At 64.7% G+C, this 57,671-nt stretch carries 53 protein-coding genes (2 of these 53 only partly in view); 23 read left to right on the plus strand and 30 right to left on the minus strand.

All coding sequences use genetic code 11. The features are described from left to right. Both J6525_RS22590 and J6525_RS22595 read left to right on the plus strand, forming a co-directional pair. On the plus strand, positions 1–929 hold the 3' portion of the coding sequence (locus J6525_RS22590) for an aminotransferase-like domain-containing protein (protein ID WP_225646342.1). It extends 409 nt beyond the left edge of the window; the window shows 929 of its 1,338 coding nt (coding positions 410–1,338); its start codon lies off the left edge, out of view; the stop codon is at positions 927–929. A 107-nt stretch (positions 930–1,036) separates the two neighbouring features. Then, on the plus strand, positions 1,037–2,335 hold the full coding sequence (locus J6525_RS22595) for a serine hydrolase domain-containing protein (protein WP_249796137.1): 1,299 nt from the start codon (positions 1,037–1,039) through the stop codon (positions 2,333–2,335). A gap of 109 nt (positions 2,336–2,444) precedes the next feature. Here the strand turns inward: J6525_RS22595 and J6525_RS22600 are convergent, their stop codons facing one another. After that, positions 2,445–2,648: a hypothetical protein gene (locus J6525_RS22600; protein ID WP_225646344.1), complete on the minus strand. Its 204-nt coding sequence runs from the start codon at positions 2,646–2,648 to the stop codon at positions 2,445–2,447. 178 nt (positions 2,649–2,826) lie between these two features. On the opposite strand from J6525_RS22600, the gene J6525_RS22605 reads away from it, so the two are divergent. Then, positions 2,827–3,822, plus strand: coding sequence for an NHL repeat-containing protein (locus J6525_RS22605; RefSeq protein ID WP_225646345.1), 996 nt, complete (start codon positions 2,827–2,829; stop codon positions 3,820–3,822). A gap of 524 nt (positions 3,823–4,346) precedes the next feature. On the opposite strand, the gene J6525_RS22610 is transcribed toward J6525_RS22605, so the two are convergent. Next, the gene (locus J6525_RS22610; protein WP_225646346.1) at positions 4,347–5,579 is read right to left on the minus strand and encodes a rhodanese-like domain-containing protein; all 1,233 of its coding nucleotides are present in this window, start codon (positions 5,577–5,579) and stop codon (positions 4,347–4,349) included. A gap of 247 nt (positions 5,580–5,826) precedes the next feature. On the opposite strand from J6525_RS22610, the gene glgC reads away from it, so the two are divergent. Together glgC and glgA are read left to right on the plus strand one after the other, a co-directional pair. Then, the gene (glgC, locus tag J6525_RS22615; protein ID WP_092083855.1) at positions 5,827–7,089 is read left to right on the plus strand and encodes a glucose-1-phosphate adenylyltransferase; all 1,263 of its coding nucleotides are present in this window, start codon (positions 5,827–5,829) and stop codon (positions 7,087–7,089) included. Next, the gene (gene glgA, locus J6525_RS22620) at positions 7,086–8,540 is read left to right on the plus strand and encodes a glycogen synthase GlgA (RefSeq protein WP_225646347.1); all 1,455 of its coding nucleotides are present in this window, start codon (positions 7,086–7,088) and stop codon (positions 8,538–8,540) included. The genes glgC and glgA overlap by 4 nt, the downstream gene beginning before the upstream one ends. 10 nt (positions 8,541–8,550) lie before the next feature. On the opposite strand, the gene J6525_RS22625 is transcribed toward glgA, so the two are convergent. From J6525_RS22625 to J6525_RS22640, 4 genes are all read right to left on the minus strand, one after another. Continuing rightward, positions 8,551–8,865: a hypothetical protein gene (locus J6525_RS22625; protein WP_057018843.1), complete on the minus strand. Its 315-nt coding sequence runs from the start codon at positions 8,863–8,865 to the stop codon at positions 8,551–8,553. A 131-nt stretch (positions 8,866–8,996) separates the two neighbouring features. Continuing rightward, positions 8,997–10,127, minus strand: coding sequence for a serine hydrolase (locus tag J6525_RS22630; protein WP_225646348.1), 1,131 nt, complete (start codon positions 10,125–10,127; stop codon positions 8,997–8,999). Between the two features lie 524 nt (positions 10,128–10,651). Further along, positions 10,652–11,140 (minus strand): DUF417 family protein, encoded by a 489-nt coding sequence (locus J6525_RS22635; RefSeq protein ID WP_225646349.1) that lies wholly within the window; start codon positions 11,138–11,140, stop codon positions 10,652–10,654. A 196-nt stretch (positions 11,141–11,336) separates the two neighbouring features. Beyond that, on the minus strand, positions 11,337–11,972 hold the full coding sequence (locus J6525_RS22640) for a TetR/AcrR family transcriptional regulator (RefSeq protein WP_225646350.1): 636 nt from the start codon (positions 11,970–11,972) through the stop codon (positions 11,337–11,339). Between the two features lie 249 nt (positions 11,973–12,221). On the opposite strand from J6525_RS22640, the gene J6525_RS22645 reads away from it, so the two are divergent. The 8 genes from J6525_RS22645 to J6525_RS22680 are packed head-to-tail and all read left to right on the plus strand — an operon-like array spanning position 12,222 to position 20,981. After that, entirely contained in the window at positions 12,222–13,532 is a 1,311-nt protein-coding gene (locus tag J6525_RS22645) for a phytoene desaturase family protein (protein WP_225646351.1), read from the plus strand. A gap of 5 nt (positions 13,533–13,537) precedes the next feature. Next, complete coding sequence (locus tag J6525_RS22650) at positions 13,538–14,392, plus strand: ABC transporter ATP-binding protein (RefSeq protein WP_225646352.1); 855 nt, start codon at positions 13,538–13,540, stop codon at positions 14,390–14,392. Next, positions 14,389–15,183, plus strand: a complete 795-nt coding sequence (locus J6525_RS22655) for an ABC transporter ATP-binding protein (protein WP_225646353.1) — start codon at positions 14,389–14,391, stop codon at positions 15,181–15,183. The genes J6525_RS22650 and J6525_RS22655 overlap by 4 nt, the downstream gene beginning before the upstream one ends. Beyond that, the gene (locus J6525_RS22660; protein WP_225646354.1) at positions 15,183–17,117 is read left to right on the plus strand and encodes an AMP-dependent synthetase/ligase; all 1,935 of its coding nucleotides are present in this window, start codon (positions 15,183–15,185) and stop codon (positions 17,115–17,117) included. The genes J6525_RS22655 and J6525_RS22660 overlap by 1 nt, the downstream gene beginning before the upstream one ends. Continuing rightward, entirely contained in the window at positions 17,118–17,990 is an 873-nt protein-coding gene (locus tag J6525_RS22665) for a branched-chain amino acid ABC transporter permease (RefSeq protein ID WP_092083733.1), read from the plus strand. Then, the gene (locus tag J6525_RS22670) at positions 17,990–19,036 is read left to right on the plus strand and encodes a branched-chain amino acid ABC transporter permease (protein ID WP_225646355.1); all 1,047 of its coding nucleotides are present in this window, start codon (positions 17,990–17,992) and stop codon (positions 19,034–19,036) included. Before J6525_RS22665 ends, J6525_RS22670 begins: the two co-directional genes overlap by 1 nt. Positions 19,037–19,069: 33 nt before the next feature. After that, positions 19,070–20,230 carry an ABC transporter substrate-binding protein gene (locus tag J6525_RS22675; protein ID WP_225646356.1) on the plus strand — a complete coding sequence of 387 codons (1,161 nt, stop codon included), beginning with the start codon at positions 19,070–19,072 and terminating at the stop codon, positions 20,228–20,230. A gap of 4 nt (positions 20,231–20,234) precedes the next feature. Further along, positions 20,235–20,981 carry an NAD(P)H-dependent oxidoreductase gene (locus tag J6525_RS22680; protein ID WP_225646357.1) on the plus strand — a complete coding sequence of 249 codons (747 nt, stop codon included), beginning with the start codon at positions 20,235–20,237 and terminating at the stop codon, positions 20,979–20,981. 184 nt (positions 20,982–21,165) lie between these two features. On the opposite strand, the gene J6525_RS22685 is transcribed toward J6525_RS22680, so the two are convergent. The 9 genes from J6525_RS22685 to J6525_RS22725 all read right to left on the minus strand — a co-directional run bounded on the left by J6525_RS22685 (position 21,166) and on the right by J6525_RS22725 (position 29,927). Next, positions 21,166–22,359: an acyl-CoA dehydrogenase family protein gene (locus tag J6525_RS22685; protein WP_225646358.1), complete on the minus strand. Its 1,194-nt coding sequence runs from the start codon at positions 22,357–22,359 to the stop codon at positions 21,166–21,168. Beyond that, a complete protein-coding gene (locus J6525_RS22690; RefSeq protein WP_225646359.1) occupies positions 22,356–23,291 on the minus strand; it encodes an alpha/beta hydrolase in 936 nt (311 codons plus the stop codon). The genes J6525_RS22685 and J6525_RS22690 overlap by 4 nt, the downstream gene beginning before the upstream one ends. Position 23,292: 1 nt before the next feature. Further along, entirely contained in the window at positions 23,293–24,042 is a 750-nt protein-coding gene (locus J6525_RS22695; protein ID WP_225646360.1) for an SDR family NAD(P)-dependent oxidoreductase, read from the minus strand. Between the two features lies 1 nt (position 24,043). Next, on the minus strand, positions 24,044–24,838 hold the full coding sequence (locus tag J6525_RS22700) for an enoyl-CoA hydratase/isomerase family protein (RefSeq protein ID WP_225646361.1): 795 nt from the start codon (positions 24,836–24,838) through the stop codon (positions 24,044–24,046). Positions 24,839–24,851: 13 nt separating this feature from the next. Next, positions 24,852–25,349: an aromatic-ring-hydroxylating dioxygenase subunit beta gene (locus J6525_RS22705; protein WP_157340290.1), complete on the minus strand. Its 498-nt coding sequence runs from the start codon at positions 25,347–25,349 to the stop codon at positions 24,852–24,854. Further along, positions 25,349–26,608, minus strand: a complete 1,260-nt coding sequence (locus J6525_RS22710) for an aromatic ring-hydroxylating oxygenase subunit alpha (RefSeq protein WP_225646362.1) — start codon at positions 26,606–26,608, stop codon at positions 25,349–25,351. Before J6525_RS22710 ends, J6525_RS22705 begins: the two co-directional genes overlap by 1 nt. Positions 26,609–26,794: 186 nt before the next feature. After that, entirely contained in the window at positions 26,795–27,304 is a 510-nt protein-coding gene (locus J6525_RS22715; RefSeq protein ID WP_225646363.1) for a hypothetical protein, read from the minus strand. Then, positions 27,301–28,404 (minus strand): phosphotransferase family protein, encoded by a 1,104-nt coding sequence (locus tag J6525_RS22720; protein ID WP_225646364.1) that lies wholly within the window; start codon positions 28,402–28,404, stop codon positions 27,301–27,303. The genes J6525_RS22715 and J6525_RS22720 overlap by 4 nt, the downstream gene beginning before the upstream one ends. After that, positions 28,374–29,927, minus strand: coding sequence for an acyl-CoA synthetase (locus tag J6525_RS22725; RefSeq protein WP_092083771.1), 1,554 nt, complete (start codon positions 29,925–29,927; stop codon positions 28,374–28,376). The genes J6525_RS22720 and J6525_RS22725 overlap by 31 nt, the downstream gene beginning before the upstream one ends. A 203-nt stretch (positions 29,928–30,130) precedes the next feature. Here J6525_RS22725 and J6525_RS22730 point away from each other — a divergent pair, with 203 nt between their 5' ends. From J6525_RS22730 to J6525_RS22755, 6 genes are all read left to right on the plus strand, one after another. Continuing rightward, positions 30,131–31,354, plus strand: coding sequence for an ABC transporter substrate-binding protein (locus J6525_RS22730; protein WP_092083773.1), 1,224 nt, complete (start codon positions 30,131–30,133; stop codon positions 31,352–31,354). A 50-nt stretch (positions 31,355–31,404) separates the two neighbouring features. Next, entirely contained in the window at positions 31,405–32,520 is a 1,116-nt protein-coding gene (locus J6525_RS22735) for an Rv3169 family protein (protein ID WP_225646365.1), read from the plus strand. Between the two features lie 4 nt (positions 32,521–32,524). After that, a complete protein-coding gene (locus J6525_RS22740; protein WP_176936952.1) occupies positions 32,525–33,451 on the plus strand; it encodes an acyl-CoA thioesterase in 927 nt (308 codons plus the stop codon). A 208-nt stretch (positions 33,452–33,659) separates the two neighbouring features. Next, a complete protein-coding gene (locus J6525_RS22745) occupies positions 33,660–33,893 on the plus strand; it encodes a hypothetical protein (protein ID WP_159109512.1) in 234 nt (77 codons plus the stop codon). Positions 33,894–34,173: 280 nt separating this feature from the next. Continuing rightward, positions 34,174–36,507: a TonB-dependent siderophore receptor gene (locus J6525_RS22750; RefSeq protein WP_225646391.1), complete on the plus strand. Its 2,334-nt coding sequence runs from the start codon at positions 34,174–34,176 to the stop codon at positions 36,505–36,507. Then, positions 36,507–37,721 (plus strand): PepSY-associated TM helix domain-containing protein, encoded by a 1,215-nt coding sequence (locus J6525_RS22755; RefSeq protein ID WP_225646366.1) that lies wholly within the window; start codon positions 36,507–36,509, stop codon positions 37,719–37,721. Before J6525_RS22750 ends, J6525_RS22755 begins: the two co-directional genes overlap by 1 nt. Before the next feature lie 10 nt (positions 37,722–37,731). Here the strand turns inward: J6525_RS22755 and J6525_RS22760 are convergent, their stop codons facing one another. Further along, positions 37,732–38,271: a DUF4269 domain-containing protein gene (locus J6525_RS22760; protein WP_225646367.1), complete on the minus strand. Its 540-nt coding sequence runs from the start codon at positions 38,269–38,271 to the stop codon at positions 37,732–37,734. A 221-nt stretch (positions 38,272–38,492) separates the two neighbouring features. Beyond that, the gene (locus tag J6525_RS22765; RefSeq protein ID WP_225646368.1) at positions 38,493–40,130 is read right to left on the minus strand and encodes an isocitrate lyase; all 1,638 of its coding nucleotides are present in this window, start codon (positions 40,128–40,130) and stop codon (positions 38,493–38,495) included. A 145-nt stretch (positions 40,131–40,275) separates the two neighbouring features. On the opposite strand from J6525_RS22765, the gene J6525_RS22770 reads away from it, so the two are divergent. After that, positions 40,276–41,709, plus strand: a complete 1,434-nt coding sequence (locus J6525_RS22770) for a helix-turn-helix domain-containing protein (RefSeq protein ID WP_057018868.1) — start codon at positions 40,276–40,278, stop codon at positions 41,707–41,709. A 9-nt stretch (positions 41,710–41,718) separates the two neighbouring features. On the opposite strand, the gene serA is transcribed toward J6525_RS22770, so the two are convergent. The 3 genes from serA to J6525_RS22785 form a co-directional block, all read right to left on the minus strand. Further along, positions 41,719–42,972 carry a phosphoglycerate dehydrogenase gene (gene serA / locus J6525_RS22775; RefSeq protein ID WP_225646392.1) on the minus strand — a complete coding sequence of 418 codons (1,254 nt, stop codon included), beginning with the start codon at positions 42,970–42,972 and terminating at the stop codon, positions 41,719–41,721. 347 nt (positions 42,973–43,319) lie between these two features. After that, the gene (locus J6525_RS22780; RefSeq protein WP_249796149.1) at positions 43,320–43,496 is read right to left on the minus strand and encodes a BA14K family protein; all 177 of its coding nucleotides are present in this window, start codon (positions 43,494–43,496) and stop codon (positions 43,320–43,322) included. Positions 43,497–43,843: 347 nt separating this feature from the next. Then, on the minus strand, positions 43,844–44,140 hold the full coding sequence (locus tag J6525_RS22785; RefSeq protein WP_225646369.1) for a hypothetical protein: 297 nt from the start codon (positions 44,138–44,140) through the stop codon (positions 43,844–43,846). A gap of 157 nt (positions 44,141–44,297) precedes the next feature. Between J6525_RS22785 and J6525_RS46990 the strand changes: the two genes are divergently transcribed. Continuing rightward, complete coding sequence (locus J6525_RS46990) at positions 44,298–44,420, plus strand: hypothetical protein (RefSeq protein WP_283848637.1); 123 nt, start codon at positions 44,298–44,300, stop codon at positions 44,418–44,420. Between the two features lie 209 nt (positions 44,421–44,629). Continuing rightward, a complete protein-coding gene (locus tag J6525_RS22790) occupies positions 44,630–45,676 on the plus strand; it encodes a helix-turn-helix transcriptional regulator (RefSeq protein WP_225646370.1) in 1,047 nt (348 codons plus the stop codon). 31 nt (positions 45,677–45,707) lie between these two features. On the opposite strand, the gene J6525_RS22795 is transcribed toward J6525_RS22790, so the two are convergent. From J6525_RS22795 to deoC, 8 genes are all read right to left on the minus strand, one after another. Then, on the minus strand, positions 45,708–46,799 hold the full coding sequence (locus J6525_RS22795; protein ID WP_225646371.1) for an ABC transporter ATP-binding protein: 1,092 nt from the start codon (positions 46,797–46,799) through the stop codon (positions 45,708–45,710). A gap of 83 nt (positions 46,800–46,882) precedes the next feature. Beyond that, positions 46,883–48,322, minus strand: coding sequence for an extracellular solute-binding protein (locus J6525_RS22800; RefSeq protein WP_312009820.1), 1,440 nt, complete (start codon positions 48,320–48,322; stop codon positions 46,883–46,885). Positions 48,323–48,371: 49 nt separating this feature from the next. Next, positions 48,372–49,409 (minus strand): carbohydrate ABC transporter permease, encoded by a 1,038-nt coding sequence (locus tag J6525_RS22805; RefSeq protein WP_225646373.1) that lies wholly within the window; start codon positions 49,407–49,409, stop codon positions 48,372–48,374. Beyond that, positions 49,406–50,281, minus strand: coding sequence for a carbohydrate ABC transporter permease (locus J6525_RS22810; protein WP_038387425.1), 876 nt, complete (start codon positions 50,279–50,281; stop codon positions 49,406–49,408). The genes J6525_RS22805 and J6525_RS22810 overlap by 4 nt, the downstream gene beginning before the upstream one ends. A gap of 7 nt (positions 50,282–50,288) precedes the next feature. After that, a complete protein-coding gene (locus J6525_RS22815) occupies positions 50,289–51,212 on the minus strand; it encodes a ribokinase (RefSeq protein ID WP_092083802.1) in 924 nt (307 codons plus the stop codon). Between the two features lie 4 nt (positions 51,213–51,216). Beyond that, positions 51,217–51,672 carry an RbsD/FucU family protein gene (locus tag J6525_RS22820; RefSeq protein ID WP_092083804.1) on the minus strand — a complete coding sequence of 152 codons (456 nt, stop codon included), beginning with the start codon at positions 51,670–51,672 and terminating at the stop codon, positions 51,217–51,219. A gap of 80 nt (positions 51,673–51,752) precedes the next feature. Further along, a complete protein-coding gene (locus tag J6525_RS22825; protein WP_225646374.1) occupies positions 51,753–54,140 on the minus strand; it encodes an aldehyde dehydrogenase family protein in 2,388 nt (795 codons plus the stop codon). A gap of 10 nt (positions 54,141–54,150) precedes the next feature. Beyond that, positions 54,151–55,173 (minus strand): deoxyribose-phosphate aldolase, encoded by a 1,023-nt coding sequence (deoC, locus tag J6525_RS22830; RefSeq protein ID WP_376708545.1) that lies wholly within the window; start codon positions 55,171–55,173, stop codon positions 54,151–54,153. Positions 55,174–55,452: 279 nt separating this feature from the next. Between deoC and J6525_RS22835 the strand changes: the two genes are divergently transcribed. Continuing rightward, positions 55,453–56,208 carry a DeoR/GlpR family DNA-binding transcription regulator gene (locus J6525_RS22835; RefSeq protein WP_225646375.1) on the plus strand — a complete coding sequence of 252 codons (756 nt, stop codon included), beginning with the start codon at positions 55,453–55,455 and terminating at the stop codon, positions 56,206–56,208. Between the two features lie 80 nt (positions 56,209–56,288). Here the strand turns inward: J6525_RS22835 and J6525_RS22840 are convergent, their stop codons facing one another. Next, positions 56,289–57,440 (minus strand): substrate-binding domain-containing protein, encoded by a 1,152-nt coding sequence (locus J6525_RS22840; protein WP_092083816.1) that lies wholly within the window; start codon positions 57,438–57,440, stop codon positions 56,289–56,291. Positions 57,441–57,542: 102 nt separating this feature from the next. Next, positions 57,543–57,671, minus strand: the 3' portion of a protein-coding gene (locus J6525_RS22845) for an ABC transporter permease (protein ID WP_225646376.1). It continues 864 nt past the right edge of the window; only the last 129 of its 993 coding nucleotides appear in the window; its start codon lies beyond the right edge, outside the window — the gene reads right to left on this strand; it ends in the stop codon at positions 57,543–57,545.

Below are 57,671 nucleotides of genomic sequence, written 5' to 3' on the forward strand. Positions count from 1 at the left end.
CGCCGCGGGTGCCGCAGGCGGCGGCCGACCGCATCGTGATCTATCCGGGTTCGCAGGCGATCATCTTCAACGCGCTGCTGGCGCTGACATCGCCGGGCGATGTCGTGGTGACGGAGGCGCTGACCTTTCCCGGCATCAAGGCCGCGGCAGCGCGGCTTGATGTCCGCCTGGTCGGGGTTGCGATGGACGCCGAGGGCGCGCGGCCCGAGGCGCTCGACGAAGCCTGCCGCAAGCACAAGCCGAAGGCGGTCTATCTGGTGCCGACGCAGCAAAACCCGACCACGGCGACGATGAGCGCGATCAGACGCAAGGCGGTCGCCGATGTCATCAGCAAGCGCGGCTGCGTCCTGATCGAAGACGACGTCTACGGGCCGCTCGAACCGCAGATGGCGCCGATCGCAACCCTGATTCCGGAGCGCACCTACTACGCCGCGAGCATCGCAAAGTGCATCGCGCCCGCCCTGCGCGTCGCCTATCTCCTGGCGCCCGATGCCGCCGCCGAGCAGCGCATGCGCGCCGGCATGCAGGCCACCATGCAGATGCCGCCATCGCTGATGGTCGCGCTGGTTACGCAATGGCTGCGCTCCGGCGTCGCCGCCGACATCATCCGCGCCATCCGCAACGAGGCGGCGGCGCGCCAGCAGCTTGCGACCCGCTTCCTCAAAGGCGTCAGCTATGCGGCGCGGCCGGCGAGCCATCATCTCTGGATGCCGCTGCCGAAGCATTTCGACGGCACCGACCTGTTGTCGCATCTGATGCGCAACGGCCTCGCCGTGGTCGGCGAAGACGCCTTTGCGGCGGGCGAAGCCGCGCCGCGTGGCCTGCGCGTGTCGCTGGGTGCGGCGCGCAACCGCGCCGAACTGAGCCAGGCGCTGCAGGTGCTGTCGAATGCGGTGCGCACGCCCGTCGGCGCTACCCAAATCGTATAATTCCGGCGATCGCCGGGAATAAACTCGCTCCAAAATGATTATGGTGCGCGGGAGCGCGCGCCGCTAAAACTCTGCGCTCAGGGCATCAGGCAGGGGCAGGCTTTTCAATGTCGTGCGGGTATGATCGGGCAGTCCACCGTGCTGTGCTGTCGCTTCGCGGAGCAGTGACCGCGATCGGTTGTCTTGCAGTTGTCATATCAGGCGCGGCGCGCGCCTCCGATGCCCCTGCCCCGGTGCCGGAAAAACTCGAACGCATCACCGCATTCTTTGACAACGAGGTTGCGACAGGAAAAATTCCGGGCGCAGTCATCCTGATCCAGCAGCACGGCAAGCCGGTCTATCTGAAGACCTTCGGCTATCGCGACGTAACGACCAAGTCGCCGATGCGGCCGGACACGATGTTCGCGCTGCATTCGATGACCAAGCCGATCACCAACACCGCCGCGATGATGCTGGTCGACGAGGGCAAGCTGTCGCCGCAGGACCCGCTGTCGAAATACATTCCGGCCTTCGCCGACGTGAAGGTCGCCATCGAACCGGACGGTGGAAACGATCCGGCCAAGGTTGAGCTGGTGCCGCCGATCCGGCCGGTGACCATCGAAGATATCATGCGGCACACCTCGGGCATCACCTACGAATATATCGGCGCCGACTGGATCCAGAAGATCTACCGTGCCGGACACCTGTTCGACGGCAAGTTCGACAACGAGGAATTCGTGGCGCGGCTGGCCAAGCTGCCGCTGTCGCGACAGCCCGGCACGCTGTGGCGCTACGGTCATTCCACCGACGTGCTCGGCCGGGTGATCGAGATCGTCTCGGGCAAGACGCTCTATCAGTTCGAGAAGGAGCGCCTGTTCGATTCCCTGGGGATGAAGGACACCTCATACGTGCTCGATGCCGAGACCGAACGGACGCGGCTGGCGGAGCCGCTGCCCTCGGACACCATCCTGATCGAGGGCGAGAACGACCGGCGCGCGCATCCGGAGTGGGAATCCGGCGGCGGCGGCCTGGTGTCGACCATCCTCGATTATGCGCGCTTCGCGCAGATGCTGCTCAACGGCGGCGAGCTGGACGGCAAGCGCTATCTCAGCCCCGCAGCCTTCAAGACCATGACGACGGACCATATCGGGCCGGGCTCCGGCGTCGGCCGCGACTATTGGTACTTCCCCGGCGACGGCTTCGGCTATGGCTACGGCATCGCCGTGCGCACCGATCCCGGCATCGCCAAGCCGCCGCCGCCCGGCTCGATCGGCGAATTGAAATGGGACAGCGGCAGCGGAACCTATTTCGGCGTCGATCCCAAGCTCGACATGATCTACATCATGCTCGAGCAGACCCAGAACGAGCGCCAGCGCATTACGCCCGCGTTCCGCAAGCTGGTCTACGACGCGTTCAGCCCGGATTGAGCTCCCACCGTCATTGCGAGCGCAGCGAAGCAATCCATCTCTCCGCATGGGGATAGATGGATTGCTTCGTCGCTTGCGCTCCTCGCAATGACGCGGAAACCTTCCCGCCTTACGACTTCCGCCGAACCGGTTCCTGCCTGCGCCGTGCTGCGGCCGCGATCAGGCTCGCGGTGCATTCGTCGCAGACGAACGCACACTCATCCGTAAACAGGCCGATCCGTGCATCGAGGCCGATCGCATCATCGTCGACGATCCCCTCGATAATGCCACCGCAACACACGCATTGGTTGTACGACGCCAATTCCCGTTCCATGACGCGCTCTCCAGCGGACGCTGCTTCCCTCACGCTATATACTATCGTATATACCGCAACGACAAGGCAGGCGGGTGAACAATCCGGTCGGGAACCCTGCAGACAACAACCATCGACCGGAGACGATCGCCAAGAAAATCCTGCCTGGTCCAACCAGGTTCATCGAGGAAACGCGATCATGATAAAAAACAATGGCGCCGCGGGACGTCCGCGCGCAACGGGAGAACTGCTCAAGATCCGCCGCGCATCGCTAGCGGCCATCATCCTTGCGCTCGGTGCGGCCGGCGCAGTGCGCGCCGAAACAGCTGCGGTCGGCGTTCCCGACAAGAGTTTTCCGGAGAGCGTGACCTCGACCTCCGACGGGACGCTCTACGTCGGCAGCTTCAACCATGGCGGCGTGACGAAGATCTCGGGCGGCAAGGCCGAGCAGCTGGTCAAGCCGGGCGCCGCCGACAGCCGCTCGACGCTGGGCGTGCTCGCCGACGAGAAGAGCGGCACGCTCTATGTCTGCTCCAACGACATCAGCGCGATGGGCGTGGCGGGGCCGAGCGACACCAAGGGCGCCTGGCTGAAAACCTTCGATCTCAAGAGCGGCGCGCCGAAGGGCAGCTTTGCCTTGAGCGATCCGAAATCGTTCTGCAACGACATCGTGGTCGGTGCCGACGGCACCGCCTATGTGAGCGATTCCTTTGCGCCGTTCGTCTACAGCCTGAAGGCGGGCGGCACGGCGCTGGCGACGTTCGCGACCGATCCGCAGCTCGCGCCCGCCAAGGACGGCGTCGGGCTCGACGGCATCGCGATCGGCGCCGACGGCAATCTTTACGTCACCACCTTCATTCCGGCAAAACTGTTCAAGATCGAGATGAAGGACGGCAAGGCCGGCGCGGTGACCGAGCTGAAGCCGTCGCGGCCGCTCGACCACGCCGACGCGCTGCGGGCGCATGGCGGCGGCTTCCTGCTGATCGAGGGCAACGGCAAGCTCGACAAGGTCACGGTGAAGGGCAGCGAGGCGACCATCGACACCATCAAGGATGGCCTCGCCGAGCCGGTCTCGGTGACGCAGGTCGGCGATGTCGGCTGGGTCGCCGAGGGCAAGCTGTCCTACGTGATCGGCGACAACAAGGGCAAGGAGCCCGGTCCGTTCAAGCTGATGCCGGTGGCGTTGCCGAAATAGCGGCGGGCTGGGTTACGCTTCGCAGCAAACTCGGTGCATCTCCCCGGCTTGCGGGGTCGAGACGAGCGAAGCTCGCTGTTAGGTCGGGTCGCATCGACAGATGCGATCCGACTCCTCACGGCGTTCGTGCTTAAAGGCCGCGCCGTACTGGATGCCTGTGCGGGGCATGGCACCGGAGAAATGAGAGCCCGCGGCTCCTCCAACACGTCGTCCCTGCCTAGTGCGCAATTGCGCACGGGAGCAGGGACCCATACTCCGCGGCGGACCTTGTTGAAGGAATTCGTCGTTCCAGCATCGCCCAGCAATTGGCATTTGTGGTTATGGGTCCCTGCTTCGCAGGGACGACCATGCCGGCACGATTTCTGAATAATGGAAAAGTACCACTGATTTGCCCGACGAGTCAAGTTGCCGTGTCCGCCGGCAGCCACCGGCTCCTTTGCATGGGGTTGTTTTCGATATTTTGGCAGTGCCCCTGCGACTCGGCACCGACCGATGCGGTCGCACCGCCGTCACCACGTCATCCGCTAGATCACATAGAACCCGTGCGTGCCGTCGCGGCGCAGCTGCTCGACGAGGCCGTACTCCCAATCGAGATAGGCCTGCATCGCCTTTTCCGCGACGCCGGTGCCTTCATAGGGTCGCCGGTAGCGGTGCGCGGGATCGGGCCGGGGCACGATGCGCGGTGGTCCGACTTCGAGCCGGCCGTCATAGCCGCCCCCGAGCACATAGACCTCCCAGCCCATCTGCGCGAGCCAGGACGCCGTCATGTCGGCGCGGATGTTCTTGTCGTCGCTCAGCACGATGCGCGCGCCGCGCACGGGAGCGGCCATGTCGATTTCCTGCACCAGCTGACCGCCGGCATAGTGGCGGAAGCCGGCAAGGTGACCGGCCGTGTATTCCTCGGCATCGCGCACATCGAAGCGATACAGCGTACGGTGTGCGTCCTCGTCCAGCGCAGCGAGTTCATCGATCCCGATGTGACGGACGCCGGCGCGATAGGCGACGTCGCGCGCATTGTCGCCTGCGCCCTCGAACGGACCGATGCCGCCGCGCTTGCCGGCGCCGTGCTCGAGATCGTGCTTCGCCAGCGTCCAGCCGATCGTGCCGTTGCGCAGCGCCCGCACCTTGTTGGGCAGTCCGGCATTGATCAGCGACTGCGTGCCGATGATCGAGCGGGTGCGGCCGGCGCAGTTGACGATGATGGTGGTGTCGGGATCCGGCGCCGCGCCGCCGGCGCACAGCACCAGCTCGGCGCCGGGCACGCTGATCGAGCCCGGGATGTTCATGGTGGCATATTCGTCGAAGCGGCGGACATCGAGGATCGCGATGTTGGCCTTGTCCGAGATCAGCGCGGCGACCTCGTCGGCACTCAGCGACGGCGTGTGCCTGCGCGACTCGACCAGCTCGCCGAACGCCTTGGCGTAGGAATTGACGTCCTCGAACACCTCGTAACCGGCCGCCTTCCAGCCCTGCAAGCCACCGGCGAGCGCGGCCACATTGCCATGGCCCAGCGCCATCAACTGCTCCGCGGCGGCAGCGACCAGCCCCTCGCCATTGTCATAAAGGACGATCGGCACGTCCTTGCGCGGCAATCGCAGCTCGGCTTCCAGCGCGATCCGGCCGGCCGCCATGTTGGCGGCAAACAGCGGATGGCCGGTGGCGAATTCCGCCTCATGCCTGACGTCGAGCAGCGCGATCTCCCGGCGCAGCAGCAGCGTTGCGCGGATGTCCTGGGGCGTGACGGAAGCAAGTGTCATGGAATGCTGGCCTGACAGAAGAAAACGGCAGGCTTGCTCTAGGCCGAAATCACGTCTCGTCAATAGCTTTAACCGGCCCGCAACCCCGATCTTCACGAGCGGGGGTCCGGGGAACGAAAGCCCGCCATCCCGCTTTGCTCAACCGGGATGCACTTGCTACGTTCCCAATCGGCCCCGTTGGCGCCCGATCAGGCCTTCCGGACAAGAGAAGGTAGCGGGGCCAGCCTGAAGTTCTGGGAGGATGACCATGAGATCCGTCGGAAATGAACCCTTGTCGCGTCACGCCCTCGCCTTCGTGCTGGCCGGCGGACGCGGCAGCAGACTTCAGGAGCTCACCGACAAACGCGCCAAGCCCGCGGTCTATTTCGGCGGCAAGTCGCGCATCATCGATTTCGCGCTATCCAATGCGGTGAATTCAGGCATCCGCCGCATCGCGGTGGCGACCCAGTACAAGGCGCACAGCCTGATCCGACATCTGCAAGGCGGCTGGAACTTCTTCCGGCCGGAGCGAAACGAGAGTTTCGACATCCTGCCCGCAAGCCAGCGCGTCTCCGAAACGATGTGGTATGTCGGCACGGCCGACGCGGTCTACCAGAACATCGACATCCTCGAAGCGCACGGCACCAAGTACATCCTGGTGCTCGCCGGCGACCACGTCTACAAGATGGATTACGAAATCATGCTGAAGCAGCATGTCGAAAGCGGCGCCGATGTCACAGTCGGCTGCCTTGAAATGCCGCGCGCGGAATCCTCTGCCTTCGGCATCATGCATATCGACGAGACCGGCCTGATCCAGTCCTTCCTGGAGAAGCCGGCCGATCCGCCGCCGATGCCCGGCAAGCCCGACAAGTCGCTGGCCAGCATGGGCATCTATGTCTTCAATTCGGAATTCCTGTTCGACGAGTTGCGCCGCGATGCCGTTGACCCGAACTCGGCCCACGATTTCGGCAAGGACATCATCCCCTATATCGTGAAGCACGGCCGGGCGATCGCGCATCAGTTCAACGATTCCTGCGTCCGCTCCGGCGACGATCCCCGCTCCTACTGGCGCGATGCCGGCACCGTCGATGCCTACTGGGGCGCCAATATCGATCTCACCGACGTGGTGCCCGAGCTCGACCTCTACGATCGATCATGGCCGATCTGGACCTATGCCGAGATCACCCCGCCTGCCAAGTTCGTGCATGACGAGGACGGACGGCGCGGCCAGGCGGTGACCTCGCTTGTCTCCGGCGCCTGCATCATCTCAGGCGCGTCGCTGCGCCGCTCCCTGCTGTTCACCGGCGTGCACGTCAATTCCTACGCCAACATCGAGAATGCGGTGATCATGCCCTATGTCAATGTCGGACGCGGAGCACGGCTCCGAAACGTCGTGATCGATCGCGGGGTGAGGATTCCGGAAGGGCTCGTGGTCGGCGAGGATCCCGAATTCGACGGCAAGCGCTTCCGCACCACCGAGAACGGCATCACGCTGATCACGCAGTCGATGATCGACAGGCTGGGGACATGACGCCCATCCGCGTCCTCGCAGTCGCCTCTGAAGTCTACCCGATCGTCAAGACCGGCGGCCTCGCCGACGTGGTCGGCGCGCTGCCGGCGGCGCTGAAGCAGCACGGCGTCACGACGCGGACGCTGGTGCCCGGCTATCCCGACGTGCTCAAGGCGCTGGCTTCGGCGGAGACGCTGCTACACTGGCCGGAATTCTACGGCGGGCCGATCCGCGTGCTGGGCGGCACGCATGATGGCCTCGATCTGTTCGCGCTCGACGCGCCGCATCTCTATGCGCGGCCCGGCAATCCCTATGTCGGCCCGGACGGACGCGACTGGCCGGACAACGGCATCCGCTTTGCCGCGCTGTCGCGGATGGCGGCGGAGATCGGCCAGGGCGCGATCACCTCCTTCGTCCCCGACATCGTGCATGCGCATGACTGGCAGGCGGGCCTCGCACCCGCCCTCCTGCATTATGCCGGGCAACCGCGGCCCGGCACGGTGATGACCGTGCACAACCTCGCCTATCAGGGCCAGTTCTCGCCGGACATGCTTGCCGCGTTCGGCCTGCCAGGCGAATCCTACGCGCTGCATGGCGTCGAATATTACGGCACCATCAGCCTGTTGAAGGCCGGCCTGCAATTCGCCGACCGCATCACCACGGTGTCGCCAACCTATGCGCGGGAGATTCAAAGCGACGAGGGCGGCATGGGGCTCGGCGGCCTCTTGCGCGAACGCGCCGACGTGCTGAGCGGCATCCTCAACGGCATCGACATATCGGTGTGGAATCCGGCCACCGATCCCGACATCGCGGCGCGCTTCAGCGCCGAGCAGCCGGCGGATCGCGCGGTGAACAAGGCGGCGCTGCAGCGGCGCTTCGGGCTTGATCCAATGCCGGATGCGATGCTGCTCGGCGTCATCAGCCGGCTGTCATGGCAGAAGGGCCTCGACCTGCTGCTCGAGAACATTCCGACGCTGCTCGGCGAAGGCATTCAGCTTGCGCTGCTCGGCAGCGGCGATCGCGACCTGCAGGACCGCTACGCCGCGCTGGCGCGCGACAATCCCGGACGGATCGCGGTCGTGATCGGCTACGACGAGGCGCTGGCGCATCTGATCCAGGCCGGCGCGGACGCGCTCGCGGTGCCGTCGCGCTTCGAGCCGTGCGGCCTCACCCAGCTGTGCGCGCTGCGCTATGGTGCGGTCCCTGTTGTCGCCAATGTCGGCGGTCTTGCCGACACCGTGCTCGACTTCGACGAAGTCGCGATCACCGGCGATGCGCCGACCGGCGTCAAGTTCGCACCCGTCACTTCGGATGCGCTCGCCCATAGCTTGCGCAAGGCAAACCTGCTGTTCAACGACAAGGTGACGTGGCGCTGGCTGCAGCAGGCCGGCATGGCCACCGATGTCTCCTGGCACAATCGCGCCGGCCGCTACGCCGCGCTCTATCGCGAGCTCGCGACGACGCGGCGCTAAGCCGCCGCGATCAGTTCAGCAGATCGCAGGACGCGATGCGGTTGATGTCGGCGAGGCGCCGGTCGGGATTTCCCTTGAGATCAAGGCTTGCGACGAGATCGAGCAGCCGGCCATAGGCGCGGTCGGCGACCGCGACGGGCAGCGGCTCCTCGTCGAAGGTCTCGACGTAGTTGCCGACGAGTCCGCTCAGCAGCCGGCAAACGCCGCGTTGCTCCGGGTCGTCCTTGCTCAGAATCTCGAGCTTTTGCTGGAAGGTCCTGAAGGTTCGCAGCCCATGGGGCTGTTGCGAAAGCCAATTGTGCAAATCAGGATACAGATCGGTCATATCAGCCTCTTCAAAATGGAGAAGAAGCTACCGGCTTATACAGCCGATCATGGTTCCGCGCCATCGCGATTTTTGCATGCTTCCCCTGCCCTGCCGCGCAGGCCGTGTCATTGGACTGGCATGTCCTGCGACTAGAGTCGCGCGAGCGCCGGCAAAATCCTGTAGCGCGCGATCTCGTGCGGATAGTCGCCGCGATTGGCGAGCAGCACGATGCCGAGCCTGCGCGCCGGCACCAGCCCGACATAGGCTGAGGCGTTATTGAGACCGCCCGGCTTGTCGATCACGGTGACGCCGTCCAGCCGCACATGCTCCCACGCCATCGCTTGGCCGAACTTTTCGTCGACGCGAAAACTCTCCCGCTCGGTCATCTGCAAGGCCGCGCGCAATTCCGGATCGATCACCGCGCCGTCGAGGCAGGCGCCCAGCAATATGCCGAGATCGCGCGCCGATGAGAATATCTGGCCGGTGCCTGGAAAATCGTAATAGCGCTGCTGATTGCCCGGCGGACCGATCGCCGTGCCGTCGTGGGAGTAGCCCTGAACCACACGCTGCATCATCTCGGGCGCCATCCTCGCGCGGTTGTCCTCGCTGCGGTCCGGAACGAAGGTCGACGTCATGCCGAGCGGCTTGAGGATTCGGCTCCCGATCAACATCGCGATCGGCATCTCATAACGCCGCTCCAGCACCAGTTGCAGCAGGACATAGCCGGCATGGCTGTAGATGCGCTGCTTGCCCGGCCGCTCGCCTGCCTGCGGCGTCCATGCATTGAGCATCGCGATGAACTGATCACGGCTGAAGGTCCCGACCGGCCATGGCGGATGATCGGTCGGCAGCAGCAGCCCCGACGTATGATTGACGAGCTCGCCGATGGTGACGCGGCTGACGTAGTTGCCGTTGAGCTCGGGCAGATACTTGCCGACCGGATCGTCCAGCCGCAATTCGCCGCGCTCCGTGCCGAGCGCGACCAGCGTCGCCTCGAACAGCTTGCGCAACGAGGCGAGATTGAACAGCGTGTCCGGGGTGACCGGCCGCTTCGCTGAGTTATCAGCGAAACCGTAGTTGAAGAACGCGACCCGGCCCCCGGCATAGACCGCCGCGGCGAGGCCGCCCGGGTCGGTCGCGGTCGCGGTCGGCGCGAGTTCCGTCGTGACGATGTCCCTGATCTGCGCGTCCATGTCGGAATCCGCGCGCGCTACCCCAAGCACGCTACCAGCGACCACGAACAGGACGGCCGCGATCCGGACGGTGAGCCATTGTCTCATGAAGAACGAAATCGGCACGATGTTGCGATGCGACCTGCAGACAATCTGTTCACCATCGAGAGATGGCGACATCACGATCCTAGCGGTGGAACCCAAGCGTCCGAATTCACGATTGCGCGTCTTGCGCCGTTACCCGCCCGGCTGGGGACGGGGCGGCCCGATCGCTGTTCCGGTGGTCACTTCCGGAAGCCGCGATCGCGACCGCCCTCCCACTCCAGCCACGGTGCGGGAACTGCAATCGAACTAAAAAATGCGGGACGTTTGAAAATGACGGGAGTGGGCTTCGACGAAACGGCAAGATCGGCGCTTGCCGATCGGGCCAAGGATATTTCTGACTTCGTCACATTCCGCTCCCAACCGGGGACGTTTCTTCCTAGCAACAATTCGTCAATCGAAGGTTGCATAAGCTGGTTGGATTCGATTTTCAAGACACAGTCGTCCGCGACGTTTTGTCCTGTTCCAGATGCGGGATACGCGCGATGCCTCGTTAAACATCGATTAACCATCGATGCGCGGCGCGACACCTATGTGGCGCGCGAGCGGACGATCGACCGGGGCAACGACGCCAACAGCAGCACGAGGCAGACGCACAGCAGCACGATGTCCTTGAACAGGAACTCGCCGGCCAGGTTCCAGGCCATCGGATCGGTCGACAGGCTCCATTTGACCACCCCGGGAGTCGTGAAGAAGAACGACCACGTCACCGCGAAGGTGATGACGCCCATCATCGCGCCGATCGCTGAGAGAAGCGGGCTGAACGCGCCGGCGGCGAGCAGCGCCGCGATGCCGAATTCGGTGACGCCGAGCACGTAGGCCTCGCCGCGGAGGCCGAACACCGACAGCCACGAGATGAACGGGCTGTTGCTGATGAACTGCGCGATGCCTTGCGCCGATTGCAGCGTGAACTTCTGCATGCCGAACGACACGAAGATCACGACCATAACCCAGCGCAGGATCGCGAGCGCACGATAAGACCCCTCGCCTTGTTCGGCGATGTTGAACGACAGATTCATGTGGATGTTTCTTCCCTCGCTGCGATGTCATCATCAGCCGCTGATGCGGCGTTCGTGGCAGAACTACGCCGCGCGCCGCGCGTTCGTTACGCGCGGGACAGCGTCTCGGCCTTCACGATGATGTGCAGATGAGATGAGGAATAATCGCTGCGAGAGATGTCTTCGGCGCGCAGCCGCAGAGCGCGCCGCGTCGGTCTCACGCGCGCTGACGCAGCGGCCGGGCGGCGTCCTTTGCCGGCACCGGCATGGTGAAACCGTACAGGAAGAGATCCACCACCATGTCGGCGAACTCCCCTGGATCGATCCCGCCCTTCGGATCGTACCAGGTGTGGCTGAAGTTCAGGATGCCGAACAGCATCATGCTGTAGATCTTCTTGGTCCGCTTGACGATCTTGCCTTCCTTGTCGAGTTTGACCAAGAGATCCGAGACCGTGTCGACCAGCTGGCGCTCCAGCGCCTTGATCGCATCCTGCTCGGTCTCGCCGAGGAACGAGAGGTCGTTGAGGATCACGCGCTGCTCGTCGCTCGAACGCGCATTCAGCGCGACGATGGCCTGGATCGCGGCGCGGAACTGCTCCAGCGTCGTCGCCTTTGCGGCCATCGCGGCCTCGACGTCCGCGATCATCTCGCGGATATGGGCGTCGAGAATCGCGAACAGGATCGCTTCCTTGGAGTCGAAATAATGGTACAGCGCACCGCGCGACAGCTTGCAGGCATCCGCAAGGTCGGCGATCGAGGCACGCATATAGCCCTGCCGCGCGAACAGGCCGCAGGCGGTGGTGAGAATGTTCCGCTGAATCTCGTCGTAATTCTCTGAGCGCGTCCGCGCCATTGCCGTCTCTCTCATGCACCATCGGCGCCGCCGGAATCGGGCGACTGCCGTCTCTCTATACTACCGCCGCCGCACGCTCTCCTCCCCTTTGCGGGCACCATCCACCAGAACTCTTCGATCGCCCTTGATGACGCGACCTGCGTCAAAAAATAATTTGAACGACCGGTCGGATTATATTAGACTGCCTCCCATCAAGCAAGCGGATTGCGCACGCCGGGAGCAACCCGGCGGCATCGCGGGAGGTTGCGCGTGGATTCTCAGAGGATCGATGCTGTCGTGATCGGAGCCGGTGCCGGCGGGCTGTGTGCCGCGGCGCGTCTCGCCCATGGCGGGCTGCATACGCTCGTCGTCGACGACAAGGACCGGCTCGGCGGGCGCGCCTCGACCGAGGAGATCGACGGATTCAAGGTCAATATCGGGGCGATCGCGATCGAGTTCGGTGGCGTGTTCGAGGAAACCTTCCACACCGTCGGCGCCCCGCTCGACATCCGCGCGCCGGAGCCCGCGAGCTCGTTCTTCATCGACGGTAAGGTGATCGATGTCGGCCGCGGCGGCTGGTCTCTGCTGCTCGGGCAACTGACCAAGCAGGCCTCGCGCATCCTGGAGAAATTCGCCGACGCCCGCTCCGGCAACCTGCCCGACGGGCGGCAATCGACCGAGGACTGGCTGAAGGGCTACACCAGCAACGCCACCGTGCACGCGCTGTTTCGCAATCTTTGCGCGGCGATCTTCGCCTGCAACGCCGCCGAGCTACCGGCCCGCGCCTTCCTCACCTATTTCACCAGCAAGGGCGCCTTCAAGAAATTCGGCTTCTGCCCGCAGGGCACGATCGGGGTCTGGAACAGCCTGGGCAGCGCGATCAGGCGCAACGGCGACATCTGGCTGGAAACGCCGGCGACCACGATCCACACATCAGACGGCCGCGTCGAAGGCGTCACCGTTCTGCGCAATGGTGAACTGGTGCGGATCGACACCGATCTCGTCATCAGCAATGCCGGGCCAAAGGCCACCGTCGCGCTCGCCGGCAGCGAGGCGTTCCCGGCGGATTATATCGCCAGGGTGAAGAACGACCTTCGCCCGGCCGCCAACATCGTCATCAATGTCGCGAGCCGCGAGCCGCTGATCAGTCATCCCGGCATCGTCACCTTCGGCAAGACGCGTCGGCTCTGCAACATGGCCAACCTCTCTGCCACCTGTCCGGAATTGGCGCCGCCCGGCTGGCACCTCTATGTCGCCTATGCCGTGCCGGTGCCCGCCCTCGGTGACTTTGACTCCGATGCAGAAGTCCAGCTCGCGCTCGAGGATCTGCGCGAGCAGTTCGCGAATTTCGACCAGGCCAAAATCCTCTCGATCCGGGTGATGCGCGACGACTGGCCGGCACAACGCAGCTGCGCCGGCTACGATTTGCCGCGCGAGACCGGTATCGGTGGCCTGTGGTGCGTCGGCGACGCGGTGAAGCAATATGGCAATGGCGGCACGCAAGCCTGCGCCGAGACCGCCAAGATCGTGACCGATGCGATCCTCGCCGCGCGCCCGCGCTTATCGGCAGGCCGGGTCTGAGCGCGATGCCGACGACCATCCCGCATCCGATGCCGCAAGCAGCGCCGCAGGCCGCGCCGACGCAGGATGGCTTGCTTGAATTCCGCAACATCCGGATCGTCTACGACAATGCGATCGAGCCGATACGCGACGTCTCGATCGCGGTGCCCGAGGGCAACATCGTCGCCCTGCTCGGCTCCAACGGGGCCGGCAAATCGACGCTGCTGAAGGCGATGTCCGGCATCCTCTATACTGAGGAAGGCGTGATCGAGAACGGCAGCATCCGCTTCCGCAACGACGAAGTGCATCGCCTTGCGCCGGACGAACTGGTCCGCCGCGGCATCGTGCAGGTGCCGGAGGGGCGCCGCGTGTTCGCGGCACTGACCATCGACGAGAACCTGCAAATGGGCGGCTACACCAGGACCAGCGCCGAGGCGCGCGAGCGCCGCGACAAGGTGTTTGCCCTGTTTCCGCGCCTATATGAGCGGCGCGACCAGATCGCCGGCTACATGTCCGGCGGCGAGCAGCAGATGCTCGCGATCGGCCGCGCGTTGATGACCGATCCCGTGCTGCTGGCGCTCGACGAGCCGTCGCTCGGCCTCGCGCCGCTGATCATCGACCGCATCTATGAGGTGATCGTCCGGCTGCGCGACGAACTGAAGATGACGGTGCTGCTGGTCGAGCAGAACGCGCAGCGCGCACTCGACATCGCCGACTATGGCTACATCCTGGAGACCGGCCGCGTGGTGCTCGACGGCACGGCAGCGAGGCTCACCGCCAATGAGGACGTCCAGGAATTCTATCTCGGCGTCTCCTCCGCCGGCCGCAAGAGCCTGCGCGACGTCAAGCATTACAAGCGCCGCAAGCGGTGGCTGTCGTGACGGCGCTGCTCACAGTCGAGAATCTGTCAAAGCGCTTCGGCGGCCTGCAGGCGGTCGCCGATGTCAGCCTGCGCGTCGCGCCCGGCGAGATCTGCAGCGTGATCGGCCCGAACGGCGCCGGCAAGACCACGCTGTTCAACATGATCTCGGGCGTGCTGCGGCCGAGCGGCGGCCGGATCGGCTTCGACGGCATCGACCTCTCGACGATCTCGCCGTGGAAATTCGCCGCCGTCGGTATCGGCCGCACCTTCCAGAATCTCGCGCTGTTCAAGCACGGCACCGTGGTCGAGAACATCCTGACCGGCCGCCACACCCACCTCCGCTCGACCGTGCTCGATGCGGTGTGGTTCTACGGGCGTACCCGCAAGGAGGAAATCGCGGCACGGCAGCGCGTCGAGCACATCATCGAATTTCTCGAGATCGAGCATATCAGGGACGCCGTGGTCGGCACGCTGTCCTACGGCCAGCAAAAGCGCGTCGAGCTCGCCCGCGCGCTCGCCTGCGAGCCGAAGCTGTTGCTGCTCGACGAGATGGTCTCCGGCATGAACCAGGAGGAGACCGAGGACATCGCGCGCTTCGTGCTCGACATCCGCGACGAGCTCGGCATCACCGTCGTGATGATCGAGCACGAGATGCGCATCGTGATGGACATCTCTGACCGCGTCCATGTGCTGAATTTCGGCCGCAAGATCGCCGAAGGCACACCCGGTGAGATCAGGCGCGATCCGGCAGTCGCGGAAGCCTATCTCGGCGGCCAGCGCACTGGAGCGATGGCAAAGGCGGGCGCGTGATGTCGACGCTGGATAGCCTGCGCACCGCTCATCCGCCGCTGCAAGCGAGCGCGCCGCGCAACCCGCCAGTAACCGGCGCCGACGCGTTCCAAACCGCGCTTGCGGATGCCGCCATCACCATCCCGCAATTGCTACGGCAGCGCGCCGCCATGCATGGCGAGGCGCTGGCGCTGCGCGACAAGGATTACGGCATCTGGAATCCCTATTCCTGGCGGCACTATTACGACACCGCGCGCGCGGTGGCGCTCGGCCTGCTCTCGCTCGGCATCAAGCCGGGCGACCGAATCGCCATCGCCGGCGAGAACACGCCGGAATGGTTTTACGCCGATCTTGGTGCGCAGATGATCGGCGCGGTTGCGGTCGGCATCTATCCGACCAATCCCTGGGTCGAGCTGCAATATATCGTCAAGCATTCGGGCGCCCGCATCGTCGTCACCGGCGACCAGGAGCAGACCGACAAGGTGCTCGACGCGATGGCCAATAATGGCGGCCTGCCGGACCTCGAGGCCATCGTCTGCGTCGACATGAAGGGCCTGCGGCATTACCGGCAATCGGAGCTGATGTCGTTCGCCGCATTGTGCGAGCGCGGCAAGGCCTACGCCCAGCAGAACCCGGAGGCCGACGCGACGCTCGACCGCCTGATCAATCAACGTGCACCCGACGACGTCTGCATCCTCGTCTATACCTCGGGCACGACAGGTCCGCCCAAGGGCGCGATGCTGACCCATCGCAATCTCGTCTACGCCGCCTATGCCTACGCCAGGACCGTCGGCATTGCCGACAAGCCGTTCGAGGCGGTGAGCTACCTGCCGCTGTGCCACGTCGCCGAGCGCTGCTACGGCACCGTGACCCATCTGGTGCTCGGCGGCACCGTCTCCTTTGCCGAATCGATCGACACCGTCGCGATCAACATCCGCGAGATCGCACCGACCTTCTTCGTCGGCGTGCCGCGCATCTATGAGAAGCTGCAGCAGGGCTTTCTGTTCCGCCTCGGCGAGAGCGGCCGCCTGCGCCAGAGCTTCACCAGGGCCTGCCTCGCCTGGGGCCGCACGCTGTCCGACCGTCGGCAGGCCGGCAAGGCCAATGTGCTCGATCGCGCCGCCTATGGGCTGCTCTATCTCCTGATGTTCCGCAATTTGCAGCGCCATCTCGGCTTCGCCTATAGCCGGCACCGGCTCTGCGCCGGCGCCTCGATCTCGCCGGAGACGCTGCGTTTCTTCGACATCATCGGCCGTCCGGTGTCGCAAGGCTATGGCCTCACCGAGAGTGGCGGCGTCGCCTTCATCCAGACCGCAAGCCATCATCGGATCGGCGGCTGCGGCGTGCCACTGCCCCAGACCGAATGGAAGTGCGACACCGACGGCGAGATCCTGCTGCGCAACCCCGGCGTCTTCAAGGGCTACTTCCTCGACGAAAGGGCCTCGACCGCCTCGCTGGAGCCCGGCGGCTGGCTGCGCACCGGCGACATCATCGATGTGCTCGACAATGGCGAGATCGCCGTGGTCGACCGCAAGAAGGCGATCATCATCACCGCCGGCGGCAAGAACATCGCGCCGTCCGAGATCGAGAACGCACTGAAGGATTCCGAGTTCATCAAGGAAGCGATCGTGGTCGGCGAAGCCAAGAAGTATCTCGGCGCCATCATCCAGGTCGACTACGACAATGTCGGCCGATGGGCGCGCGACCGAGCGCTCGCCTACACCAACTACAAATCGCTGTCGCAGCTTCCCGAAGTGAATGAGCTGGTCGAGCGCGTCGTCAACGAGACCAACAAGCGGTTCGCCCGGGTCGAGAACATCAGGCGGTTCGCCATCCTGGAAAAGGAGCTCGACCATGACGACGGCGAGCTGACCGCCACCCAGAAGGTACGCCGCGCCATGATCGAGAAGAAGTTCGCCCGCGAGCTCGCCATCATCTACCGGGCGGAGGGCTGAATGCAGTATCTCATCCAGCTGCTGATCTCGGGGCTCGCGATCGGCGCGATCTACGGGCTGATCGCGATGGGCTTTGCGGTGATCTACAAGTCCACCGGGCTGGTCAATTTCGCACAGGGCGAGATGACCATGATCACCGCCTATATCGCCTGGACGATCTCGACCACGGTCAGCGGCAATGTGTTCGTCGTCGCGGTGGGTGCGATTCTTGCCGCTGTCCTGCTCGGCCTGATCATCGAGCGCCTCGTGATGCGGCCGATGCTGGGCGAGCCGGTATTCGCAACCGTGATGGTCACGATCGGGCTCGCCGTGATCCTGCGCTCCGCCATCAACTTCATCTGGGACGCCTATCCACACGGCCTCGATATCGGCATGGGCCGCGGCATCGTGCATCTCGGCGGCATCGGCGTGCGTACCGGGCAGATTGCCGTCATCGCGACGCTGCTTCTGCTGCTCGCCGCGATCTGGGCGTTCTTCCGTTACAGCAAGGTCGGGGTTGCGATGCGCGCGGTCGCGGCCGACGACCGCACCGCGCTATTGATGGGCATCAGCGCAACAAGAGTTCATGCGCTGGCCTGGGCCGCGTCTTCAGTGATCGCCGGCATCGGCGGCGTGTTCTTCGCGCTGTCCTACGACCTGTCGCCGGCGATGTTCCAGCTCGGGCTGAAGGCGTTTCCGGCCACCATCCTCGGCGGCCTCGACGCCGTGCTCGGCTCCGGCCTCGGCGGCCTCCTGATCGGCATCACCGAGAACCTTGCCGGCGGCTATATCGGCTCCGGCATGAAGGAGGTCGCGGGCTTTGCCATGATCATCATCGTGCTGATGATCCGGCCGTTCGGCATCTTCGGCGAACGCGACATCGAGAGGGTGTGATGCGCACCGGCGATTACAAGCAGAGCTATGGCGAGCTGGTTGCGCTGATCGATTCCCCGCCAGTGTGGCTATGGTCAGCGGTGTTGCTGCTGGCGCTGATCGCAGCGCCTTACGTTCTGAATTCCTACGCCCTGTCGTTCCTGATGATCATCCTGATCACGGTGACCGGCGCACTCGGGCTCAACATCCTGACCGGCTACACCGGTCTGATCTCGCTCGGCCATGTCGGTTTCCTCGTCACCGGCGCCTATGCCTACGCGGTGCTGGTCTCGAAATATCACATGCCGCCGCTGGTCGGCTTCCTCGGCGCCGGCGTGGTGCCGGCGCTGGCGAGCCTGATCGTCGGTGCGCCGTCGCTTCGGCTCAAGGGACTTTACCTCGCTATCACCACGCTCGCCTTCTCCTTCATCATCAACACCGTGATCCTGGAGATGCGCTGGCTCACCAACGGCGCACGCGGCATTCAGGTGCAGCGGCCCGAGATCCTCGGCATCAGCTTCGACGGCGACGCGGCCTTCACCTATCTCTGCCTCGGCATCGCGGCGCTGACGCTGTTCGCCACCCTCAACATCCGCCGCAGCCGGGTCGGCCGCGCCTTTGTCGCGATCAGGGACAACGACACGGCGGCGCGCGTCATGGGCATCAACCTGCATGCCTACAAGCTGTTCGCCTTCGTTACCTCGGCGTTCATCACGGGCATCGCCGGCGCGCTGTACGGCATCTATCTCTCCTTCGTCAGCGTCGAGGGCTTTCCGTTCCTGCTCTCGATCGAGGCGCTGGCGATCCTGATCGTCGGTGGACTCGGCTCCGCGCTCGGCGCGGTGCTCGGCACCACCCTGATCGTGCTGCTGCCGGAGGCGACACGGATCGTCTTCAGCCTGTTCAGCGCGCAGATGGACGCGACCTTCACGACCGGCGCGCAGGAGCTGAAGAGCATGCTCTACGGCCTCGTCATCATCCTGTTCCTGCGCTTCCAGCCGAGGGGGCTGGTCGGCGCCTGGCACGACATCAGGCGGGCCTGGGTGCACTGGCCGCTGCGCTACTAACAAAAAAAGACGCAACACCATGAGGAGGAGACAATGATCAAACACCTGGCGGCGGCTACGCTGCTGCTTTCCGCGGCCTGTCTTGCAATCGGCCCCGCTGCTGCCGCCGATCCCGGGATCACCGACAGCGAGATCCTGATCGGCGACGTCGAGCCCTTGACCGGCCCGCCCGCGCTGCTGGGCGTCGCCGCCTCGATCGGCCACAAGATCGCGATCGCCGAAGCCAACGCCGCCGGCGGCATCAACGGCCGCAAGATCAAATATGTGCTGGAGGACGACGGCTACGTTACCGCGCGCACCATCCAGGGCGTCAAGAAGGTGATCGACGTCGACAAGGTGTTTGCGATGCTCGGCATCTCCGGTTCGGGCCAGTCGATTGCTGTGATGCCGGTGCTCGAGAAGTCCGGTATCCCGACCGTGATCGACGTCGCGCCGGTCAAATTCCTGTGGGAGCCGCCGCGCAAGAACGTGTTCGTGGTCGGGCAATCCTACGAGGAAGGCATCATCCACCTCGTCAACTTCCTCGCCGACAAGAACCCCGGCAAGAAATGGGGCCTGATCACCCAGGACGACGATTACGGCATCACCGTGCGCGACGGCTTCGATTCCGTGGTCAAGGGCAAGAAGCTGAACGTCGTCTACAGCGGCAACTACAAGAAAGGCCAGCAGGACTTCTCGTCCGACATGCTGCAGCTGAAGGATTCCGGCGCCGAGGTATTTTTGGCCGGCGGCATCATCGCCGAGAACATCGCGATGACAAAAGAGCTCGAGAAATTGAACATCAAGCCAGTGACCGGCATCTTCTGGCCCGGCCGCATCGAGCCGGTGCTGAAGCTGATGGGCCCGGCGGGCGACGGCATCTACGCGGTCGACTATGTCGAGCCGTTCGCCGGCGAGGCGGGCAAGGCGTTCCTCGAGAAGGCCAAGCCGCTGGTGTCGGAGGCCGAGTTCAAGGGCATCAACCGCTACACCATGACCGGCTATGCCGCCGCGAAGGTCTTGATCGCGGCGATCGAGCGCTGCGGCAAGCAGCCAACCTGGGCCTGCACCATCTCGGAACTGGAGAAGACCAAGAATGTCGAGACCGGCGTGATGGCGCCGATCAGCTTCGGTCCCGGCGTCCGCTTCTCCAACCAGAAGCTGCAGATCATGCAGGCCGATGCCGAGACGCTCAGCTTCAAGCCGGTGAAATAGAGAGATGAAGGTCCTGATCGTCTTTGCCCATCAGGAGGCGCAGTCGTTCAACGCTGCACTGCTGGCGCGGTCGGTGGCGGAACTGACCGCGCTCGGGCACACGGTCAGGATCTCCGATCTCTACGCCATGCGGTTCAACCCGGTGGCGACCGCCGAAGACTTTGGCGCGCGGCGGTTTCCCGACCGGCTGCAATATGACCGTGAGCAGAAATACAACCTGCAGCACGGGGCGCTCAGCGGCGATATTGCCGCCGAGATCGAGAAGCTGCTGTGGTGCGACCTCTTGATCCTGCAGTTTCCGCTGTGGTGGTTCTCGGTCCCCGCCATCATGAAAGGCTGGATCGACCGCGTGTTCGTCAACGGCGCAATTTACGGCAGCGGCCGCCGCTACGACACCGGCGGCCTCAACGGCCGCCGCGCCATGGTCGTGACCTCGACCGCCGCCTATCCCGGCATGTGCGCGCCCGACGGGCTGGTCGGCGCGCTCGATGTGGTGCTGTGGCCGATCCAGAACGGCATGCTCGCCTATGCCGGCTGCAAGGTGCTGCCGCCGTTCGTGTCGTATTCAGTGAACTTCGTCGACGAGGCCACGCGGCACCGCTATCTCGACGCCTATGCCAAACGGCTGCGGCAGCTTGAGACCACCGAGCCGCTGTTCTTCCACCCGCTTGCGGATTTTGGCGAGGACTGGCGGCTGAAGCCGGGCATTGCGGCGCAGACTGTCGGCCAGGGCGCTCGTGCCCAGAAATGACATGCCCCGGACGTAGGTCTGCTCCCTCGCCCCGTTCTTACGGGGAGAGGGTCGGGGTGAGGGGCCGCATCCGCAGACGCGCTGCCAGAAACGCTCGTGGAGACTCCCCCTCACCCGGATCGCATCTCACGATGCGATCCGACCTCTCCCCGCAAGCGGGGCGAGGTAAGAAAGAGCGCCGGCGTCACATCCTTTTCGCCACTTCCTCCAGCATGACCTCCGTCGCGCCGCCGCCGATCGTCAGCACCCGCGCGTCGCGCACCATGCGCTCGATCGGGGTGCCGCGCATGAAGCCTGAGCCGCCGTGCAGTTGCAGGCAGCCATGCACGACCTCGTGCAGCACCTCGGGCGACAGCGCCTTCACCATCGACACTTCGCGCAGGCAATCCTGCCCAGCCGCCGCGAGCTCGGCGGCCTGATAGGCCAGCGCCCGTGCCGCCGCCGCCTTCGCGGCAAGCTGGGCGAGCTTCAACCGCACGCCCTGCTGATTCCAGAGCGGGCCGCCGAATGCCTGCCGCGTCTTCACGTAATTCGTCGTCAACTCGATCGACTTGGCGGATTCGCCCGCGCAGATACCGCCGATGCAGATGCGCTCGTTCTGGAAGGTCTCCATGATGCCATAGAAGCCCTTGTTCTCCTCGCCGAGCAGGTTTTCCGCCGGCACGCGCACGTCCTGGAACGCGATCTCGGCGGTGTCCGAGCAGAGCCAGCCATGCTTGTCGAGCTTGGTCGCCGTGATGCCCGGCGTGTTGCGCTCGACGATGAACAGCGAGATGCCGCGGCTGCCCTTGGCGTGCGGGTCGGTGCGCGCGGCGACGATCAGGATATCGCCATAGACCGCGTTGGTGATGAACATCTTTGTGCCGTTGATCACCCAGAAATCGCCGTCGCGCCGCGCCCGCGTCTTGAGGCCGGCGACGTCGGAGCCCGCATCGGGCTCGGTCACCGCGATCGAGCAGACCGTCTCGCCGCGGATAATCGCCGGCAAATACTTCTGCTTCTGTTCCGGCGTACCGCGCAAGGAGATGTGCACCGCCGACATGTCGGTATGCACGAGGATCGACGAGGTGAAACCGCCGAAGCTGGAGCGCCCCAACTCCTCGGCGAATACCATCGAGGCCAGCGGCCCCATGTCGGTGCCGCCATGGTCGACCGCGTGGCGCATGCCGAGAAAGCCGAGCGCGCCCATGCGGCGATAGATCTCGCGCGGGATCTTGCCGTCGCGCTCCCACGCCTCGGCATGCGGCACCACTTCCTTCTCGACGAAGCGGCGCACCTGCTCGCGCAGCATGCGCAGCTCCTCGGGCAGATTGGGCTGCTCCGAAAAGTGGAACTCGGCCTCAGTGAGCTGGCGCGGATCCGACGTCATGACCTTCATTGTGGCGCCCTCTCATGGCCGATGTGAAGATGGTTGCGCAAAAAAGCTGCCAGCGATGCGGTCGCCTCGCGCGCCTGCGAAATCTCCGGGAACATCTGGAAGACGTGGATCATGCCGTCCCACACCTGGAGCTTGACGTCGACACCGGCAGCCTGCGCCCGGGCGGCCAGTTCCGTCGCATCGTCGCGCACGGTCTCGCGGTCGCCGACCTGCACCAGCAGCGGCGGCAGACGGGTGAGATCGGCATAAAGCGGCGAGGCCAGCGGATCGCGGACATTGCCGTCCTTGCCAAGGTAGTTCTTCGCCAGCGCCAGGATCATCGCGCGCTGGTGGATCGGATCGGCCTCGGCCCTGCTCTGATAGCTCGCGCCGCTCGCGGTGAGATCGGTCCAGGGCGACATCAGCGCGGCGGCGGCGGGCAGCGGCAAGCCACGGTCGCGCGCCGCCAGCATCGCGCACAGCACGAGATTGCCGCCGGCCGAATCCCCGGCGAAGGCGATATCCGCCGGATGCAGCCCCTGATCGCGCAGATATCGATAGGCAATCAGCGCATCCTCGAGTGCCGCGGGGAAACGATGCTCCGGGGCAAGCCGGTAATTGATCGAGAGCACGCGGTAGCCGGATGCATCGGCGATCCGTGCGGCCAGGTCGCGATGCGACGCGACCGAGCCGATACGGAAACCGCCGCCGTGAAAATAGAGGACCGCTTTGTCGCGCGGAGCATCCGACGGCACGAGCCATTCGCCGTCGACCCCGCCGGCGGAAACCGGCTCGCGCGTCACCGGCACCGAGCAGCCGGCAAAAGCCAAGTCCCAATCGCTGCGCATCTGCGCCACGGTCGTATCACGGGTCCAGCCGCGATAGATCGCGCGCAAGCGCTCGATTGCGCGATCGACCGGCGTGATTGCGATATCGTCGTCCGCGCTGTCCATTTCAGCCGCCGATGCCCATGCCGCCGGAAACGCCGAGCGTCTCGCCGGTGATATAGGCGGCCTGGTCGGAAGCCAGGAACAGCGCGGCAGCCGCGACCTCCTCCGGCTCGCCGAGGCGGCCGAGCAGCGTTGCACCGGTCATTGCCTGCAGGATCCTGTCGCCGCCCTTTGCCACGGCCTGCTCCAGCATCGGCGTGCGGATCGGTCCCGGCGCGATCGCGTTCGCGGTGATGCCATAGCGTGCATTCTCCCGCGCGATGCTCCGGGTAAACGAGATCACGCCGCCCTTGGCCGCGGAGTAGACCGCACCGCCCTTTGAGCCGAGCCGCGCCGCTTCCGAGGTGACGTTGATGATGCGGCCAAAGCGCGCCGCCTGCATCGCCGGCAACGCGGCGTGGGTGCAGGCCAAGACCGAGGTGAGATTGACCGCGATCAGCCGCGCCCAATCGTCCGCCGTGGTATCGGTGAAGAAGGCATGCTGATCGATGCCGGCATTGTTGACGACAATGTCGAACGGGCCGTCCTGCGCCATCGCAGCCTGCACCGCCGTAGCATCGCTGACGTCTAATCCTGCAACGCCGGCGCCGGTCTCGCGCGCCAGCTCCGAGGCCGCGGCGACATCGAGATCGGCGATCACAACCCTGGCGCCCGCGCCGGCAAAGCTGCGCGCGATCGCAGCACCGATGCCCCGCGCGCCGCCGGAGACGAAGGCGCGGCGGCCATCGAGACGTCCGAATGGCAAGCTCGCCACCTCAGCGCCCCGTGAAGACAGGCTTGCGCCGCTCGATCACCGCGGCGAGCCCTTCGCGTGCATCGGCCATCCCCGAGAGTTCGGCGACGGTGCGCGCCTCTTCCGACAGGCACTGTTCGATGCTGGTGCCGGTGCCGGCCCAGACCAGTCGCTTGGTCGCCGCCAGAGCCTTCGGCGCGCCGGCCGCAAGCTCGCGCGCCAGCGCGAGCGATGCCTCGGCGAGCTCGGCATCGGGCACGACCCTGGTGACGATACCCATCTGCAACGCCTCCGCCGCCGGGATCACCGGGTTGGTCAGGAGGATCGACATCGCGCGCCGCAAGCCGACCAGCCGCGACAGCGTAACGGAGACGCCGGCATCCGGCGCCATCGCCACCCGCGTCGCGCCGGCGAGGAATTTTGCGGACTCCGCCGCGATCACGATGTCGGAAGCGCAGACCAGACCGAAGCCACCGCCGCCCGCCGCAAAGCCCTGCACCGATGATATGACCGGCGCCTCCAGCCGCAGCAATCCGGTCACCGCATTCTGCAGATAGGCGGTGGCCTGGCGGATATAGTCCGGCAGCTTCTCGCCCTTGGAGGCAAAGGCGCGGACATCGCCACCGGCGCAGAAATTGGTACCCTCGCCGCTCAGCAGCACGACGCGCAAATCGGGATGACCATGACAGACCATGATGGCGTCGCACAGCGCGCGGAGCAGCTCGACGCTCATGCCGTTGGCCGCATCGGGGCGGTTGAGCCGCAGCCGCGCGATGCCGTCGGTGATGTCGAGCAGAACGGGGCCTTTGTCGATCATGGCGCGTTTTCCTCTAGACCAGGAACGAAAGCGTGTAGATCGCCTTGTCGTTGTTGACGAGGATGACCTTCTTGCTGGCCATCCGCAATTCGCCATCGACATGGCGCAGCCGGTATTCATTGCGCGCCGCCCACAGCGTGTCGTCGCGCAGGCTCGATTCGAAAATGAGACTGTTGCTGGCGACCGCGATGTCGCCATCGTCAGGCTGCTCGTCCATCAATTCGATGTTGGAGATCAGCCGGCGCAAATTCGACTGCGGCGTCTGGGTGAAGTGCTTGCCGGTCATCAGCTGCCGGACCCGCAGCGCGATCCGCGAGCGGTTGTCGTAGATGATCGACATCTGCCGTTCCGGGTCGATGTCGGCGCCGTTGGCCGGCACCCAATAGACGCCGTCGTCGGTCCAGAGCTTTTCCCAGGCCTCGTATTGATGCTCGTCCTGCAGCCGCGCCTCGCGATAGAGGAAGGCGGTGATGGCGCTCATCAACGTGGCGCTGCTCTCGCGCGACAGCATCAGCTAGGCTCCATCAACTTGCGATAATGGGTCCAGATGCCGCGCGACGGCACCTCGTCGGTGACGTGGCCGACCGTGAAGCCGAGTTCGTCCCGCCGCTGGCGCTTCTCGCCGCGGCCGAGGAAGATCCATTCCGGGTTGCGCGCCAGCACGCCGCGATGGCAGCGCTCGTACATTTCGGAATCGTCCGCCAGCAGGAAACCGGCCGGGCCGACCGAGCCCATGGTCTGCTGGCGCAGCCTTCGGTTCAGATCGGGCGCGCCCTTGAACTGCAACGCGGTGACGTGCTGCACGCTGTCGTCGACGCCGAGCGGCTGGATCACGAACATCTGGATCTCGGCGATGAACAGGTTGGGGAAGATCATCACATGCGGCGTGCCGTCGATCATGATCTCCCGCGCGGCGGTGTCGCCATGGGCGGCCTTCATGCGCGCCGTATAGTCCGGCAGCCGGTCCTCGCTGGTGCCGAACCAGCTCATCGGCGCATTGCGCTTGCGAAATTCTGGCCGCAGGTCGATCTCGGTATGGCCGTTGCCGTAGTCGCGCGTCAGCGCGGTCGAGGCGCCGCCATAGAGCTTGCCGATCATGCTGTCGGCGACGCCGAAGATCGAGGTGTGCACGAAGGCCGGGTGATAGCCGTCGCACTCGTTCTCCAGGATGAACTTCCAGTTCGCCTTGACGCGATGCTTGAGGAAGCCCGCCGTGATCTCGACCTCGCTCTCCGGCGAGGTGCGCACCAGCCGGTCGATGGTCTCGGCGGCGCCGCCGAGATGCTCCTTCAACGTCGGGCCATCGGCCGCGAACGAGCCGAACACGAAGCCGCGATAAGACTCGACGCGCGTCACCCGCCCGAGCGCGAGCTGCGACTTGTCCTGCCCCTCATAGCCGTCGGGGAAGGCATAACCGACCAGGCGGCCGTCATTGGCAAAAGTCCAGGAATGGAACGGACAGGTGAACGAGCGGGCATTGCCGCGGTCATAGGAGCAGACCTGGTTGCCGCGATGCGAGCAGCGGTTGAGCAGCAAATTGACCTTGCCCTGCTCGTCGCGCGTCATGATCACGGATTGCGGGCCGATCGACTTGACGACGTAGTCGTTGGCGTTCGGGACCTCGCTCTCATGCCCGACATAGACCCAGGTGCGGTACCAGATGTTCTTGAGCTCGGCCTCGAAGATGTCAGGGTCGGTGTAGAGCGATCCGTGCACCCGGTCGGGCCGGATCAGCCGCTCCCATGGCGGGACGCCGGTCATCATGTTCATCGCTCCGTCTCCCTCGCCGGCCGCTTGCCGCGGATGTCTATCGGCCATTCAATAATAATCCGAACGACCGTTTTGTGAATTAATAGCATAAGCGCCATGGACCGGCAAGCTTCTTCGTGAGCGTCGCCGCTGGTCGCGGAAGGCGTGCAACGATGCATCCCGGCGGCGGTCGGCGACGAAACCACGCTAGCCCTGCGCCGCACCACCGTCGCGCTCGCCACCCGCGATCTGCTGCAGCATCGACTTCGGCGTCGTCGCAAGCTCGATCTTGAGCTGGTCGCAAATCGCCCGCCGCAGCAGGCGCTCGATCTCGGTCGCAGCATTGGGATTAGCCGCCCGTGCGTGCTCCCCGCTCGCCCAGAGCAGAAGTTGCCCCAGCCGCCGGTCGCCATCGTCGCGCAATGCCTCGATCGCGGCAACGTCGGACGGGCCGCCCTGGATGCGCGGCGTCGAAGGAACCTCCGGATGCGCCATGCTGCCGGCCAGTCGTTCGACCGTCGCGAAAGTATCGTCCTGCAGACGCACTTGCTCGAGCAGCGGCCCGGCCTTCCAGTCGGCTGCGAGCTTCAGCCCGTTCAGCGCGTAGATCGCGGAGAACACCTGACCGCGGACGAAATCATCGCTGCTGTTCGGCACGACGTGGCTTTGCAGCGCATCGATTATGCCGTCGATCAACCGCTCGAAGGATGCACTCATGCCGCGGCCTCCAATGCGCGCTCGAAGGCCCGCACGATCGAGGGCATCTGGCTTGCCATCACGGCGAGCCGCATGTCGTTGAAGCGATCGACCTCGAAGGCGCGCACCGCGCACATCTGGATCGCTGCCGCCTGATACAGCGCATAGGCCTCGTAGAAGGCGAGGCTCTTGTCCGAGACCGGAATGCCGGAGGCGCGCTGATAGAGATCAATCACCTCCGTGCGCTCGAGCACGCCATAGAGCTTGCGGCTCCCGGCATTGAAGGTCGGCATCAGCGCCCAAGCCAGATCCTCGTGGGGATCGCCCAGGTGCGTGAGCTCCCAATCGAGGATGGCTGTGATCCGCCCGTTGTGCTCGATGAAGTTCCCGATCCGGTAGTCGCCGTGCACGATGGTCCGGCGTGGCGGCTGCGGACAGTTGTCGCGCAGCCAGCTTCCACCCCAGTCGAGCAGCGGATAGTAACGCGCCGTCGGCCGCGCCAGCGAGGCGCGCCAGCCGGCGATGGCGCGGACTTCGGCACGTTCTCCGCTGTGATGCCGCGATGCGAATGGCGTCGCATCCGCGTCGACCCGGTGCAGCGACGCGAGGATCTCGACGAACTGCCGGGCGACCGCGCGCTTGTGGTCCGGATCGAGTTCGCTCGCCGCCCAGGGCGCCGGCACGTCGCCCTCGACATGCGCGCAGATGAAGAACGGAAAGCCGATCTCGGCGCCATCCTGTTCTGATGACACCAACGCCGGCACCGGTACGCCGCTGCCGGCCAGCGACTGTAGCGCATAAACCTGGGGCAGCACCGAGTAAGGCGCAAACAGCCCGCTCGGTGGACCGACGCGCAGGATCAGTTCGCGGTCGCCTTCAGCCGCAGTGCGGGCCACGAACGCATAGGTGATCCAGGAGAAACCCGATGATTTGCGGCCGAAGCCGACAATCTCCGTCCGGCTCCCGGATATCCGCGACAGATGCCGCGCGAGTGCTGGCCGCACCGCGTCGTCATTGACCACGACCGGGCGAACAGGAGCCGGCACATCACCCGGCACATCTTGATCGGATCGTTTCGCAGCCTCCGGCATCAATTGACCGACCTCGTATAGCCCTGCCACTTCTCCTCGCGCAGCGCCGACTTCATGATCTTGCCGGAGCCGGTCAGCGGCAATGGCTCGAGGCGGATATCGACAGAACGCGGGCACTTGTAACCGGCGATCAAGGTGCGGCAGTGCGCGATCACCATTTCGGAATCGAGACTCCTGCCGTCCTTCGGCACCACAATGGCGTGCACCGCTTCGCCCCATTGCGGATCGGGCACCGCGATTACGGCGCATTCCTTGACGTGCTCGTGCTGGAAGATGGCGTTCTCCACCTCGCCGGAATAGACGTTCTCGCCGCCCGAGACGATCATGTCCTTCAGTCGGTCGACGATATAGACAAACCCGTCCTCGTCCATCCAGGCGCCGTCGCCGGTGTGCAGCCATCCGTTGCGCAGCACGCGCGCGCTTTCCTCGGGCTTGCGCCAATAGCCGAGCATCACGCCGGCGCCGCGGATCGCGATCTCGCCCACCGTCCCGCGCGGCACCTCATTGCCCGCGGGATCGATGATGCGGATTTCAACGCCCGGCGCTGCCCGCCCCGCCGATTTGCGCTTGCCCGCCAGCGGCCCTTCCAGCGCGTGATACTCCCACGGCAGGATGGTCGCCAGCGCTGCGCTTTCGGTCATGCCGTAGCCCTGGTGAAAGCGCCAGCTCGGCAGCACGCGCATCAGCTTGACCAGCAGCGCGTCGGGCATCGGCGAGGCGCCATATTCGCAATCCTTGACGCTGCTCAGGTCATATGTGCCGAAGGATGGATGATTGAGCATCATGTTGAGCATGGTCGGCACAAACAGGCAGTAGTCCACTCTGTGTTCGGCGATGGTCCTCATCGCGAGCTCGGGCTCGAACTTCGGGATGGTGACGTGGGTACCGCCCACGAGCGTGAGCGCGATCATCGGCGAAGTGCCGGCCAGATGGAACATGCCGGCCGAGTGCAGATACCGGGTATCTTCACGGAACCGGAGCGCATAGATCCAGACCAGCGATTCATAGATGATGTTGGCATGTGACAGCATCACGCCCTTGGGAAACCCGGTGGTACCGCCGGTGTAGAAGATGCCCGCGAGATCGTTGTAGGCGCCGGAGGCGTCCTCGATCGGCGCATGCGCAATGAGTTCGTCATAGCTTTGCATACCGTCGGGCACTTGCCCCTCGTCGAGATAGACCATAGCGGCGAGTGATTTTGTGCCGCGCAGCGCGGACGCAATCTCGGCAAAGGCCTTGTCGACCAGCAACAGTTTTGGCGTGGAATCGTTAATCGCATAGGCGTTCTCGGCGACCGCCCAGCGCGTGTTGAGCGGCACCGCGACCGCACCGGCCCAGGCGATGGCATAGAGCGCCTCGATATAGAGGTCGCTGTTGTGCGCGAGGATGGCGACGCGATCGCCGGCATCGACGCCGAGCCGTCGCAGCCCGCCCGCGGCACAGGCAACGCGATGGCCGATCTCCTTCCAGCTCCGCGACCGTCCGGCGTGGATGGTGCCGGGTGCGTCCTTGCGCAATTGCACCGCCGCTATCAGCGCCTGCGTCAGCTTCATGTTTCCTCCTCAACCGCCATGCGGCCGCGCACGCCTGCGGATGTTTCCGTCACGCATGAGGCCGATACGCCGTCCGGAGATTCCAGTTGATAATCCGGACAGACGGTCTATTATTGCATGGCCGATGCGAGGGGTAAAGCCTTTCAAGGCTTCCATCGCCGGATCAACCAGCCCCGCAAAAGAGGGCGTCATGGGAGGGGAAGATGCGGAAGCCAATCGTCACGCTTGCCGTGTGGGCGTTCGCGCTCGCCGGCGCGCTCGGAACTGCGAACGCCCAGAAGGCCTATGGTCCCGGGGTCAGTGACAGCGAGATCCTGCTCGGCGCCAACGCGCCCTACAGCGGACCGGCGTCGATCTATGCGAGCTTCCCGAAAACCATGCTCGCCTATTTCACGATGCTGAACGAGAAGGGTGGCATCAACGGCCGCCATATCAACTTCCTGACCCGCGACGACGCCTATAGCCCGCCCAAGACCGTCGAGGTGACGCGCGCGCTGGTCGAGAACGACAAGGTGCTCGCGATCATGGCGCCGTTCGGCACGCCGACCAACGCTGCGATCCAGAAATATCTCAACAGCAATGGCGTTCCGCATCTGCTGGTGCAGAGCGGCGGTACGCGGTGGAACGATCCAAAGCAGTTTCCCTGGACAACGCCCTACTCGCCGACCTACGTCAACGAGTCCCGGATCATCGCGCGTTACGTCCTGCGCGAGCAGCCGGACGCCAGGATCGGCGTGCTGCTGCAGGCCGACGACATCGGCAAGGACTTTGTGCTTGGCCTGAAGGAAGGGCTCGGCGCCAAGGCCAAGACGATGATCGTCAAGGAGGCGATGTATCAGTCGACCGAGCCAACCATCGACTCCCAGATCGTGAACCTGAAGGCATCGGGCGCCGACACCATCCTGATCGCCGCGCAGAACAAGTTCGCCTCGATGGCGATCCGCAAGATCCACGAGCTCGGCTGGAAACCGCTGATCTTCCTCGGCTCGACCGCGAATTCGATCGCCGGCGTGCTGGTGCCGGCAGGCATCGAGGCCTCCACCGGCATCCTGACCACGACTTCCTACAAGACGCCGAACGATCCGGCCTGGGCCAATGACAAGGGCATGACCGACTATCTCGCCTTCGCCGCGAAATATATGCCGGGGATGGATCCGAACGACGTGATCGCGGTGACCGGCTACACCACGGCCCAGCTCGGCGCGATCATCCTGCAGCGCTGCGGCGACAACCTCACGCGGGAGAACGTGCTGAAGCAGGCCACCAATCTCAGCGGCATCGAGCTGCCGATGCTGCTCCCGGGCATCACGATCCAGACCACGCCGCAGGACTACGCGGCGATCACCGAGCGCCGTTTCGCCCGCTTCGACGGCAAGACCTGGGTGCTGTTCGGCGACATCGTGGGCGCCGGCCCGGCCAAGGACTGATCCCGCGCTACCCATCCGACCGAACCGGCTCAAACACAAGGACAAGAACAATGCTGACAGCCCAGGACGATCTCATCGGCCACCAGACGCCGCAGCCGTTTGCCAAGGCAGGCGGCGGCGATGCAAGGTTCACCGAACGCTACTGGTACACCGCGCATCCGATCGACGGCAGCGAACTGCTGATCGACATCGGGCTCGGCTATTACCCGAACCGCAACGTGATCGACGGCTTTGCCGGCATCACCATCGGCCGGCGTCAGCACAATTTCCGTGCCTCGCGCCGGCTCGGGACCCGTCCGCTGGAGACGGAAGTCGGCGGGCTCAGGATCGAGATCGTCGAGGGTAACAGCCTGCATAGGATCTCGCTCGCCGACAATCCGTCCGGCATCAGCTTCGCGCTCGAATTCAAGGCGAGCTTTCCGGCGGCGCAGGAGAAGCAGAATTTTCGCGAGCGCAACGGTGTCGTCGAGGAAGACCTCGCGCGCGTCTCGCAATTCGGCCGCTGGCGCGGCTGGATCGTCGCCGACGGCAAGCGTTACGAGATCGAGCCCGAGCTGTGGTGGGGGCAGCGCGACCGCTCCTGGGGCCTGCGATCCGAGATGCGCACCGACGAGACCAGGCCGCCGGTCGCGACCCATCGCAATTTCTTCTGGACCTGGTCGATGTTCCAGTTCCCCGAGTCGGCGCTGTCGATCTTCATCAAGGAGCGCACGCCGGGCAAGCCGCATTACCTCTCGGGCACCGAGTTCCGCCGCGAAGCCGACGGATCGGTTTCGCATCGCGAAGTCACCTCGGTCGAGCACGCGATCGAATGGGCCGACGATCCGCTCGGCCAGACCATCGCGGTGGCCGACTTCACCTTCACTTTCGAGCGCGGCGAGCCGCGCCGCGTCAGGATGCATGGACTGCCGACGCGATTCTATCTGAAGGCCGGCATGTATGGCGGCCTGCAAGGCTGGACTCATGGCGACGACCGCGGCGAGAGTTATGCCGGGCACGACATCTGGAACCTCGACGATGCGGCGACGCGCGCCATCGCACGGACGCTGTCGGATCATGTCGTCCGGCTCGAGAGCGGCAACGAGACCGGATTTGGCATCAGCGAATACGGTGTCGCCGCCGGCTATCCGCTCTATCCCGGACCACAGAAATTCCCGGCGATGTGATCGGATGGACGGGCAACGCAAGCGCGTCGCGGAAGGCAGCGAATCCACGTGCGAACCATGGGACAACAAGGCCGCCGAGGCGTTGGTCTCGCTCGAGACCATCGCCCCATTGCGTTATCGTAGCCGGTTCGGCGACGGCAACCTCAACGGCCGGTCCTATGGCGGCCAGATCCTCGGCCAGGCCATGATGGCCGCAACACTCAGCGCGCCCGAAGATCGCCCTGCGGCAATGCTGCAGCTCTTGTTCCTGCGCGGCGCCGATCCTGTCAGGCGCATCACGCTTGACGCGGAGGTTCTGCAGGACGGCAAGCGATTCTCCTCCCGCCATATCGTCGGCACGCAAGGCGACGGGCGTACCGTGCTCAGCGCGCAGGCCACATTCTGCGCGCCGCAGCCGGGCCCGCGGCACGCGGTGCCGTTCGCACGATCGGAGGATCCCGAAAGCCTGCCCGATCTGAGCATGATCCCCGACGGGCTGATGGCGCAGTTGCGACCGCTCGGTCCTTATTCCCAGCACATCAAGCCCAGCATGGATTTCCGCATCCCCGAGATCGAACGTCAGCTTTCGGCCGCGACGGCAGAACCACGTCTGCGCTTCTGGATCAGATGCCGGCAGCCGCTCGAGCCCGGTTCCCGCGCCCAGGCCGCGGTGTTCGCCTATCTCTCGGACTGGTGGCTCAACTTCTCCAGCGTCGGCGGCCATCTCCGCGACTTGCAGGCGCGTGCGCCGCTCTATCTGTCGAGCCTCAACCATTGCATCTGGTTTCATCGCGTATTCTCGCCTGACGCCTGGATGCATGTCGAAACCGAGAGCCCATGCGCGGATGGCGGCCGCGGGCTGTCGATCGCGCGCGTCCACGACCGTGACGGCGCGATGCTCGCCACCGCGATCCAAGAGACGCTGATGGTCCATCCAGAGGGCGATGCGTAGACGCCACGACGGTTGAGCTGATGCCACGATCGCGGCTTAGTTGCAGTGCCGAGCTACGGCAAGTTCCACCCGGTGTTGAATCCTGGCAACACCGGCCAACAAAATGAACAAACGTTCAGCTTAGCTCGATCGCGACCACGACTGTGCCGCATCCCTGTCAAATCCTGCCTGCGGGTGGCGCAACAAAAACACTTTGGGGAAAACCTACATGCAGCAGGCACCGCTGGCCGCACGGAGTGCGGAATCGTCTGGATATGTTCTCTACTTCCAGCTCGCCAGCAACGGCACGAGGCGCGCGTGCAGTCTGACGATCCAGGCGGAAAGCGCCAACGAGGCGGCGCGGATCTTTCGCGAGAACTGGGGCACGATCGAATCCATGGCCCGCGACGGCGTGAGCACGGGAGTGGTCGGCAAGACGCCGGTCAGCCTGGCGTTGTCGTGAGGCGCATCGCGCGGCCTACGGCAAACCGTACACCTGAGATGTGACAGGACGACGGCTGCAGCCTCAGGCAACGATCGCACGGCCATTTGACGCGCAGACGCGACAAGCAGGTCACGAGGTTCAGGGCTCGCGCACACGCGCGAGCCCTGTCGTGTCTTAGAATGATTCAAATCCATTCCGGTTAGAGAGATTCAAGTCTGCTCCGGTTCTTTTCGCGCACGCCGACTGCTAGAGGCGCGCCGTGAACGAGTTCGCGTGAATCGGAAGTCCAAGAGTGCCTGTGAATGCTGATGGCCGGGTTGTCGGCGACCGTCGAAATGCCGCCGACAAGGGCCGCACCCATCTGCTGATCGGCGCAGCATTCCTGCTCGCCGATGTCGCCTCCCCGGCAACGCCGGCAAACGCCCAGTCGAGCGTCCCGTTGCCGCCTGTTTCGGTCGACCAGCCGACGCCGAAGCGCAAGCCGGCTGCCGCCGCGGCAAAGCCGGCGCAGCGAACGCTGGCGGCCGCCGCGGCACGGCAGCGCAGCCGGAATGCCCAACCGGCGCCGCCGACACTATCGGAGCGCGCGGCAGCTGCCGCCGCGGCGCTCAACGAAGCCAAGCTGCACTACCGCGCGATGCCAAGCCCAACCACGCTGCGCAGCGGCGCCTCGCCGCTGGACACCTCGCAGACGGTCAACGTTGTGCCGGAGCAGGTGTTGAAGGATCAGCTGCCGCGCAATCTCGACGATGCGCTCGCCAATGTCAGCGGCGTCACCCAGTCCAACACGCTGGCCGGCACCCAGGATGCGGTGATGCGCCGCGGCTTCGGCGACAACCGCGACGGCTCGATCATGCGCAACGGCATGCCGCTGGTGCAGGGCCGCAGCCTCAACGCCGCGGTCGAAAGCGTCGAAGTGCTGAAGGGCCCGGCCTCGCTGCTCTATGGCATCATGGATCCCGGCGGCATCGTCAACACGATCAGCAAGCGCCCCGAGCTCTATCAGCACGGCTCGGTGACCCTGCTCGGCTCGACTTACGCCAACAACAAGACCGGCGCCGACGGCACCATCGACATCACCGGCCCGATCGGCGATGGCGGTCTCGCCTATCGCTTTATCGGCTATGGCGTGAGCGAGGATTACTGGCGCAATTTCGGCCGCCATCGCGAAATGCTGGTCGCGCCGTCGCTGGCCTGGTACGGCGAGAACACCACCATCCAGCTCAACTACGAGCACCGCGAATTCATCACGCCGTTCGACCGCGGTACCGCATTCGATTCCGTGACCAAGGCACCGCTGGCGATCCCGGCGACGCGCCGGCTCGACGAGCCGTTCAACAACATGTGGGGGACTTCCGACCTGATGCAGGCGTCGGTCGAGCACCGGCTGAACCAGGACTGGAAGCTGTTCGCGGCCTACAGCTACAACACCGAGACCTTCAGCGCCAACCAGCTTCGCATCACCGGCGTCAACGCCAAGACCGGCGTCGAGACCCGCAGCAATGACGGCACATGGGGCTCGCTCAGCAATGCCAGCTACGGCACCTCCTATCTCCAGGGCAATGTCTGGCTCGGCAACATCCGCAACGAGGTGCTGTTCGGCGGCGACGGCCAGTACCGCACGATCTATCGCGACAACCTGATCCGGCAGGCGACGCCGAGCTTCAACTTCTACAATCCGATCTATGGGCTGATCACGCCGGGGACGACGGTGTCGGCCGCCGATAGCGCGCAGACCGACAAGCTCGGCCAGTGGTCGCTGTTTTTCCAGGACACGCTGCATCTGACCGAGCGCTTCGCGCTGGTCGGCGGCGTACGCTACATGGATTACGACCAGCTCGCCGGCAAGGGCCGCCCGTTCATCACCAATACCAATGTCTCGGCCGACAAGGTGCTGCCGCTCGGCGGCGCCATCTTCAAGCTCACCGACCAGCTCTCGCTCTATGCGAGCTACACGCAATCGCTGAAACCCACCTCGACCATCGCGCCGCTTACCGGCGGCGTCGTGATCGGCTCCAACATCGCGCCCGAGGAGGGCATCCAGTGGGAGACCGGCGTCAAATTCGACTTCAACAAACAGATCTCCGGCACGCTTGCGCTCTACGACATCGACAAGAAGAACGTGCTGGTTTCGCAGCTCAACGCCGCGACTGGTATCGTCGAGTACCGTACGGCAGGCAAGGTTCGCTCGCGCGGCGTCGAACTCGACGTCACCGGCAGGCTGACTGACAATTGGAGCATGATCGGCAGCTATGGCTATACCGACGCACGCGTAACCGAGGACCCGACGCTCGCCGGCAAGGCCCTGCAGAACGTCGCGCTGAACACCGCATCGCTCTACCTCGTCTATGATTTCGGCACCACCCTGCCCGGCCGGCTTCGCCTCGGCGGCGGCGCGCGCTATGTCGGCGACCGGCCGGGCGATGCCGCGAACAGCTTCGTGCTGCCGGCCTACACGGTCGCTGACGTGTTTGCGACCTACGAGACCAAGGTCCAGTCGTTCCCGGTCATCTACCAGTTCAACGTCAAGAACCTGTTCGACACGGTCTACTACCCTTCGGCCAACAGCATCCTGACGGTCGCGATGGGCGACGCGCGGCGCTTCTCGCTCTCGGCGACGGTGAAATTCTGATGAGTGACGTTTGGCGCCCAATCAAGGCTGCACTGCTGCAGGTCCATTCCCTGGTCGGCCTCGTGCTGGCGCTGCTGTGGGCCGTGATCGGCCTCACCGGCGCGACGATGGCCTTTGAGGATGAGATCGAGGCCAGCCTGAACAGTCAGATGATGCGCGTCGAGGCCAGCGCGACCCCGCGGCTCACGCCGGACGAGTTGATCGCGCGGCTAGCGGCGGCGGGCGATTTCGGCAAGGTCTCGGCCGTGACGATGTCGAGCGATCCATCCGCCGCGACCCGCATCCGTTTCGCTCGCAGCGAGGGCGGCACGCGGCCGTCCTCGGTCTATGTCGACCCCTATGATGGGCACGTGCTCGGCTCGCCGCGCGGCGAGGACTTTTTCGCAACCGTCCGCAAGCTGCATCGCTGGTTGCTGTTGCCGGGTGACGGCAATGGCATCGGCCGCAAGGTCACCGGGACGGCCGCGATCTGCCTGATCGTGATGCTGATCACCGGCCTCGTGCTGCGCTGGCCGCGTCGTGCGCGCAGCGTAAAGATGTGGCTGAAGCCGAATCTGGGACTGCGCGGCCGCGGCCTGCATCGCTCGCTGCACGCCGTGATCGGGACCTGGGTGCTGCCGGTCTATCTGGTGATGACGCTGACCGGCCTGTGGTATTCGTTCGAGTGGTACAAGGCCGGCGCCAACTGGCTGTTCGCGCGGCCTCAGGCCGCGGCGAACGCGACGCAGCCCAAACCGCCGCGCGGCGGCGCGGCTGCCGAGAGCAAGGGTGAAGCCAAGACCGAAACGAAGGCCGAGGCAAGGCCGCTTGCCTTCGATCACGTCTGGTCGGCGTTCCTGCAGCAGGAGAACAGCAGTTACGGAAGAGCCCTCATGACGCTGCCGCCCGGCGCGGGCACGGCCGTACGCGTGCGGTCATGGCCGCAGGATTCGACGCTCGAGAGCGTGCGTGACGAATTCCGCATAGATGCCCTCACCGGCCGCGTCATCTCATCGGATCGCTACGCCGACAAGACGTTTGGCGAACGCGTCCTCGCCAGCGTGCTCGACATCCACCGCGGCGCCATCCTGGGATGGCCCGGCAAGCTCGCTTTCATGCTGGCCGCCGCCATGATGCCGCTGTTCGCCGTAACCGGCCTGCTGCTTTATCTGTCCCGCCGCAGGCACCGGCGGCTGGCACGGCAGCCGGTCGGCCACCTCGTTCCCGGCGAATGAAGCCGTTTCATCAATTTTGGCGATCAGCGAAATCGCACGCCGCGAGCCGGGCGTGTAACTCTGCGTCCGTTTCGGCCGCGAGCTCAAGCAATCCACGATAGGGATCGCCCGATATCCCGAGCACGATAGCGAACGCAGGTTCGGTCTTGAGACCGCCTGCCCTCAATTCGCTGACGGCTCGCCGCAGCCGTCCATCATCCAGTGCAAGCAGCCGCCGTTCGACCTCGAAGTGGATCCAGCCCCGTTGCTGCTCCACCGGACGCTGATCACCGAACAGTTCGAACGGCCAGCCGTCGCACACAAAGCGGGCAATCACCGGCCGCGTCCCCGAGGTCCACCGGAAGAGGACGAAATCATCGCACGCTTGATAGTGAGCCCAAACGTTGTCCGCGAATGCGTTCGGGTCGGACGCATGGCAGACGATATCGATGTCGCTGCCGGGCACGGCAAGGCCGAGCGGCAGCGTTCCGACGATACGGGGATCGAACGGCTTCAGCAGTTCCATCACGGCGGAGCTGGTGACGGCGGATGCGTAGTGCCCGACACTCATCGCGCGGCATGCCCTCGAGATCGCAGCGACGCATTACCACACGGGCGTGCAACGCGCGAACCTCTGCAAATGGCCGGGGGTCGAGGGGAAGCGGCCCAAAAACGTCGCGGGGCGATCTCGACCGCGTTACCGTGGTCGAAAATCGCCCCGCCAAGGCGGACAGGCAAGGCTGCTCGCGCGCCAGCCTGTCCAGCCGATGTCGGAATGATCCGTTCGATCGATCAGCCGAACTGGTTCATCGTGTTGTGGGCGCCGCCCGCCTTGAGGGCAGCCTCACCGGCGAAGTACTCCTTGTGATCGTCGCCGATGTCGGAGCCCGCCATGTTCTGATGCTTGACGCAGGCGATGCCCTGACGGATCTCCGCGCGCTGCACGTTCTTGACGTATCCAAGCATGCCCTGCTCGCCGAAATACTCCCTCGCGAGATTGTCGGTCGACAGCGCAGCCGTGTGATAGGTCGGCAGCGTGATCAGATGGTGGAAGATGCCGGCGCGCTTGGCCGAATCCGCCTGGAAGGTACGGATGCGCTCGTCGGCTTCCTTCGCCAGCGGCGTGTCGTCGTACTCCGCCTTCATCAGCTCGGCGCGGTTATACTTGCTGACGTCCTGGCCGGCTTCCTTCATCGCGTCATAGACCTGCCAACGGAAGTTGAGGGTCCAGTTGAACGACGGCGAGTTGTTGTAGGCCAGCTTCGCATTCGGAATGACCTCGCGGATGCGATCGACCATGCTGGCGATCTGCTCGATATGCGGCTTCTCGGTCTCGATCCACAAGAGGTCGGCGCCGTTCTGCAGCGAGGTGATGCAGTCGAGCACGCAGCGATCCGCTCCGGTGCCGGGACGGAACTGGTAGAGGTTGCTGGGCAGACGCTTCGGACGCATCATCTTGCCGTTCTGGTTGATGATGACGTCGCCGTTGCGCGCGTTGGCAGCCGTCACTTCCTCGCAATCAAGGAAGCTGTTGTACTGGTCGCCGATGTCGCCGGGCTTGTGGCTCACGGCGATCTGCTGGGTCAGGCCGGCGCCGAGCGAGTCGGTGCGGGTCACGATGATGCCGTCTTCGACGCCGAGCTCGAGGAACGCATGGCGGCAGGCGCGGATCTTCGCGATGAACACCTCGTGCGGCACGGTCACCTTGCCGTCCTGGTGGCCGCACTGCTTCTCGTCGGAAACCTGGTTCTCGATCTGCAGGGCGCAGGCGCCCGCCTCGATCATCTTCTTGGCGAGCAGATAGGTCGCCTCGGCATTGCCGAAGCCGGCGTCGATGTCGGCGATGACCGGCACGACGTGGGTCCGGAAGTTGTCGATCTTCTCGATCAGCGCCTTTTCCTTGGCCTTGTCGCCTTCCTTGCGAGCCGCATCGAGCGCACGGAAGATGTCGTTGAGCTCACGCGAATCCGCCTGACGCAGGAAGGTGTAGAGCTCCTCGATCAGGGCCGGCACCGAGGTCTTCTCGTGCATCGACTGGTCGGGCAGCGGGCCGAACTCGGAGCGCAGCGCCGCGATCATCCAGCCGGAAAGATACAGATAGCGGCGGTCGGTATTGCCGAAGTGCTTCTTGACCGAGATCAGCTTCTGCTGGGCGATGAAGCCGTGCCAGCAGCCGAGCGACTGGGTGTACTTGGTGCTGTCGGCGTCATAGGCCGCCATGTCGGCGCGCATCAGCGCAGCCGTGTAACGGGCGACATCCAGACCGGTCTTGAAGCGGTTCTGCAGGCGCATCCGCGCCACGGCTTCGGCGGTGACGCCGTTCCAGGTGTCCTTGCCCTTGAGCAGCGCTTCGGCCGCCTCGATCTCGCTCTGATACGAAGCCGGTCCCTGGATGGCCCGGTCGCTGATCCCGCGCGGTTGGAAGTTCATGTCCGTGATCCCTTCGGTGACGAAATAACTGCACCGTTTGTGACGCGCGGCGTCATCGGGAGCTAGACCTGGCGCGGAAAACTTGTCATAACTTACAAGAAACTGATGTATTGTTGTAAGAATCTTACAAACCTTGGATAAGGTGATGGTAACCTCAAGCGCCCGTTCCGTTTTCATGGGCCCGCGGCTGCGCCGGCTGCGGCGCGACCTCGGGCTGACCCAGGCCGACATGGCCGCCGATCTCGAAATTTCGGCCCCCTATGTGGCGCTGCTGGAACGCAACCAGCGCCCGGTGACAGCCGACATGCTGCTGCGGCTTGCCCGCACCTACAAGATCGATCTGGCCGATCTCGCTGGCGATGGCGGTGCCGATCACACCGCCCGCATGCAGTCCGTCTTGAAGGAGCCGATGTTTGCCGACATCGACATCCCCGCGCTCGAGGTCAGCGACCTCGCGGTCAGCTATCCCGGAATGACCGAGGCGTTCCTGCGCCTCTACACGGCCTATCGCGAAGAGCAGCTGGCGCTTGCGGAGCGCAGGGCTCCGGACATGGCGATCGCTTCACCGGGCCAGGAGAACTTTGACGCCAACGATCCCGTTGCGGAGGTCCGACGTTTTCTCGCCGCGCGCCGCAACAATTTTGCCAGCCTCGACGATGCCGCCGAGCGGCTCGTCCACGAACCTGCCGGGCCCGCCGGATTTATCGAGCGGCTTCGGGAGCGACATAAACTCCAGGTCCGCTATCTGCCGCCGAACGTCATGCTGGGTTCGATCAGGCGACTGGACCTTCATCGCAGACAATTGCTGCTGGAGGACTCGCTCGATACCGCGGGCCTCAATTTTCAGCTGGCCAAGCAACTTGCCTATCTGGAACTGGAAAACGAGATCGGCGCCGCCGTCGAAGCCGGCAAGTTCACGACCAAAAGCGCCGAGCTGCTGGCACGCCGTGCGCTTGCGGCCTACGCCGCCGCCGCACTCATCATGCCGTATTCGGTGTTCGCGAAAGCGGTCGAGGCCCGCCGCTACGATCTGGAGGCGCTGGCGCGTCAATTCGGCACCAGCTTCGAGCAGGTCGCGCACCGCGTCACGACCCTGCAACGGCCGGGTCTCGAAAAGGTCCCGTTCTTCCTGATCCGGGTCGATCCGGCCGGCAACATTTCCAAGCTGCTTGACGGCGCCGGCTTCCCGTTTGCAAAGCACGGCGGCGCATGTCCGCTATGGTCAGTGCACGACATCTTCAAGACGCCGCGCCAGATCGTCACCCAATGGCTGGAACTGCCCGACGGACAGCGGTTCTTTTCGATCGCCCGCACCGTGACCGCCGGCGGCGGCGCGTTCGGCGCCGTCCGCGTCGAGCGGGCGATCGCGATCGGCTGCGCCGCCGAACATGCGGGCCAGTTGATCTACACGCGCGACGGACAGGGACCGAATGCCGACGAGCCGACGCCGATCGGCGTCGCATGCCGGGTCTGCCATCGGCCGAGATGCGCGGCGCGGTCGGCGCCGCCGATCGGACGCGAGATTCTTCCGGACGATTTCAGGACCTCGAGCGTGCCGTTCGGCTTCTCGGCGGATTGACGAAGTCGATCACCCCTGCGGCCGGTTCGCGTCATACAGCACCCGCACGCGGATCGTGCCGTCAATGGCTCTCAAATCGGCCAGCAGCCCCTCGCCCTCGCCGCCGACCACGTCGGTCTCGAGCACGACATAGCCGACTTCCGGATCGGTCTGCAGATATTGCGCCAGGATATTGATCCCGTGCCGGGAGACCGCGTCGTTGACCTGGCGCATGACGCCGGGAACGTTGCGATGAACATGGATGAAACGGGTGCCGGTCGGTCGCGCCGGCAATTGCACCTGCGGAAAATTGACCGCACCGAAGGTCGATCCGACATCGGAATAGTCGATCAACTTGCGTGCAACTTCGCCGCCGATGCGATCCTGCGCTTCTTCCGTCGAACCGCCGACATGCGGCGTGAGGATGACGTTGGGCAGACCTTGCAGCGGCGAGACAAAGCGCGCCTCGTTCGACACCGGCTCGACCGGAAACACGTCGACCGCGGCACCCGCCAGCCGGCCCTCACGCAGCGCGCTCGCCAGCGCATCGAGATCGACCACGGTGCCGCGCGAGTTGTTGATCAGATAGGCCTCAGGCTTCATCAGCTGGAGCTGGGCGGCGCCAATCATGTTGGCGGTGGCCGGCGTCTCCGGCACATGCAGCGATACGACATCGCTGGCTGCGAGCAACGCGTCGAGCGATTCGGCGGGCTCGGTATTGCCATGGCGGAGCTTGTCGGTCTGATCAAAATAGATCACGCGCATGCCCATGGCTTCGGCGAGGTTCGACAGCTGCGAGCCGATGTTGCCGTAGCCGACGATGCCGAGCGTCTTGCCGCGCACCTCGCGGCTGCCTTCGGCGGACTTGTCCCAGCCGCCGGCATGTGCGGAGACCGAACGCGGAAAGATCCGGCGGAACAGCATCACGATCTCGGCGATGGTCAGCTCCGCCACACTGCGGGTGTTGGAGTATGGCGCGTTGAAGACGGGGATTCCCAGCTTCCGCGCGGCGTCGAGATCGACCTGATTGGTGCCGACCGAAAAGCAGCCGACAACGAGCAATCGGTCGGCGGCCTCCAGGATGTCCGCGGTCAACTGGGTCCGCGAGCGAATTCCCAGCATGTGGATGCCCGACAGCGCCTGCCTGAGTTCTTTTGGTCCCAGCGCCTTGGGCAGACGTTGCAGCTCGGTATAGCCGTTCGCCTCGAACATCCGGGCCGCGGATTCGTTCACGCCCTCCAGCAGCAGCACGCGTATTTTGGTCTTGGGAAGCGACAGCATCATCGAGATCCGGATTCGTAAGGTTCGGGCAGATCCTGCCACGAGCGCAGTTTCGACGGATCGCGTGATAGCATGGAAAACGGTCGCGTCAGAAGCGGCCGTGGGCCGCCCGCTCTGCGATTCCCGACAAATCCGCCCGATCCGCGCATCCGGGCGCAGCGCGGGAACCCGTTCAGTCAAAGGTCCTGGCCAATTCGCCGGCAGAAGCCGCGTTGCGGCTCCTGGGGCGCTCGAACGCCTGCTCCGGCTCACTGGCCGGAGCTCCGTTCGTGCTCAGCTCGGCGCCGAGGATTATTGCCTTGAGCGGCGGTTTCAGTTTCCCGTTCCGGCGCCACAAGCCAGCGGCAGTCTCACTGGCAGGGATACCGCCGGCCGTCCTTTGCCTGGAACGTATTCGACGCCGCATCATAGGAGCGATAGCGCTGGGCGCAGGACGCCGCGTGCTGCTGGGCGGCGGCAGCTTCCTGCTGCGCGGCGGCGTTGGCTGCGCCGGCCGCGATGACGCCGCCGATGAGACCACCGACCAGTCCGCCGACGGCAGCGCCGCCGCCATTGTCATAGCACTGCCCCTAACGGCACCAGACCTTCTCGGTCAACGACGGCACTGCCGCCGCAACGCGGGCAGCGTGCTGCAACGGAGCCGAAATAGCGGAGGCCGAAAACACCATGGCACCGGTGGCGGCTATCAAAACAACTTTCACAAAGCGAGCCCTACGCATCATATCTCCTGCTTCATTGCTGTGGGCGCAGGCCGGCGCCCGCGTCCCGATTCCCTCGACATGGATGGGCTCGTCCGGTTCCGGACCGGACGACACCCGGACCCGCGCGGCTGGCTACAATTCGCGCGTCAGCCTGCTTCGCGGATGGGCGGCGTTCATTGGCCGGCTGCGTTCACGACGCGGCAGAGGTTATCGCCGACACCTGGAGCCAACTGTCCCGGCGGCAAGCTGAAGGTCGCAGCGACGCGGCTGCCTTTACCGTCCTTGCGGACGACGACTTGCAGCGTTTGTGGGCGGCCGGATCCGGTGGTCTCCTGCTGGGTGGTCAGCGTGCCGAGTTTCTTGTCGACGTTTACGCCGACAAAGCCCTCCGCCAGAACGGCACGGGACACCTTGTCGAGGGCGGCACCGGGATTGACCGACGGAAAGATCATCCAGGTCTTGTGCGTCATGCCCGTTACCATGGGAACGCCGGTGCTCTGGACGTGATCTGCGCAACCATCGGCCAGCGCAGGCATGGACGAAAGAACTGTAAGCGCGAGTACGCAAGTAATCCTTGTAAGCATGCTTTCATAACCCATTTGAGTTGGTCGTGACGATTTAGGCCAAATGGGCTACGAGTCCATGGACGACGTCGTATTCCGGATGGAGGCGTTCGGATTGTGGCTAAGACAGTCGATCGCGCATGCTGTGCATCCGCTGCTGCTCTCGGACGTCGGCGCGGCGGATTGAATCGGAACTGTCGCGCGATGCCGGCGGGCGAATTCGATCAAATGCCAGCTTTCGCGGCTCGATTGCGCGATCTGGATATTCTGTTCGACATTCGGATATTGAAGAAATTGTGAGAAAGGGCATGCGACCCGAAATCACCTAAGCTGTGTTAGTGTGGTGATGCGGTCTATGCGTGTGGACGGCGCCCTGAACAGTGGAAAACCGGTCTGATGGATCGGGCAATCCGCGAACAGCAAACATCCGATGGTTGGGATTTGATGGTCGAAGACGTACTCGCTGCACCTCCCACGCGATCGGGATCTTCGTTCGAAGAACTCCTTGAAATGCTCCACCCCCACGGGATCAATGCGCATTCCTCGCCGCGGCCTGACGAATCGTTTCGCTGGCATGCGGACATAGCCATCGGCGCGGAAATTGACGTCGTGCGGGCCGATCTGTCGGCCGGTTGGGATTGGCGCTATTCATACGAGAATTCTGCCGGAGAGCTTGCAATAAGCCTGCTGAATGCCGGCCAGGCCGAAATGCTCATTGCAGGAAAGAGCATCCAGCGGACCCCCTCCGAGATCGCCATCGTGCCCCTTCCGACGATGCAAGCGCAGCGGGTCGAAGCGGTCGATGGACGATACTCAAGCGTCACGCTCACCTTGCATACGGGCGTAGTTGCCAAGGTGCTGTCTGCGACGTTCGGGAGCACGGCGCTGGAAGATCTCAATCTGACGCCGATCGTCGACTTGTCGACCGGCGTTGGACAGACCCTTCTTCAGCTTGTCCGCACGAGCACCACCGGCCTGTATGACGGGATCCTGGTGCGCTCTCCGAAAGCCAGCGCGCTGCTATCGGAAGCGGCGATACAGCTCATCCTCGAGAACGTCCCTCATCGGTTGACCGACCGGTTGAGCCGCCACCCGCTGGATGCGCCGCCGCGCTACATTCGCCGTGCCGTCGAGTATATGCGGGCCAATCCGCATCTGCCGCTGACGATATCGGATATTGCCGCAACGGTTGGGGTCAGCAGCCGGTTGCTGCAATTGGGCTTCCGCAAAATTCACGGCACGACGCCGGTCGCCTATTTGCGGCAAATTCGGCTGGAGGCCATCCACGACGAACTGTCGCGACCGGAGAACATGCTCCCGGTCAGCGAGGTTGCCCTGAAGTGGGGCTTTACGCATATGGGCCGTTTCGCTGCGGTGTACCGCTCGGCCTTCGGCCTGTATCCGTCCGATACGGTCCGGCGCGCGCGAGGGTTCTGCAGCTAGGCAGGCGGTTGTCGAGCCAGGCTGCGGCAGATCAGCAAATAGCTGTCCCGGACGCCTTGTCGAACAAGTGCGTTCGCTCAAGATCGAGCGCGACGTCGATGACATGATCCGGCTCCGCGGCGACGCCGACCGGCATTTGCGCCGTGAATGCGAATGGGCCGACGGTTCCGATCACGAGCGTGTGCGGCCCGAGCGGCTCCACGTCTTTCACAAGGATCCGGATCGAAGAGCCCGCCGGCGCGTCTTGCCGCAACACATGGTCGGGCCGGACGCCGAGCACCACGGGCTTGCCGACACTGCCGGCATAGGCCGCCTCGCGTGACTTCGGCACTCTCAACGCCGTGCCCGACGGCTCGGTGAAAATGAGCACGCCGTCGCGGGCGACGAGCTCGCCATGGATGAAATTCATGCTGGGCGCGCCCATGAAGCCGGCGACGAAGAGATTGCTGGGTTTCTCGTAGATCGTGATCGGATCGGCCGCCTGTTCGATGCGGCCGCGGTTCATCACCACGACGCGGTCGGCCATGGTCATGGCTTCGACCTGGTCGTGCGTGACGTAGACGATCGTCTTGGCGAGACGGCGGTGCAGCGCCTTGATCTCGGTCCGCATCTCGATGCGGAGCTTAGCGTCGAGATTGGACAATGGCTCGTCGAACAGAAACACATCCGGGCTGCGCACGATGGCGCGGCCGATCGCCACGCGCTGGCGCTGCCCACCCGAGAGCTGTTTGGGCTGGCGCTGCAGATATTGTTCGAGGTCAAGCACGCGTGCCACGTCATTGACGGCCTTCTCGATGCTGGCGCGCGATTCGCCGCGCACCTTCATGCCGTAGCCGATGTTCTCTCCGACCGTCATATGCGGGTAGAGCGCGTAGTTCTGGAACACCATCGCGCAATTGCGCAAGCCGGGACGCAACTGCGTCACGTCGCGATTGCCGATGCGGATGGTTCCGCTCGTCACCGCCTCCAGTCCCGCGATCATGCGCAACGTCGTCGTCTTGCCGCAGCCGGACGGGCCGACAAGCACGACAAACTCCTCGTCGGCCACGTTGAGGTCGAGCCCTTCAATGATCTTGTAGGGCCCGTATGCCTTGCTGACGTTCTCGATCTCGACGTGCGCCATGGAATCCTTTTCCGTCCCTTCGTCGACGGCAAGTGAAGTCCCGGACGATGCTCGCGCATCATCCGGGACGTCTCACTGGAAAGCTAGTTCTTCGGCGGAAGGCCCATCGCCGCGCGATAGGCCGCGAGCTGCTTGGCCCGGCCGAACTCGTCGGTCAGCCGATTCCACTCCTTGGCCATAGCATCGAGCGCCGCCTGCGGCGTGGTCTGGCCGGCCAGCGCCTTGCCGAGCTCGATCTCGACCACCTCGGTATAGGAGAAGTAGCCGGGCAGACGCATGTCGAGCGCGACGTTCTTGGCATTGATGGAGTCGGATTGCGCGCCGAGATATTCCTTGGCCTCTTCCGGCGAGAAGATATTGCTCCACAGTTGCAGATTGGCAGTGTGCGATTTGCGATAGGGATTGACGCCACTGCCGCCGGTGATCGCCGCCTGGCCCGACACTTCAGGACTTGTCAGTGTCTTGACGAAATCCCACGCCGCCTTCTGGTTCTTGCCGACCTTCGGCACCGCGATCTGCCAGCCGCCGAATGCCATGAACGGGCCCGGAAGCACGCTCGGGAACTTGTCCCACTTCTTGGTCTTGGCGTTCCAGATCTCGTCCGAGCCGGGCAGCATCGCCGAACCGACCTTGCCCGAGATCTTCGACTGCTTCGGGTCGGCGGCGATGACGCCGGTGTCGCCCCAGCCGATCGATTCCGCTACCTGGCCGCCGGCCACGGCAGCGTTCACCTCGCCGAACGAGAAATTCAGCGCGTTGGGCGGCCCGAGCTTCGATGCCCTGATGTATTCCTCGAGCCCCTTCACCCAGCCCGGATTGTTGATCTGCGCGTCCATCGTCTCGGGATCGAAGAACATCGCGCCCGGATAGTTCGGATTGTTGGTGTAGGCCGCCGCATGGCTGAAGAAGAACCAGAACTGCTGACCGCCGCGGCGGAAGGCTTCCGCCGTTCCCCACAGCCCCTTGTCGGGCCGCTGGAAGAACTCGGCAATGTCGAGATACTGCTTCCAGGTCTTCGGCGGCGCGAGGTCGTAGCGGTATTTGGCCTTGAAGGCGTCCTTCTCCTTGGGATCGCTGAACAGGTCGGTGCGGTAGGTATAGGTGTGGACGTCGCCGTCCATCGACTGCGAGTAGATCTTGCCTTCCCACACCATCAGCCGTTCGCGATAGGCCGGCTCGATATCGTCCCAGTCCTTGCCGGACTGCATCTCCTTCGGCATCTCGCTGAGATAGGGCACGAAATCCGGCAGCCAGGCCGGCGCGAAGCTGACGAGGTCGAACGTCGCGTCCGATGCGGTGAGCGACGTCGCGATCTTCGGATAGAGCTCGGACCATGGAAACTCCACGACATTGACCTTGCCGCAGGTCTTCTTCGCCCATTCGTCCGCGCCGAGCTTGAGCGCGGAGGCGATATACGGCCCGGTCTGCGACGCCACCGTCAGGGTGACGCCGGTATAGTCCGGGCTGCAGGCAGCATTCGCCTGGCTCGCGGCACAGGCCATCGCGAGCGAGGTGGTCAGCATCAGGAACGTCCGTCGCAACATCGTCTAGTCCTCCCTACAAGGTTTTTTGCTATTTGATGGCCCCGAGCAGCAGGCCCGACCGCATCATCCGGCTGAGCAGGCCCGCCATGATCATCATGGGAACGATGGCGACGAGCGCCGCAGCCGATATCGCCCACCATTCGTCGCCGCGCTGGCTGTTCTGTCCCGCCACCAGGATCGGCAGCGTCTGCCATCTGGAATTGGTCAGGAACAGCGCGAACAGAAACTCGTTCCAGACGAAGGCCAGCGTGATCATGAACGTCGCCAGCAACCCGTTCATCGACATCGGCACCACGATGCCGAAGAAGATGCGCCAGCTCGGCACATTGTCGACCATCGCCGCCTCCTCGACCTCGATCGGCACAGCCTCGAAGAAGTCGCGCATCAGCCAGACGACGATCGGCAGCGAGAAGGCGACGTAGCACAGCGTCAGGCCGACAAAACTGTCGATCAGCTGGAAGCCGAGCCGGCCGATCTCGCTGTAGAGCAGATACAGCGCAAAGGCGGTGACGATGGGCGGGAACATGCGCTGGCTGACGAACCAGAACAGGATGTCCTCATTGCCGAGGATCGGTCCCGGCAGCGGCAGGCGGTTGGCGACGACGGCCACGATCAGCGCGATCGGAAAGGCCAGCAACAGGGCCTGCGGGCGGGTAAACCCGAACGTCGTGTTGAACAGCAGGTAGCCCCCGAGCGCGAGCAGGAAGAACACCAGGCCCGCGCCGAAGCGGACCTTGAACTCGAAGCGCACCAGCGCATAGGCCGCCATCGCGCCGATCGCCGTGGCGATCGCCGCCGCGGCCAGGCCCACGATGGTCGAGTTCAGGAAGGTCCGGAAGAACTCGCCGCGGATGCCCTGATAGAGATCGATGAAGGGCTGCAAGGTCGGCGTGAAGTCGATGAACGGCAGATAAGTCGGTCCGCCGACGACGCCGGGCGGCGTCTTGAATGCGGTCACCACCACCCAATAAAGCGGAAACACCGTGATCAGGCACCAGATGAGAACGCCGGCCGCGACCAGGCGTCGGCTCCATGGCGACAGCCCCGTCAAGCCCTGCCCGCTCATCGGCGCTTCTCCAGATGCGGCCGCAGCAGCGCCAGGTAGGTCACGCCGATGATCGTGATCGCGATCAGGAACAGGAAGCTGAGCGCCGATGTGTAGCCGAGATTGAACTTCTTGAAGCCTTCCTGATAGGCGAACAGCGTCAGCGTCTCGGTGTCCACGCCCGGCCCGCCGCCCGTCATCACGAACACCGTGTCCATGATCTTGTAGCTCTCGATCAAGCGGATGAAGACGACGGCGGCCGAGATCGGCAGCATCATCGGAAAGGTGATGCCCCAGAACTGCTGCCAGGCGCTGGCATTCTCGAGCTCGGCGGCCTCGTAGACGTCTTCGGGAAGCGTTTGCAGCCCGGCCAACATCATCAGGATGACGAACGGGGTCCACTGCCAGACCTCGACCGCGATGATGCAGGCGAGTGCCCAATGTCCATTGGTGAGGAACGGCAGGTTCACCAGGCCGAACTTCGACAGGAACTGATTGAGCGGTCCCATCGTCGGATTGAAGATCATGCGCGCCACCAGCGCGACCGCGACGGGCGCCAGCAGCATCGGCAGCAGCAGGGCGACGCGGAACAGCCGCTCGCCCGGTACACGCGCGTTCAACGCCAGCGCGACGCCGAACCCGATCGCGTATTGCAGCCCGACCGCAATCAGCGCAATCAGCGTTGTAGTGAAGAGCGCATTCCAGAACCGCGGCTCCTGCAACAACGTCGCATAATTGCCGAGCCAGACGACGCGCGGCGGGATCGGCGGAATCAGGCGGTAGCTGAGGAAGCTCGTGGTCAGCGAATAGATCAGCGGAAAGATCGAGATCGCCAGCACGACGAGCACCGCCGGCCAGATGAAGACATGCTTGATCGGATCATTCCGCATCATCGCAGCATCATCCCCTCAGCAGCGCTTCGATCTCCGCGCGCCGCGGCATCGCGGGCGCGGTGCCCGGCCGGGTCACCGAGATTCCCGCTGTGGCCGAACCGAACCGCGCGGCCTCGAGCGGATCGACGCCGTCGGCGAGCGCCGCCGCGAAGCCGCCGACGAATGCGTCGCCCGCGCCGGTGGTTTCGACGACCTTGCCGGCCGCGAAGGGCGGCACGTGCAGCGAGCGATCCCGCGCATGGAATAGCGCGCCGCGCTCGCCGAGGGTGATCAGCGCCGTCCCGGCGCCTTTGGCCAACAGGGCGTCGCCGGCACGGCGGGCTCCGGCGAGGTCGCCCGCCGCGATCCCGGTCAGCGCTTCGGCCTCGGTCTCGTTGGGAACGACATAATCGCACAGCGCAAACAGGCCATCGTCGAATTGGATCGCCGGCGCCGGATTGAACACCGTGATGCTGCCGGCGGCGCGCGCGATCTCGAGCCCGCGCCGCGCTGCATCGACCGGCTGCTCGAGCTGCGTCACGAACACGCGGCTGTCGCGGATCGCGTCCGCCACCGCGTCGACATCGGCCGGGCCGATACCGCCGGCTGCACCCGGCACGACGATGATGGCGTTGTCGCCGCGCGTCTCATGGACGTAAATGAAGGCTGCGCCGGTCGGCGCGTCCGCCGTTCTGGCCACGCGCGGCCGGATTCCCTCGGCCTCCCAGGTCCTGATCGCAAGCTCGCCGAAGGCGTCGCTGCCGATCCGGGAGATGAAGCTCACGCCGGCGCCCGCCCGCGCGGCCGCGACAGCCTGGTTGGATCCCTTGCCGCCGGGCCCCATCGCGAATCCCGAACCGGCGATCGTCTCGCCGATGGCCGGCATGTTGCCGGCGCGGAACGCGAGGTCGACGACGAAGACGCCGAGGACGGCGACGCCATTCTTGCTCATCTCGTCACTCCCCGTCCGGCCCGATCACGCCCTTGCTGAACAGGAAGCAGCCGTAGAAGCGCCGCTCGCCCGTCGCGATCACGCAATAGGCCGTCTTGGCCTTCTCGTAGAAAGCGTGGCGCTCGACACCGACCAGCGGCCAGGACCGTCCCTCCGCGCGATCGATCGCGGCCTGCACCTCGCGCTGCACGGGTGGCACTTCCTGAGCCTGGCCGACAATCTCCATGCGGATCGCAGCATCGTCGACAAACGTATCGAGCGGCATCACCGACAGGATCGCCTCGACCGCCCTGGCCGCGTTGACATTGTCGATGCGCAGCAACCGGCCGAGAACCGTCTGGCGCGCGATCGAGTCGGCCGGAAAATTGGTATCGCACACCACCAGGCGATCGCCGTGCCCCATCGCCCGCAGGGCATAGAGCACGTCGGCATTGAGCAGTGGATCGATGCCCTTGAGCATGTTGCGTCCCTCCCTCGTGTTCAAACTCGCCGAACTCTGACGGTTCGGATCCCCATCCGTATCACCGTAGCGTGACGCCTTTAGTCACCGTACGGAATCCAGATGTTCTTCACCTGCACGGCATGGCGGAGCAGGATCGGGCCCTCGCTCGCGGCCTTGTCGTACCAATCGAGCGCGAGGCCATGATCGACCAGCGTGCGCTTGAGGTTGCCGATCGAGTGCCGCTCGGCCGTCACCGAGGCGTCCTGCGATCCGAACGCCCAGAGCGCGTCGACGTCGTCGTGCTCGGCAAGCACCTTGACCAGTTCGCTGCGATCGCCGGTGACGATGTTGACCACGCCGCCCGGCACGTCCGAGGTCTCCAGCACCTGGTAGAAGTCGGTCGCGGCAAGCGGATGCCGCTCGCTGGGCACGGCGACGACCCGGTTGCCCATCGCAACCAGCGGCGCCACCAGGCTGATGAAGGCGAGCAGCGGCGCCTCGTCGGGACAGGCGACGCCGACCACGCCGATCGGCTCATGCATCGCGAGCGCCACGCCGCGCAGCGGCGGCGCGTGGATGGATCCTTCGAATTTGTCGGCCCAGGCGCCATAGCTGAACAACCGCTCGATGCTCGCATCGACTTCCGTGCGCGCCTTCGAAGCCGACACGCCGGTCATGTCGGCGATGCGCCGGGCGAATTCGTCGCCGCGCGCGGAAAGATTCTCGGCAAGGTAGTAGAGGATCTGGGCGCGATTATGCGCCGTCGCCCGCGCCCAGGACTCGGCGGAGCGCGCCGCGGCCACCGCATTGCGGATATCCTTGCGATTGCCCTCGCCTGCCTCGCCGAGGCGCCGGCCCTTCGGCGAGAGCACCGGGCGCGAATAATTGCCGTCCGGGCGCACCTGCTTGCCGCCGACGAACAGTTTTGCCGTTCGATCGATCGGCGGCACATCGAATCCGGCACTGGCGCCGGAAGCCGCCGGCAGCGGCGATGCCTTAGCCCGCGCCTTGCGCCCACTCCAGGCCTTCGGCTTGAGATACTCGTACATGCCTTCACGGCCGCCCTCGCGGCCGAAGCCGGACTCGCGATAGCCGCCGAAGCCGACGCTGGCGTCGAACAGATTGGTGGCGTTGACCCAGACCACGCCGGCCAAGAGCTTCGGCGCGATATCGAGCGCCAGACCGATCGTCTCGCTCCACACGCTGGCGGCAAGGCCGTAGCGCGTGTTGTTGGCGAGCGTCACGGCCTCGTCAGGAGTGCGGAACGTCATCGCCACCAGGACCGGGCCGAAGATCTCTTCGGTCGCAACCGTCGAGGACGGATGCACGTTCCAGAGCAAGGTCGGCGGATAGAAACATCCTTCCGCCGGGATCGCACTGGACGCCTGATATTTCTCGGCGCCCTCCTGCACTCCGGTCTCGACCAGCGACTTGATCCGTTCGAGTTGCACCGGCGCGACCACCGCGCCCATGTCGATCGCCTTGTCAAGCGGCATGCCGACGCGAAGCGTCTCCATGCGGCGGATCAGGCGCCGGCGGAAAGTCTCCGCGATCCCCTCCTGCAGCAGCAGTCGCGAGCCGGCGCAGCAGACCTGACCCTGGTTGAACCAGATGGCATCGACCACGCCTTCCACCGCGCCGTCGATATCGGCATCGTCGAACACGATGAACGGCGACTTGCCGCCAAGCTCGAGTGTCAGCGATTTGCCGGTGCCCGCGGTCGACTGGCGGATCAGCCGTCCGACCTCGGTCGAGCCGGTGAACGCGATCTTGTCGACGCCGGGACTTTCGACCAGCAGCGCGCCGGTGGCACCGTCGCCGGTCACGACATTCAGCACGCCCGGCGGCAGGCCGGCCTCGGCCGAAAGTTCGGCGAACAGCAGCGCGGTGAGCGAGGTGAACTCCGGCGGCTTCAGCACCACCGTATTGCCCGCGGCCAGCGCCGGCGCGATCTTCCACGCCAGCATCAGCAGCGGAAAATTCCACGGAATGATCTGCCCAATCACGCCAACCGGCACCTGATCGGCAAATTCGCGCTCCTGCAACTGCGCCCAGCCGGCGTGATACAGGAAATGGCGTGCGGCGAGCGGCACGTCGAGATCGCGGGTTTCCCGGATCGGCTTGCCGTTGTCGATTGCCTCCAGCACGGCGAACAGCCGGGCGTGCCGCTGCAGCATGCGCGCCAATGCATAGAGATGACGCGCGCGGCCGTGGCCGCCAAGCTTCGCCCACGCTGTCTGCGCGGTGCGCGCGGCGCTAACCGCCGCCTCGATATCGGCGACGGCGCCCTGCGCGATGCGCGCCAGCGTCTTGCCCGTGGCAGGCTCGGTCGTCGTGAGATGTTTACCGGCGTGCGACGCCGTGAACTTGCCGGCGACGAAATGCCCGAACGTGGCGCCATGCCGCGCCAGCCAGGCGCGTGCCTCGCCGTCCGCCTCCGGCGCGGGGCCATACTCCATGGTCTCGAAATAGCTTGCGACGCTCATCGCTGGAGTCTCATCCCACGGGGTGGCGATTGAAGGCCGAATAGTGGCCGGTCACGTGATGCTCGAGCTGTCGCTCGATATCGGCGAGCAGGCTGGAGGCGCCGATGCGGAACAGATCCGGCTCGAGCCAGTTACGGCCCAGTTCTTCCTTCATCAGGAACTGATAGTTGAGCACGTCCTTTGCCGTCGAGATTCCGCCGGCCGGCTTGAAGCCGATCTGGTAGCCGGTGCGCTCCTGATAGACGCGGATCATCCGCAGCATCGCGAGCGTCACCGGCAGCGTCGCGTTGACGCCTTCCTTGCCGGTGGAGGTCTTGATGAAGTCGGCTCCGGCCATCATGCAGACCATCGACGCCTTGGCGACGTTGCGCAGCGTCTTGAGATCGCCGGTGGCCAGGATCGTCTTCAGATGCGCGTCGCCGCAGGCGGCGCGGAAATCCCGGACCTCGGCGTAAAGCGCCCGCCAATCGCCGGTCAGCACATGCTCGCGCGTGATGACGATGTCGATCTCCTCCGCGCCGTCGCGGACCGACGCCTCGATCTCCTTCAGCTTCAGATCGTGCGGCACCAGACCTGCGGGAAATCCGGTCGAGACCGCAGCGACCGGGATGCCGGATCCTTCGAGCGCGTCGACGGCCGTCGCCACGAACCGATGGTAGACACAGACCGCGCCGGTATGCAGCTCACGGCCGGCAAAGCCGAGCCGCTCGAGAAGGTCGCCGCGCACCGGCGCTTTGGCCTTGGCGCAGAGGCGCTTCACCCGTTCGGTCGTATCGTCGCCATTGAGCGTCGTCAGGTCGATGCAGGTGATCGCCTTGAGAAGCCACGCCGCCTGCGCGTCCTTCTTGACCGTGCGCCGGCCCGGCAGGCTCGCGACACGCCGTTCGGCGGCCGACAGATTGATCCTGATCTCATCGATCCAATCCATCTCGATCGCGCGGCCAGCGTTGCGCGGCAGCGGATGCTCGCCGCCCGGAGAAGGCGGCTGCGCGGCCAATGGGGACGGATTCTGTATGAAGACGCTCTGCGTCATGGAGGCGCCGTGCGGTCCTAGCGAATCGACGAGATCGCCAGATAAACTGAATGTATCGATCGCAACATGTGATCCTCCCCTGACCTTGCCGCGGGGTTTGCCGACGGCCTGAGGACGACATCGTCCCCGACCCTCGATCAGCCCGCCGGACTGGATGTTATTATTGTAACAAATCTACGTTGATAAACTCACAACATTGTAAGATCATTGTCAATCGGATAAGCAAGCCCGGCGATCAAAATGGCTGAAACATCGAACGCACGACCAAGCGAGACGCGCGTGCAGCGCCTTCAGAGGCTGCGCCGCGCCGTCGAATCGAGCGGCACGCTGCATCTGAAAGACGCCGCCGAGCTCCTCAAGGTTTCCGAAATGACGGTCCGGCGCGATCTCGCCGGGCCGGACGCCGCGCTGGCGCTGCTCGGCGGCTACGTCGTCAATGCGGCGTCGCCGACCGGGATCAAGTACACGTTCGAGCAGGAGATCGATCAGCACACCCAGGACAAGCGTCTGGCCTGCCGGTCTGCCGCGGCCTCGATCAAGGAAGGCGATACGATCTTCATCGATTGCGGCACGACGATGCAGTCGCTGGCGGACTGCCTGCCGGAGGACCTGCCGCTTTCGGTGATCTGCTATTCGATGAACGTGGCGTCGATCGTGACGCGACGGCCGGCCACGCAGGTGATGCTGATGGGCGGCCTCTACCATCCGTCGTCGCAGTCCTTTGCGTCGGACGACGGCCTGTCCTATCTGCGGCGGCTCGGCATCAACAAGGCCTTCATCTCCGCGGGCGGCGTGCACTGGACCCGCGGCGCGAGCTGCTCGAATTTTCACGAGGTCGCCGTCAAGCAGGCCGTCATCGAGACCGCGATGGAGAGCATCCTGGTGGTCGACGCCAGCAAGCTCGGTAGCCTCAAATCGGCGTTCTTCTCCGATATCGGCGCGTTCTCGCGGATCATCGTCGGCGGCACGGCGTCAGCGGACATGCGCAAGCACTTCCGCAGCCTTCCCGTCGAGTACGTGACCAGCCCAACCTGATCCGAGCGGGGGCTGGCACGCCCGGATTAGGCTGCTCACGATGCGCGGGCTCGCGGGACCACGCATCGCACTCCTGCGGCTCAGTTGCAGGCAGGCTTCGCCTTGTTGCAGGCGTCGGTCAGCTCCGGCGGCGGCTCCTTCTTGAACACCGTCTTGTAGGATTCCAACACGTTGGACTGCGTCACCGGCAGTGACTGCACACCGATCCAGCCCGGCGTTTCCTTGCCGAGCAGCGCGTTCATCATGGCCATCGCTTCGGCGACACCCTGGTCATAGGGGCGCTGCGATCCGGTCGCTTTCAGCGGGCCACCCTTGGCGATCTCGATCGCCGATTGCAGGCCGAGATCGACGGTGGCGACTGGAACGTCGATGCCCTGCGCGCGCATCGAGCTCAGCGTATCGAGCGCCGGCTGGTCCCAGACCGCGAACAGGCCCTTGATATCCGGATTGCCGGTGAGGAAGTCGCCTGCGATCTGCGACACCTTCGGCGGGTCGGTGAAGTCGACCTGCTTCATCTTGATGTCCGGGCGGTTCTTCTGCATCCACTCGCGGACACCCTTGGTGCGCTCGTTGGTGCTGAAATAGTCGACGCCGAAATTGACGAGGCCGATGGTGCCGCCCTGCGCGACGCAGGACGCCAGGATCTGGGCCGCGATCAGACCGTTGCCCTGGCTGTCCGCCGAGATCATCGAGGCATATTCCTCGGGATGCTTCAGTCCGGTCGGAATGCTGTCCATCAGCACGAGCTTGATGCCGGCCTTGGCGATCTTCTTGTAGGTCGGCGCGGTCGCCGTGAAATCGACCGGGATCGAGATGATGCCATCCGGATGCTGCTGGATGGTGTTCTCGATGTCGGCGATCTGCTTGTCGACCTGATACTCGGCGGACGCGACGCCGGTGACGGTCACACCATACTTCTTCAGCGTGTCGGTGATGCCCTGGATCTGCAGTTGCGCCCAGTCGAGATTGACGGTCTGCATGGAGATGCCGACCTTGAAATGCTTCTCCCTGATCTTGGCGGCATCGGCGTCCGACAGCGCCAGCACTTCGGGCGAGGCGGCCTTCTCGCCGTGCGGCCCCTGACCGACGATCGATTTCGGTCCAAGCGTCGCGAGATCGACGCCCTTGACGCAGGTTGCAGGCACTTCGGCGCGGGCCGAGGCGGCGATCGAAATGGCCGTCGCCGCGATCAGCGCGGTCAGCGGCAGGGTTTGTCGCAAGATTGGCTTCACTGTTTCCTCCCGTTTTGGTCGCCGATTTGACCGGAGGCCGGCGACCTTGCCCCTACCCTTGCAACGCCTGACCTTGCGGCCCATGCGCTGCGCCGTCGTGCTCTAGCGTTTCGTGAAGGCGACCGCGGCCACGATGATCGCTCCCTTGATGACGAGCTGCAGTGGCGAGCTGACGCCGAGCAGCACGAGGCCGTTGTTGAGCGTGCCGATGATGAGGCTGCCGAACAGCGT

It is taken from the genome of Bradyrhizobium australafricanum (assembly GCF_020329495.1).
GTDB lineage: Bacteria > Pseudomonadota > Alphaproteobacteria > Rhizobiales > Xanthobacteraceae > Bradyrhizobium > Bradyrhizobium australafricanum.

Coding starts and splice junctions, on each gene's coding strand:
- J6525_RS22765 (WP_225646368.1), bottom strand. CDS start 40,130: ATGAACTTCCAACCGCGCGGGATCAGCGACCGGGCCATCCAGGGACCG.
- J6525_RS22700 (WP_225646361.1), bottom strand. CDS start 24,838: ATGATCGACAAAGGCCCCGTTCTGCTCGACATCACCGACGGCATCGCG.
- J6525_RS22685 (WP_225646358.1), bottom strand. CDS start 22,359: ATGAAGGTCATGACGTCGGATCCGCGCCAGCTCACTGAGGCCGAGTTC.
- J6525_RS22745 (WP_159109512.1), top strand. CDS start 33,660: ATGCAGCAGGCACCGCTGGCCGCACGGAGTGCGGAATCGTCTGGATAT.
- J6525_RS22605 (WP_225646345.1), top strand. CDS start 2,827: ATGATAAAAAACAATGGCGCCGCGGGACGTCCGCGCGCAACGGGAGAA.
- J6525_RS22735 (WP_225646365.1), top strand. CDS start 31,405: ATGCTGACAGCCCAGGACGATCTCATCGGCCACCAGACGCCGCAGCCG.
- J6525_RS22815 (WP_092083802.1), bottom strand. CDS start 51,212: ATGAGCAAGAATGGCGTCGCCGTCCTCGGCGTCTTCGTCGTCGACCTC.
- J6525_RS22725 (WP_092083771.1), bottom strand. CDS start 29,927: ATGAAGCTGACGCAGGCGCTGATAGCGGCGGTGCAATTGCGCAAGGAC.
- J6525_RS22715 (WP_225646363.1), bottom strand. CDS start 27,304: ATGAGTGCATCCTTCGAGCGGTTGATCGACGGCATAATCGATGCGCTG.
- J6525_RS22790 (WP_225646370.1), top strand. CDS start 44,630: ATGGATCGGGCAATCCGCGAACAGCAAACATCCGATGGTTGGGATTTG.
- J6525_RS22610 (WP_225646346.1), bottom strand. CDS start 5,579: ATGACACTTGCTTCCGTCACGCCCCAGGACATCCGCGCAACGCTGCTG.
- J6525_RS22740 (WP_176936952.1), top strand. CDS start 32,525: ATGGACGGGCAACGCAAGCGCGTCGCGGAAGGCAGCGAATCCACGTGC.
- J6525_RS22760 (WP_225646367.1), bottom strand. CDS start 38,271: ATGAGTGTCGGGCACTACGCATCCGCCGTCACCAGCTCCGCCGTGATG.
- J6525_RS22660 (WP_225646354.1), top strand. CDS start 15,183: ATGTCGACGCTGGATAGCCTGCGCACCGCTCATCCGCCGCTGCAAGCG.
- J6525_RS22680 (WP_225646357.1), top strand. CDS start 20,235: ATGAAGGTCCTGATCGTCTTTGCCCATCAGGAGGCGCAGTCGTTCAAC.
- serA (WP_225646392.1), bottom strand. CDS start 42,972: ATGATGCTGTCGCTTCCCAAGACCAAAATACGCGTGCTGCTGCTGGAG.
- J6525_RS22625 (WP_057018843.1), bottom strand. CDS start 8,865: ATGACCGATCTGTATCCTGATTTGCACAATTGGCTTTCGCAACAGCCC.
- J6525_RS22795 (WP_225646371.1), bottom strand. CDS start 46,799: ATGGCGCACGTCGAGATCGAGAACGTCAGCAAGGCATACGGGCCCTAC.
- J6525_RS22810 (WP_038387425.1), bottom strand. CDS start 50,281: ATGATGCGGAATGATCCGATCAAGCATGTCTTCATCTGGCCGGCGGTG.
- J6525_RS22690 (WP_225646359.1), bottom strand. CDS start 23,291: ATGGACAGCGCGGACGACGATATCGCAATCACGCCGGTCGATCGCGCA.
- J6525_RS22595 (WP_249796137.1), top strand. CDS start 1,037: ATGTCGTGCGGGTATGATCGGGCAGTCCACCGTGCTGTGCTGTCGCTT.
- J6525_RS22820 (WP_092083804.1), bottom strand. CDS start 51,672: ATGCTCAAGGGCATCGATCCACTGCTCAATGCCGACGTGCTCTATGCC.
- J6525_RS22730 (WP_092083773.1), top strand. CDS start 30,131: ATGCGGAAGCCAATCGTCACGCTTGCCGTGTGGGCGTTCGCGCTCGCC.
- J6525_RS22785 (WP_225646369.1), bottom strand. CDS start 44,140: ATGACGCACAAGACCTGGATGATCTTTCCGTCGGTCAATCCCGGTGCC.
- J6525_RS22825 (WP_225646374.1), bottom strand. CDS start 54,140: ATGAGCGTCGCAAGCTATTTCGAGACCATGGAGTATGGCCCCGCGCCG.
- J6525_RS22755 (WP_225646366.1), top strand. CDS start 36,507: ATGAGTGACGTTTGGCGCCCAATCAAGGCTGCACTGCTGCAGGTCCAT.
- J6525_RS22710 (WP_225646362.1), bottom strand. CDS start 26,608: ATGAACATGATGACCGGCGTCCCGCCATGGGAGCGGCTGATCCGGCCC.
- J6525_RS22650 (WP_225646352.1), top strand. CDS start 13,538: ATGCCGACGACCATCCCGCATCCGATGCCGCAAGCAGCGCCGCAGGCC.
- glgC (WP_092083855.1), top strand. CDS start 5,827: ATGAGATCCGTCGGAAATGAACCCTTGTCGCGTCACGCCCTCGCCTTC.
- J6525_RS22800 (WP_312009820.1), bottom strand. CDS start 48,322: ATGCTGACCACCTCGCTCGCGATGGCCTGTGCCGCGAGCCAGGCGAAT.
- J6525_RS46990 (WP_283848637.1), top strand. CDS start 44,298: ATGGGCTACGAGTCCATGGACGACGTCGTATTCCGGATGGAGGCGTTC.
- J6525_RS22675 (WP_225646356.1), top strand. CDS start 19,070: ATGATCAAACACCTGGCGGCGGCTACGCTGCTGCTTTCCGCGGCCTGT.
- J6525_RS22635 (WP_225646349.1), bottom strand. CDS start 11,140: ATGAATCTGTCGTTCAACATCGCCGAACAAGGCGAGGGGTCTTATCGT.
- J6525_RS22630 (WP_225646348.1), bottom strand. CDS start 10,127: ATGAGACAATGGCTCACCGTCCGGATCGCGGCCGTCCTGTTCGTGGTC.
- J6525_RS22805 (WP_225646373.1), bottom strand. CDS start 49,409: ATGAGCGGGCAGGGCTTGACGGGGCTGTCGCCATGGAGCCGACGCCTG.
- J6525_RS22640 (WP_225646350.1), bottom strand. CDS start 11,972: ATGGCGCGGACGCGCTCAGAGAATTACGACGAGATTCAGCGGAACATT.
- glgA (WP_225646347.1), top strand. CDS start 7,086: ATGACGCCCATCCGCGTCCTCGCAGTCGCCTCTGAAGTCTACCCGATC.
- J6525_RS22665 (WP_092083733.1), top strand. CDS start 17,118: ATGCAGTATCTCATCCAGCTGCTGATCTCGGGGCTCGCGATCGGCGCG.
- J6525_RS22600 (WP_225646344.1), bottom strand. CDS start 2,648: ATGGAACGGGAATTGGCGTCGTACAACCAATGCGTGTGTTGCGGTGGC.
- deoC (WP_376708545.1), bottom strand. CDS start 55,173: ATGACGCAGAGCGTCTTCATACAGAATCCGTCCCCATTGGCCGCGCAG.
- J6525_RS22705 (WP_157340290.1), bottom strand. CDS start 25,349: ATGCTGTCGCGCGAGAGCAGCGCCACGTTGATGAGCGCCATCACCGCC.
- J6525_RS22670 (WP_225646355.1), top strand. CDS start 17,990: ATGCGCACCGGCGATTACAAGCAGAGCTATGGCGAGCTGGTTGCGCTG.
- J6525_RS22770 (WP_057018868.1), top strand. CDS start 40,276: ATGGTAACCTCAAGCGCCCGTTCCGTTTTCATGGGCCCGCGGCTGCGC.